General features: G+C 71.4%; 54 protein-coding genes and 1 tRNA gene (2 of these 55 cut by a window edge). 23 read left to right on the top strand and 32 right to left on the bottom strand.

Going from position 1 to position 55,076, the window contains the following annotated elements:
- Positions 1–366 carry the 3' portion of a LysR family transcriptional regulator gene (locus tag ACEXQC_RS00530; RefSeq protein ID WP_374817250.1) on the top strand. Its footprint begins 585 nt before the window's first position, so the window shows 366 of its 951 coding nt (coding positions 586–951); its start codon lies off the left edge, out of view; its stop codon occupies positions 364–366.
- Between the two features lie 116 nt (positions 367–482).
- Complete coding sequence (locus ACEXQC_RS00525; RefSeq protein WP_374817248.1) at positions 483–1,925, top strand: purine-cytosine permease family protein; 1,443 nt, start codon at positions 483–485, stop codon at positions 1,923–1,925.
- A gap of 53 nt (positions 1,926–1,978) precedes the next feature.
- Here the strand turns inward: ACEXQC_RS00525 and ACEXQC_RS00520 are convergent, their stop codons facing one another.
- The 4 genes from ACEXQC_RS00520 to ACEXQC_RS00505 all read right to left on the bottom strand — a co-directional run bounded on the left by ACEXQC_RS00520 (position 1,979) and on the right by ACEXQC_RS00505 (position 5,817).
- Entirely contained in the window at positions 1,979–2,803 is an 825-nt protein-coding gene (locus ACEXQC_RS00520; RefSeq protein ID WP_374817247.1) for a hypothetical protein, read from the bottom strand.
- 79 nt (positions 2,804–2,882) lie between these two features.
- Positions 2,883–4,064 carry a substrate-binding domain-containing protein gene (locus ACEXQC_RS00515; protein ID WP_374817245.1) on the bottom strand — a complete coding sequence of 394 codons (1,182 nt, stop codon included), beginning with the start codon at positions 4,062–4,064 and terminating at the stop codon, positions 2,883–2,885.
- A gap of 39 nt (positions 4,065–4,103) precedes the next feature.
- The gene (locus ACEXQC_RS00510; RefSeq protein ID WP_374817243.1) at positions 4,104–4,730 is read right to left on the bottom strand and encodes a flavin reductase family protein; all 627 of its coding nucleotides are present in this window, start codon (positions 4,728–4,730) and stop codon (positions 4,104–4,106) included.
- Positions 4,723–5,817: a DUF1989 domain-containing protein gene (locus ACEXQC_RS00505; RefSeq protein WP_374817241.1), complete on the bottom strand. Its 1,095-nt coding sequence runs from the start codon at positions 5,815–5,817 to the stop codon at positions 4,723–4,725. Before ACEXQC_RS00505 ends, ACEXQC_RS00510 begins: the two co-directional genes overlap by 8 nt.
- 100 nt (positions 5,818–5,917) lie before the next feature.
- On the opposite strand from ACEXQC_RS00505, the gene ACEXQC_RS00500 reads away from it, so the two are divergent.
- Positions 5,918–6,634: a GntR family transcriptional regulator gene (locus ACEXQC_RS00500; protein ID WP_374817239.1), complete on the top strand. Its 717-nt coding sequence runs from the start codon at positions 5,918–5,920 to the stop codon at positions 6,632–6,634.
- Between the two features lie 37 nt (positions 6,635–6,671).
- On the opposite strand, the gene ACEXQC_RS00495 is transcribed toward ACEXQC_RS00500, so the two are convergent.
- The 9 genes from ACEXQC_RS00495 to ACEXQC_RS00455 all read right to left on the bottom strand — a co-directional run bounded on the left by ACEXQC_RS00495 (position 6,672) and on the right by ACEXQC_RS00455 (position 14,581).
- The gene (locus ACEXQC_RS00495) at positions 6,672–7,640 is read right to left on the bottom strand and encodes an anti-sigma factor domain-containing protein (protein ID WP_374817237.1); all 969 of its coding nucleotides are present in this window, start codon (positions 7,638–7,640) and stop codon (positions 6,672–6,674) included.
- On the bottom strand, positions 7,624–8,190 hold the full coding sequence (locus ACEXQC_RS00490) for an RNA polymerase sigma factor (protein ID WP_374817269.1): 567 nt from the start codon (positions 8,188–8,190) through the stop codon (positions 7,624–7,626). The genes ACEXQC_RS00495 and ACEXQC_RS00490 overlap by 17 nt, the downstream gene beginning before the upstream one ends.
- A 190-nt stretch (positions 8,191–8,380) precedes the next feature.
- Positions 8,381–9,067: a class F sortase gene (locus ACEXQC_RS00485; RefSeq protein ID WP_374817235.1), complete on the bottom strand. Its 687-nt coding sequence runs from the start codon at positions 9,065–9,067 to the stop codon at positions 8,381–8,383.
- Between the two features lie 32 nt (positions 9,068–9,099).
- Positions 9,100–9,930 (bottom strand): DUF4397 domain-containing protein, encoded by an 831-nt coding sequence (locus tag ACEXQC_RS00480; RefSeq protein WP_374817233.1) that lies wholly within the window; start codon positions 9,928–9,930, stop codon positions 9,100–9,102.
- Positions 9,931–10,060: 130 nt separating this feature from the next.
- Entirely contained in the window at positions 10,061–11,101 is a 1,041-nt protein-coding gene (locus ACEXQC_RS00475; RefSeq protein ID WP_374817232.1) for a medium chain dehydrogenase/reductase family protein, read from the bottom strand.
- 80 nt (positions 11,102–11,181) lie between these two features.
- Complete coding sequence (locus ACEXQC_RS00470) at positions 11,182–11,757, bottom strand: TetR/AcrR family transcriptional regulator (RefSeq protein WP_374817230.1); 576 nt, start codon at positions 11,755–11,757, stop codon at positions 11,182–11,184.
- Between the two features lie 32 nt (positions 11,758–11,789).
- Positions 11,790–12,503, bottom strand: coding sequence for an alpha/beta hydrolase (locus tag ACEXQC_RS00465; protein WP_374817228.1), 714 nt, complete (start codon positions 12,501–12,503; stop codon positions 11,790–11,792).
- Between the two features lie 39 nt (positions 12,504–12,542).
- Positions 12,543–13,961, bottom strand: a complete 1,419-nt coding sequence (locus ACEXQC_RS00460) for an NAD(P)/FAD-dependent oxidoreductase (RefSeq protein ID WP_374817226.1) — start codon at positions 13,959–13,961, stop codon at positions 12,543–12,545.
- A complete protein-coding gene (locus ACEXQC_RS00455; protein ID WP_374817224.1) occupies positions 13,958–14,581 on the bottom strand; it encodes an NAD(P)H-dependent oxidoreductase in 624 nt (207 codons plus the stop codon). The genes ACEXQC_RS00460 and ACEXQC_RS00455 overlap by 4 nt, the downstream gene beginning before the upstream one ends.
- A 113-nt stretch (positions 14,582–14,694) precedes the next feature.
- On the opposite strand from ACEXQC_RS00455, the gene ACEXQC_RS00450 reads away from it, so the two are divergent.
- Positions 14,695–15,291, top strand: coding sequence for a TetR/AcrR family transcriptional regulator (locus tag ACEXQC_RS00450; RefSeq protein WP_374817222.1), 597 nt, complete (start codon positions 14,695–14,697; stop codon positions 15,289–15,291).
- Positions 15,292–15,440: 149 nt separating this feature from the next.
- Here the strand turns inward: ACEXQC_RS00450 and ACEXQC_RS00445 are convergent, their stop codons facing one another.
- Together ACEXQC_RS00445 and ACEXQC_RS00440 are read right to left on the bottom strand one after the other, a co-directional pair.
- Positions 15,441–16,403, bottom strand: coding sequence for a PDR/VanB family oxidoreductase (locus tag ACEXQC_RS00445; protein ID WP_374817220.1), 963 nt, complete (start codon positions 16,401–16,403; stop codon positions 15,441–15,443).
- Position 16,404: 1 nt separating this feature from the next.
- Complete coding sequence (locus ACEXQC_RS00440; RefSeq protein ID WP_374817218.1) at positions 16,405–17,028, bottom strand: MSMEG_1061 family FMN-dependent PPOX-type flavoprotein; 624 nt, start codon at positions 17,026–17,028, stop codon at positions 16,405–16,407.
- A 156-nt stretch (positions 17,029–17,184) separates the two neighbouring features.
- On the opposite strand from ACEXQC_RS00440, the gene ACEXQC_RS00435 reads away from it, so the two are divergent.
- A complete protein-coding gene (locus ACEXQC_RS00435) occupies positions 17,185–18,894 on the top strand; it encodes a long-chain-fatty-acid--CoA ligase (protein WP_374817216.1) in 1,710 nt (569 codons plus the stop codon).
- A 54-nt stretch (positions 18,895–18,948) separates the two neighbouring features.
- Here ACEXQC_RS00435 and ACEXQC_RS00430 read toward each other — a convergent pair whose 3' ends face one another.
- Entirely contained in the window at positions 18,949–20,136 is a 1,188-nt protein-coding gene (locus ACEXQC_RS00430; RefSeq protein WP_374817215.1) for an epoxide hydrolase family protein, read from the bottom strand.
- A gap of 61 nt (positions 20,137–20,197) precedes the next feature.
- On the opposite strand from ACEXQC_RS00430, the gene ACEXQC_RS00425 reads away from it, so the two are divergent.
- The gene (locus ACEXQC_RS00425) at positions 20,198–21,289 is read left to right on the top strand and encodes a helix-turn-helix transcriptional regulator (RefSeq protein ID WP_374817213.1); all 1,092 of its coding nucleotides are present in this window, start codon (positions 20,198–20,200) and stop codon (positions 21,287–21,289) included.
- A gap of 97 nt (positions 21,290–21,386) precedes the next feature.
- A complete protein-coding gene (locus ACEXQC_RS00420) occupies positions 21,387–22,325 on the top strand; it encodes an NADP-dependent oxidoreductase (RefSeq protein WP_374817212.1) in 939 nt (312 codons plus the stop codon).
- Positions 22,326–22,340: 15 nt separating this feature from the next.
- On the opposite strand, the gene ACEXQC_RS00415 is transcribed toward ACEXQC_RS00420, so the two are convergent.
- Positions 22,341–24,050 carry an AMP-binding protein gene (locus ACEXQC_RS00415; RefSeq protein ID WP_374817210.1) on the bottom strand — a complete coding sequence of 570 codons (1,710 nt, stop codon included), beginning with the start codon at positions 24,048–24,050 and terminating at the stop codon, positions 22,341–22,343.
- Between the two features lie 151 nt (positions 24,051–24,201).
- Here ACEXQC_RS00415 and ACEXQC_RS00410 point away from each other — a divergent pair, with 151 nt between their 5' ends.
- Positions 24,202–24,984, top strand: a complete 783-nt coding sequence (locus tag ACEXQC_RS00410) for a glucose 1-dehydrogenase (protein ID WP_374817208.1) — start codon at positions 24,202–24,204, stop codon at positions 24,982–24,984.
- An 88-nt stretch (positions 24,985–25,072) separates the two neighbouring features.
- Here ACEXQC_RS00410 and ACEXQC_RS00405 read toward each other — a convergent pair whose 3' ends face one another.
- The 5 genes from ACEXQC_RS00405 to ACEXQC_RS00385 are packed head-to-tail and all read right to left on the bottom strand — an operon-like array spanning position 25,073 to position 30,403.
- Positions 25,073–25,789 carry a histidine phosphatase family protein gene (locus ACEXQC_RS00405; protein WP_374817206.1) on the bottom strand — a complete coding sequence of 239 codons (717 nt, stop codon included), beginning with the start codon at positions 25,787–25,789 and terminating at the stop codon, positions 25,073–25,075.
- 11 nt (positions 25,790–25,800) lie between these two features.
- Positions 25,801–26,067, bottom strand: coding sequence for an HPr family phosphocarrier protein (locus ACEXQC_RS00400; RefSeq protein ID WP_374817204.1), 267 nt, complete (start codon positions 26,065–26,067; stop codon positions 25,801–25,803).
- A 40-nt stretch (positions 26,068–26,107) separates the two neighbouring features.
- Positions 26,108–26,938, bottom strand: coding sequence for a PRD domain-containing protein (locus ACEXQC_RS00395; protein ID WP_374817202.1), 831 nt, complete (start codon positions 26,936–26,938; stop codon positions 26,108–26,110).
- Positions 26,939–26,991: 53 nt separating this feature from the next.
- Positions 26,992–28,464, bottom strand: a complete 1,473-nt coding sequence (locus ACEXQC_RS00390) for a family 1 glycosylhydrolase (RefSeq protein WP_374817200.1) — start codon at positions 28,462–28,464, stop codon at positions 26,992–26,994.
- The gene (locus tag ACEXQC_RS00385) at positions 28,451–30,403 is read right to left on the bottom strand and encodes a beta-glucoside-specific PTS transporter subunit IIABC (protein ID WP_374817198.1); all 1,953 of its coding nucleotides are present in this window, start codon (positions 30,401–30,403) and stop codon (positions 28,451–28,453) included. Before ACEXQC_RS00385 ends, ACEXQC_RS00390 begins: the two co-directional genes overlap by 14 nt.
- Positions 30,404–30,685: 282 nt before the next feature.
- Between ACEXQC_RS00385 and ACEXQC_RS00380 the strand changes: the two genes are divergently transcribed.
- Both ACEXQC_RS00380 and ACEXQC_RS00375 read left to right on the top strand, forming a co-directional pair.
- Entirely contained in the window at positions 30,686–34,504 is a 3,819-nt protein-coding gene (locus ACEXQC_RS00380) for a phosphodiester glycosidase family protein (protein WP_374817196.1), read from the top strand.
- Between the two features lie 95 nt (positions 34,505–34,599).
- Positions 34,600–37,260, top strand: a complete 2,661-nt coding sequence (locus ACEXQC_RS00375; protein WP_374817194.1) for an ATP-dependent Clp protease ATP-binding subunit — start codon at positions 34,600–34,602, stop codon at positions 37,258–37,260.
- A gap of 40 nt (positions 37,261–37,300) precedes the next feature.
- Here ACEXQC_RS00375 and ACEXQC_RS00370 read toward each other — a convergent pair whose 3' ends face one another.
- The gene (locus ACEXQC_RS00370; protein ID WP_374817192.1) at positions 37,301–37,852 is read right to left on the bottom strand and encodes a hypothetical protein; all 552 of its coding nucleotides are present in this window, start codon (positions 37,850–37,852) and stop codon (positions 37,301–37,303) included.
- A 60-nt stretch (positions 37,853–37,912) separates the two neighbouring features.
- Between ACEXQC_RS00370 and ACEXQC_RS00365 the strand changes: the two genes are divergently transcribed.
- From ACEXQC_RS00365 to ACEXQC_RS00345, 5 genes are all read left to right on the top strand, one after another.
- Positions 37,913–37,986 (top strand) — tRNA-Cys (locus tag ACEXQC_RS00365).
- A 33-nt stretch (positions 37,987–38,019) separates the two neighbouring features.
- A complete protein-coding gene (locus tag ACEXQC_RS00360; protein WP_374817190.1) occupies positions 38,020–38,424 on the top strand; it encodes a TOBE domain-containing protein in 405 nt (134 codons plus the stop codon).
- A 35-nt stretch (positions 38,425–38,459) separates the two neighbouring features.
- Positions 38,460–39,233 (top strand): molybdate ABC transporter substrate-binding protein, encoded by a 774-nt coding sequence (modA, locus tag ACEXQC_RS00355; RefSeq protein WP_374817188.1) that lies wholly within the window; start codon positions 38,460–38,462, stop codon positions 39,231–39,233.
- 8 nt (positions 39,234–39,241) lie between these two features.
- Entirely contained in the window at positions 39,242–40,069 is an 828-nt protein-coding gene (locus ACEXQC_RS00350) for an ABC transporter permease (RefSeq protein WP_374817187.1), read from the top strand.
- Entirely contained in the window at positions 40,066–41,199 is a 1,134-nt protein-coding gene (locus ACEXQC_RS00345; protein WP_374817185.1) for a sulfate/molybdate ABC transporter ATP-binding protein, read from the top strand. The genes ACEXQC_RS00350 and ACEXQC_RS00345 overlap by 4 nt, the downstream gene beginning before the upstream one ends.
- Here the strand turns inward: ACEXQC_RS00345 and ACEXQC_RS00340 are convergent.
- Together ACEXQC_RS00340 and ACEXQC_RS00335 are read right to left on the bottom strand one after the other, a co-directional pair.
- Positions 41,187–41,762, bottom strand: a complete 576-nt coding sequence (locus ACEXQC_RS00340; protein WP_374817183.1) for a CDP-alcohol phosphatidyltransferase family protein — start codon at positions 41,760–41,762, stop codon at positions 41,187–41,189. The two genes, ACEXQC_RS00345 and ACEXQC_RS00340, sit on opposite strands and share 13 nt — an antisense overlap.
- On the bottom strand, positions 41,759–41,974 hold the full coding sequence (locus ACEXQC_RS00335; protein ID WP_374817182.1) for a hypothetical protein: 216 nt from the start codon (positions 41,972–41,974) through the stop codon (positions 41,759–41,761). Before ACEXQC_RS00335 ends, ACEXQC_RS00340 begins: the two co-directional genes overlap by 4 nt.
- Positions 41,975–42,027: 53 nt before the next feature.
- Between ACEXQC_RS00335 and ACEXQC_RS00330 the strand changes: the two genes are divergently transcribed.
- Together ACEXQC_RS00330 and ACEXQC_RS00325 are read left to right on the top strand one after the other, a co-directional pair.
- Positions 42,028–42,360 carry an STAS domain-containing protein gene (locus tag ACEXQC_RS00330; protein WP_374817180.1) on the top strand — a complete coding sequence of 111 codons (333 nt, stop codon included), beginning with the start codon at positions 42,028–42,030 and terminating at the stop codon, positions 42,358–42,360.
- Complete coding sequence (locus ACEXQC_RS00325; RefSeq protein ID WP_374817178.1) at positions 42,353–42,772, top strand: ATP-binding protein; 420 nt, start codon at positions 42,353–42,355, stop codon at positions 42,770–42,772. Before ACEXQC_RS00330 ends, ACEXQC_RS00325 begins: the two co-directional genes overlap by 8 nt.
- Here the strand turns inward: ACEXQC_RS00325 and ACEXQC_RS00320 are convergent, their stop codons facing one another.
- On the bottom strand, positions 42,773–43,981 hold the full coding sequence (locus ACEXQC_RS00320) for a PP2C family protein-serine/threonine phosphatase (protein ID WP_374817176.1): 1,209 nt from the start codon (positions 43,979–43,981) through the stop codon (positions 42,773–42,775).
- 33 nt (positions 43,982–44,014) lie between these two features.
- Positions 44,015–44,872 (bottom strand): aggregation-promoting factor C-terminal-like domain-containing protein, encoded by an 858-nt coding sequence (locus ACEXQC_RS00315; RefSeq protein ID WP_374817174.1) that lies wholly within the window; start codon positions 44,870–44,872, stop codon positions 44,015–44,017.
- 271 nt (positions 44,873–45,143) lie between these two features.
- Here ACEXQC_RS00315 and ACEXQC_RS00310 point away from each other — a divergent pair, with 271 nt between their 5' ends.
- From ACEXQC_RS00310 to ACEXQC_RS00300, 3 genes are read left to right on the top strand one after another with little or no spacing between them, the layout of a single operon-like run.
- Positions 45,144–45,956, top strand: coding sequence for an NAD(P)H-hydrate epimerase (locus ACEXQC_RS00310; RefSeq protein ID WP_374817268.1), 813 nt, complete (start codon positions 45,144–45,146; stop codon positions 45,954–45,956).
- Between the two features lie 9 nt (positions 45,957–45,965).
- Complete coding sequence (locus ACEXQC_RS00305; protein ID WP_374817171.1) at positions 45,966–46,196, top strand: hypothetical protein; 231 nt, start codon at positions 45,966–45,968, stop codon at positions 46,194–46,196.
- Positions 46,196–46,618, top strand: a complete 423-nt coding sequence (locus ACEXQC_RS00300; protein ID WP_374817169.1) for a DUF3618 domain-containing protein — start codon at positions 46,196–46,198, stop codon at positions 46,616–46,618. Before ACEXQC_RS00305 ends, ACEXQC_RS00300 begins: the two co-directional genes overlap by 1 nt.
- 23 nt (positions 46,619–46,641) lie before the next feature.
- Here ACEXQC_RS00300 and ACEXQC_RS00295 read toward each other — a convergent pair whose 3' ends face one another.
- On the bottom strand, positions 46,642–47,883 hold the full coding sequence (locus tag ACEXQC_RS00295; protein WP_374817168.1) for an AI-2E family transporter: 1,242 nt from the start codon (positions 47,881–47,883) through the stop codon (positions 46,642–46,644).
- A gap of 77 nt (positions 47,884–47,960) precedes the next feature.
- Between ACEXQC_RS00295 and ACEXQC_RS00290 the strand changes: the two genes are divergently transcribed.
- Both ACEXQC_RS00290 and ACEXQC_RS00285 read left to right on the top strand, forming a co-directional pair.
- Complete coding sequence (locus ACEXQC_RS00290) at positions 47,961–48,614, top strand: GntR family transcriptional regulator (RefSeq protein ID WP_374817167.1); 654 nt, start codon at positions 47,961–47,963, stop codon at positions 48,612–48,614.
- A 52-nt stretch (positions 48,615–48,666) separates the two neighbouring features.
- The gene (locus ACEXQC_RS00285; RefSeq protein ID WP_374817166.1) at positions 48,667–49,743 is read left to right on the top strand and encodes an ATP-dependent DNA ligase; all 1,077 of its coding nucleotides are present in this window, start codon (positions 48,667–48,669) and stop codon (positions 49,741–49,743) included.
- On the opposite strand, the gene ligD is transcribed toward ACEXQC_RS00285, so the two are convergent.
- Both ligD and ACEXQC_RS00275 read right to left on the bottom strand, forming a co-directional pair.
- Positions 49,740–50,759, bottom strand: coding sequence for a non-homologous end-joining DNA ligase (gene ligD, locus ACEXQC_RS00280; protein WP_374817164.1), 1,020 nt, complete (start codon positions 50,757–50,759; stop codon positions 49,740–49,742). The genes ACEXQC_RS00285 and ligD overlap by 4 nt on opposite strands.
- Positions 50,760–50,768: 9 nt before the next feature.
- Positions 50,769–52,364 carry an SPFH domain-containing protein gene (locus tag ACEXQC_RS00275; protein ID WP_374817162.1) on the bottom strand — a complete coding sequence of 532 codons (1,596 nt, stop codon included), beginning with the start codon at positions 52,362–52,364 and terminating at the stop codon, positions 50,769–50,771.
- A gap of 183 nt (positions 52,365–52,547) precedes the next feature.
- Between ACEXQC_RS00275 and ACEXQC_RS00270 the strand changes: the two genes are divergently transcribed.
- Positions 52,548–53,498 (top strand): class I SAM-dependent methyltransferase, encoded by a 951-nt coding sequence (locus ACEXQC_RS00270; RefSeq protein ID WP_374817160.1) that lies wholly within the window; start codon positions 52,548–52,550, stop codon positions 53,496–53,498.
- Positions 53,499–53,510: 12 nt separating this feature from the next.
- Here the strand turns inward: ACEXQC_RS00270 and ACEXQC_RS00265 are convergent, their stop codons facing one another.
- Positions 53,511–54,569, bottom strand: coding sequence for a Gfo/Idh/MocA family oxidoreductase (locus tag ACEXQC_RS00265; protein ID WP_374817158.1), 1,059 nt, complete (start codon positions 54,567–54,569; stop codon positions 53,511–53,513).
- Positions 54,570–54,598: 29 nt separating this feature from the next.
- Positions 54,599–55,076 carry the 3' portion of a hypothetical protein gene (locus ACEXQC_RS00260; protein ID WP_374817156.1) on the bottom strand. 200 nt of this gene lie beyond the right edge of the window, so the window shows 478 of its 678 coding nt (coding positions 201–678); its start codon lies beyond the right edge, outside the window — the gene reads right to left on this strand; its stop codon occupies positions 54,599–54,601.

The raw sequence follows: 55,076 nt of genomic DNA, 5'->3' as shown, positions 1-55,076 counted from the left end.
TACGGATCGAACGACCCCACCCGCCGCCAGCTCGCCGAGCGCGCCCAGCTGCACGGAGTGCGACTCGAACCGCTCATCGAGGTCGAGAACGTCGACGCCGCACTCGCGCTCGTGGCCCGCGGGATCGGCGACACCCTCGTGTCGCGCTCCATCGTCTCGAGCCCCACGTTCCCCGAAGGGCTGCACTCCACACCCTTCGCCGAGCCCATCTTCGACACCATGGCGCTGCTCGTGCGCGAGAACGCGACCCTCTCGCCGGTGACCGCCGAGCTCGTGCGCATGGCGACCGCCATGGTGCTCGACTCGCGTGTGGAGGCGCAGCACCTGCCTGACCCATCGGCTCGACCTATGGCTGCGATCGGTTGACATAGCCTTGTGCCATGCTCCGCGCGGCGGCTATCGTCGGGCAACCGGATCCCACCCGATCCCACCGGCCGACCCGTCCCCGTTCCCGCCACGCACCGTCGTCTCCGAGGAGAACCATGACTTCACCCACCGCGCCCGTCGAGCGGATCGAGTCCCGCTCCATCAACTGGGTGCCCCTCAGCGAGCGGCGGGGCAAGCCGTGGTCGCTCTTCCCGCTGTGGTTCATGTCGAACGCCAACGTCACCACGCTCGCGACGGGCATGCTCGGGGCGGCGCTCGGCGCCTCCCTCGTGACCTCGCTGCTCGCGATCGTGCTGGGTGTGGCGGTCGGCACGGTCTTCACGGCCTTCCACTCGGCGCAGGGTCCGCAGCTCGGGCTGCCGCAGATGATCCAGTCGCGCGCCCAGTTCGGCTACCGCGGTGTCATCCTCATCTGCGCCATCGTGGTGTTCAGCCTCGTGGGCTTCAACATGTTCAACCAGATGCTCGCGGCCGACGTGCTCACCATGACGACCGGCATCGACGCCGCTCCCCTCTGGTACGCGCTCATCTCGGGTCTCGCGGTGCTGCTCGCGATCTTCGGCTACCACTGGATCCACAACACCCAGAAGTGGCTCACCCTGCTCTTCCTCGTGACCTTCGGCGTCTTCACGGTGGCCGCGCTCTTCGTGGTGCCGCTCGATGCCTCGCAGTTCTCCTTCGAGGGCTTCAACTGGGTCGCGTTCCTCGTGCAGTTCGGCGGGGCGGCGGCCTACGCCCTCGGCTGGGCGCCCTACGTCTCGGACTACTCGCGCTACCTGCCGCCCCAGACGAGCCCGGGCAAGGCCCTCGGCTACACCTACGGCGGCGTCTTCGTGGGGGCCGTCTGGCTCATGGCGCTCGGCGCCCTCGTGGCGGCCGCCTTCTCGGGGGCGTCACCGCTCGAAGGGGTGCGGGATGCCGCCGACCTCATCCTGCCCGGTGCCGGCATCTGGCTGCTCGTGGCCGCACTGCCCGGGCTCATCAGCGTCATCACGATCAACATCTACGCTGCCTCGCTCGAGCTCATCACCATCCTCGACTCGATCAAGGCGGTCAAGCCCACCCGCACGCTGCGGGTGGTCGGCTGCCTCGTGATCGCGGGCGCCGCCGTGGTGGGCTCGCTCGTGAGCTCGGGAGAGTTCCTGGCCAACTTCGGCAGCTTCCTCGTGGTGCTGCTCTACGTGCTCGTGCCGTGGACCTCGGTGAACCTCGTGGACTACTACTTCGTGCGCCGCGGCCGCTACGCCGTGCGGGAGATCTTCAACCCCTCTGGCGTCTACGGCACGTGGGGATGGCGCGGACTGGCCTCGTACGGCATCGGGATCGTGGCCATGGTCCCGTTCGTGGTGACCGTGTGGTTCACCGGCCCCGTGGCCCAGGCCCTCGGCGGCGCCGACATCGCGCTCTTCGTGGGGCTCGTCGCCTCGGGTGTGGCGTACGCGCTGCTGGGGCGGAGCATCGACTTCGCCGCCGAGGAGCGTGTGGCCGCCGCCGACAAGGCGGAGTACGGCGAAGAAGCCGTGCAGTTCGGCCGCTGAGCCGCGCCGCTCCTCCCGGTCAGCAGCTCCTCTAGGTCAGCAGCTCTTCCCGGTCAGGAGGTGAGGTGGGCGAGCTGGGCGTCGAGGAGGGTCTCGAGGGCCTCGGCTCGGTCGGCCACCTCGGCCTCGGTGGCCTGGGGAGCCGTGTAGGTCTGCACGAGGGCCCAGGTGTCGTCGTCGCCAGTCCACCAGGTGGTGGTGACGCCGTCGTCGCTCGACGACGGGCCGCTCACTCCCCGCCAGTCGCCGTGCTCGACCGCGGTCTGGCCGGAGGTGGTGCCGTCGCCGAGGCACGCTTCCACCTCGGCGTCGAGGAGGGCCACGGCGGAGGATGACGATGTCGCGTCGTCGGCGGCCGCGGCGTCGACGGCACCGGCGGGGAGCACCGCGATGCCCACGGAGCCGAGCGATCCCTCATCCGGAACGCCACGCGGGGCGGCGGAGCCGGTGGGGGCGGGGGCATCCGTCGAGTCGGCCGCGCCGGCCTCGGGTGCGGGCCCGAAATCGTAGGTGGTGATCGCCTCCTGCACGCCCTGCCAGGCGTTCCACCAGGCGGCCTGCCGCGCGACGTCGCAGGCGGCCGTGGTCTCGCCCCAGCCGGTCTGGTTGATGACCAGCACGAATGGCGACGCCGCCCAGGTGCGGCCGTCGAGCTCGCACAGCTCCTCGGCGCTCACCACGGCCGAACCCTCCTCGTCGGGAGAGGCGGCATCCGTAGGACTCTCGGTCGGGACTCCGGATCCGCACGCGCTCACGGGTGCGGGGCTCGCGGTGGGCTCGGCCGTTCCCACGGAGCAGCCCGCCAGGAGGGCCGCCCCGGCGAGGGCGGCCACGAGGGTGAACAGGTCGGCGGAGGGGCTCCGGCGGGAGGTGGACATACGTCCACGCTCCCACCGTCGAGCCCCACCGCCAACCCACCGGGGTCGGGAACCGGTCAGAACCCGGTGAGGAACCGGCTCAGAACCCGATCGACTCGTCGATGAACTCGTTCGTGGCGATCGTCTCGGGAGCCACGTCCGAGGCGGGCGGGGTGCCCTGCTCCTCGAACAGCGGCGTGGTGATGTCGATGATCTCCTGCACGCGGTCGAGATCGAAGTTGCCGACGGTGTCGTCCGATCCGTTGCCCACGAGGCCGAGGTCGACCTGCGCCTTCACCGAGTACTCGGCCACGCCGGGGGTGTAGACCCAGCCGTTGTCGAACTCCTCGACGGCCTGGAGGATGAGCTCGTTGGTGGCGGCGGGATCCGCGTAGTAGTCGACCGTGGCCTGCTGGATGACCGGCACGAGCTCGGTGAGGCACGGCGAGAGCTCCTCGAGGTCGCCCGTGCGCACCGAGAGGGCGGAGGCGTAGATGGGGTAGCCGGCGTCGTGGATGAGCTGGAACGCGACGGGCTTGGCCCAGTCGGCGATCTCGTTCTCGTACACGTACGGCTCCACGGTGGCGAAGCCCTGCTGGGCGTCGGCTCCGTTCGCCGCGATGAAGCTCGCCGGCGTGCCGTCGTAACTGCCGTCGACGTGGTCGGCGGGCAGGATGCCGCTGCCCATGAGGTACTCCATGTAGGCGGCACCGCCGAAGTAGCGCACCACCGCGTCCGTCTTGCCGAGGTCTTCGATGGTCTCCACGTCGGGGTAGGTCTCCGGGTCCCACATGATGATCTGCGGGCCGACCTCGAAGGGCGCGAAGACCGCGGTGGTGGGCATCTCGTCGGAGAGCTGCACGGCCTCGTCGGTGTTGGCGTAGCCGAGGGTGATGTCGGGATCGGTGTACTGCTGGCTCGTCACCGTCTGGAAGCCGATGGCGGGGCCGCCCGAGCGCACCTCGACGTTCACGCCCGTGTACTCGCCGCTCGCGAACAGGGGGCCGGAGACCGCCTTGTTCTGGGCGTCGATCTCGGCATCCGGGCCGATGAGCTGGTACAGGTTGCCCTGCTCGGCCTCGGGGTTCCAGTCGGTCTGCAGCACGACGTTGGCGGGGCAGCCCGCCGCGGCGAGGTCGACGGCGCCGATCTCGAGGTCGGCGGCGGGGCTCGATTCGGTGCCCGTGCTGCTCGAGGCGCAGCCGCTGAGGGCGGCGACGGAGGCGACGAGCGCGCCGCCGGCGAGGGCGGCCCGGAGGCGGGGGTGGCGGGTGCGGTGCATGGGATCTCCTTGGTGGTGGGATGGGAGTGATGCGAGAAATCAGAGCTCGTCGGCGTCGGCCATGGCCGGGGCGCCGCGCAGCGTGAAGCGGTCGCGGGTGGTCGTGTAGAAGCTCGCGCCGAAGCGGGCCACGGGGGCGTAGTCGGTGAGCCGCACGCGCCACGCCTCGGTGTCGATGAGGTCGTCTCGTGTGTGCAGCGAGACGATGCGGCCGAGGAAGATCTCGCGGCTCGCGGTGTCGAGCTTCTCGTGCAGCACGCACTCGAACGCCACGGGCGCCTCGGCGATGGTGGGCGGCTCCACCACGAGCGACGGCCTGGTGGCGAGCCCCACGGCCTCGAGCTCGCTCATGCCGTGCGGCAGCGAGTCGCCGCAGCGGTCGGCGGCCTCAGCGAGCGGCTCGTCGACCATGTGCACCACGAACTCGCCCGACGAGTCGATGTTGCGGGCGGTGTCGCGGCGACCATGATCGCCCGCGCGATTGAGGCTGATGAGCACGAGCGGCGGCTCCTCCCCCAGCATGCAGAACATGCTGAACGGAGCGGCGTTCGCCACCCCCGAGGGGTCCACCGTCGTGACGAGCGCGATGGGCCTCGGCACGATGAGGCTCGCCATGAGCTTGTACCGCTCGTACTCGCCGAGCGTGGTGAAGTCGACGTCAGGCACGGTGCGACGCCGCCCACCAGGCGAGCAGCACATCCCGCAGCGCCTCGCCCTCGGTGGCGTAGAGGTCGTGCCGCCAGAGGTCGGCGAACGCCGCGCGCGTCTCGGCATCCAGCTCCACCTCGACCGGTTCGTAGCGGATGGGGGTGTTCGCGAACGCCGGCACGTAGGCCGGGTCGCGTTCGAGGGCACGCTGCTGACGGATGACGGGCTGCCGGAACTGCTCCACCGTGCGCTGCGTGTCGTAGGCGTGCAGCTCCGGCACGGCGTCGAGGTCGGCGGAGGCCGCTCGCCAGCGCTGCACGAGCACGGGCTTGATGGAGAAGTTGCTCGTCTTCATCACGTCGGCGCCGCAGATGTTGGGCACCGCGAGCACGTCCATCACGGCGAGCAGCTCCACGTGGTCGCCGGGCACCGACGACTGGTGGTGGATGCCCGGCATGCCGTCGTCGACCGACGTGGCCATGAACAGGTTGAACGAGTCGTGCACGTCGTCGGGCGTGAGCCCGTACTCGCGCTGGGCCTCGGCCTGGATGTCGGCGCAGTTGGTGTGCGTGGCGAAGCCGTAGGCGGTCTCGTAGAGGTTGGCGCTGCAGCGCGGGAACACCACGTCGTTGCAGTGCACGGTGTCGGTGAGGATGAACATCATCGCCCGCTCCCGAGGCGGAGACGACCAGAGGAAGTCGCCCGCGCCGGGGTTGATGCCGTGCAGCGTGCGCGTGCGGCCGGTGTGGAAGAACTCGCGGTAGTCGTGCAGGTTGAAGACGTTGAAGTCCACACACTGGGCGCCCTCGATCTGCTCGATCCGCACGATCTCGCCCGCCTTCACCTCGAGCGCCTTGCCGGTGCCCGGCTCGAGCACGAACTCCTCGAGCAGCATGCGCTCGGCGGCGACCGGATGCTCGATGCGGCTGCGCCAGTCGAGCGGACGCCCCGAGACGGCCGGCACGGGCAGCACCGAGATGTCTCCCGCGGCGGTCTCCTGCACGGCGCGACGCACCAGCCCCGAGAGGTCGTCGGCCTCGCCGGCCTCGAGGCTGCGGGTGAGCAGTTCACGCTGCTGGGCGTTGAGCTGGAGGAGTTCTGTCATGCCCTCAGTATGCAGTGCGTTCCATTTCGGTATACGTAAACTCTGTGTTTCGTATGCGTTTCGAGCGCGCTTCGGCATCCCCGGCTTCTATACTCGGCTCATGCCCACCCCAGACTCCGGCCAGGAGAACCGCAGCGCCGCGGCCTACGCCGCCCTCCGCGAAGCGATCATGGAGAACGCGCTCAAGCCGGGCACCAAGCTGCCGGAGGGCGACCTCGGAGTGCACTTCGGGGTGAGCCGCACACTCATCCGCGCGGCGATCGCCCGGCTCGCCGCCGAGGGGCTCGTGGACGTGGGCAAGACGAAGTCGGCGACCGTGGCTCAGCCCAGCCGGGAGGATGCGCAGGAGGCGTTCGAGGTGCGGCGTGCGTTGGAGCGCGAGGTCGTGCGCCTCGTCGCCCTGCGCTGGAACGACGACCTGCACGCCGCCCTGCTCGCCCAGATCGAGGCCGAGCGCGAGGCCTCCGAGGCGGGCAGGCACAAGCTGTCGGTGCGGCTCGCGGCCGAGTTCCACATCCTGCTCGCCGAGATGACGGGCAACTCGCTGCTGCGCCGGTACGTGTTCGAGGTGCTGGGGCGCACCACGCTGATCCTCGCGGTCTACGGCGTTGCGCATCCGCAGGACGACAGCCTGGCCGAGCACGTGGCCCTGGTGGAGGCGCTCGCCGCGGGCGACACAGCGGCCGCCGAGCAGCTCGTCGACAGGCACATCGCTTCGGTGGAGGGGCGGGCGCTCGAGCCGCTCGCGCCGACCGAACCCGAGGGGCTCGGCGAGATCCTGGGGCGGTTCTCGGGCCGCACGGCCCTGCGGGGCTGACGCGCCCTACTGGCCCGCCGGCCTAAAGCCCGCCGGCCTATAGCTCGCGGAGCTCGCCCCTCACGATGGAATCGCCCGAGTGGGTGGGGTCTCCGTCGTCGGTCTCGGCCGAGATGTCGACGAGCGAGTACTGCGCCAGATCGATGCCCGTGGGGATGTCGAATCGGCCCTCGGTGCCCTCGAGGAAGCCGATGCTCACGAGGCCCGTGCCATCCGAGCGGATGAGCCACACCTCGCGGAGGGCAGGCGCGCCCGCCGCAGGATCGGCGGCCGGGCCGGTCGAGGCGTCGACGTCCACGATCACCTGGCGGCGCCCGTCGTCGGTCTGCTCCACCACGGCGCTGCCGCGAGCATCGGGCCAGCCGGGGAACGGCGCGAGTTCGGCCCCCGCCACGGCGATGCCGCGCGGCGACTGCTGAGAGCTCTGCCACCAGGCGCCCACGCCGACTCCCGCCACGAGGCCCACCACGAGGGCGGCCCCGGCGAGCGGCGCCCACAGGCGCGCCCGACGGCGCGACGAGGGGCGTCGACGCGCGACGTGCGGGGTGGAGGGATCGCGAAGACCCGACGGGCCTTCGGGAGAAGCGGATGCGGACTCGCCTGCGGGTGCCGCCACGGACGCAGGCGCAGGTGACGCCGCGGGTGGGGATGCAGATGCGGGTGCAGCCGAGGACACGCGTGCCGTTGCGGGCGCGGCTGCGGCTGCGGCTGCGGCTGCGGCTGCGGCTGCGGCTGCGGATGCGGATGCAGGCCAATCCGGCAGTTCGGTGGAGAGCTGCAGCTCGGCATGGATGCGCGACCACAGCGCGGGAGGCGGCGCGATGAGTTCATCGTCGGCCCCGCCGGAGTCCGCCGCTCGCCGCCCCTGCTGCACGGTGCCGGTCAGCGCGCCAAGTTCGTCGGAGCACGTGGGGCACACCGCGAGGTGCTCCGCCTGCTGCGGGGTCGCGTGAGAGTCGCCGAGCGCGATCAGCGCGAGCTCATCCGGATCAATATGTCTCATCATTCACCTCCAAACGTGTTCGTAGCCGAACCAGACTTCGGCGTATGTGACTTTTCACGGTGCCGAGCGGCAACCCCAGTCTGTCGGCGATCTGGGCGTGCGTGAGGTCGGCGTAGAAGGCGAGTCCCATCACCCGCCTGGGCACCGGATCGAGCTGCGCGAGCTCCTGGGTCATCATGAGGCTCTCGGCCAGGCGTGCGGTGTCGTCGGAATCCACGAGCGGGCGTTCGGCGGCGTGCGCCTCCTCGGCCCGGCGCGCTCTGCTGCGCGCCTCGTGGGTGTCGGCGATGCAGTGCCGCGTGATGCCCACGAGCCACGCGCCGAGCCTCGCCCGCGACGGGTCGTAGCGGGCCCGGCCTCGCCAGGCCTCCACGAAGACCTTCTGCGTCACGTCCTCCGCATCACGCGGATCGCCCAACGACCGCAGGGCGAGCGTGTGCACGAGAGCCGACCAGCGCGCGTAGGCCGCCGCGAGCGCGGCCTCGTCGCCTGCTCGGAACTCCTCGGCGAGCGCGGCCTCCGCGAGGTCCGCCACGTCACCGGCGTCGACCACAGGGGCAGCGGAGGCCGGGCCGTCGGTGCCGCGGGCGGCAGCCGTCGAGGGCCGGTCGTCGGTGTCTCTGTCTGTCACGTCGAGGTGCTGCCTCCTGGTCGTCGTCGCGCCATAGCGAGCCGAACCGGTCGGGTGGATGCGGCGGAGGGTCGTCGCCGTCGCCGTCGCTTCGAGCATACCCGTGGCCCCCTCACCCGACGGGGACCGCGGTCACGAGCACGTTGCTGAGGTAGTGACCTGTGCTGTAGTCGAACTCGCCACCGCACGTGATGAGCACGAGCCTGGGCGACCCGGTGCGGTCGAACACCTGGTTCCAGTCAATGCCGTTCTTGTCGGCGACCTTGACGCTCTGCACCTCGAACTCGGCGACGCGGCCGTCGTCGGAGGTGACCGCGACCCGGGTGCCGGCGGGGGCGTCCCTGAGGGCCGCGAACTGGCCGAGGCCGTACTCGAGCGAGTCCACGTGCGAGGCGATGACCGTGGCACCTTCGGCGCTCCACGGGGAGGGGCCCCAGCGGTACCAGGAGGCCACGTTGGGGTTCTCGGGGAGGGCGAGCGCGCCGGCCGCGTCGACTCCCTCGGCCGCGACGGTCACGTCGATGCCGAGCGACGGCACGACGACCTGCACGGGGGGAACGGTGGCTGCGGTGGCCGCGGATCCCAGGCTCGCGTCGGAGAGGGGCACCGCGGGAGCAGTGGGGGTGCCACCGCCCGCACCGGCACCCGTGGGGGGCGTCGATGCGGGCGGTGGGGAGGGAGCCGCGGTCACGGCCGGTGCGACCGCGTTCTGTGCTCCCCGTTCAGGACTGGTGGCCGCGCATCCGCTGATCAGGAGTGCGGTCGCCAGGAGGGCGACGGCCGCGGCCGGGGGTCTCACCCCGGCCGCGACTCGCCCGGGGTGCTGTCGGGTCAGAGCCCGGCCTTCGCGGTGGAGCGGCGGCGCACCACGGTGGCGCCCGCGGCTCCGAGCATCAGGACGAGGGCGGCACCGATCCACAGGGGGGCGGCGTCGGTCGGCTGGTTGGTGGCCGCGAGACCGGCGGAGCCGGCAGGCACGCCACCCGGGTTGGAGTGCAGTCCGCCGATGGTCTGCACGGCGAGGGCGAGGTTGCCGTCGGCGAGGCTGCCCCAGGCGTACACGATGGTGTTGGTGCCCTCGGCGATGGTCACGTCCGCCGGGCCGATCACGGGCTCGGTGGTGCCCGTGGCGGCCACGGAGGCCGAGACGGTTCCGGCCGGGAGGGTCAGCACCGACTCCGCCGGGTTCGACAGGTTGGTGATCACGGGAGCGCCACCGGCGAGCACGTCGACGGCCGGAGCGGCGGCGGTGTGACGCACCGTTAGACGGCCTTCGCCGGCACCCAGGGTGGCGGTGTCGTTGGTGTAGAGCGTGGCGGTCGGCGTGCCGGCGGGGTCGAGGTGGGCCACGGCGGTGTAGTTGCCGTTCGCCGCGAGCGGCAGGTCGATCGGGCCGATGATCGGGGCGCTGGCGTCGGCCGCATCCGAGGCCGTGATGGCCACCGAGTAGGTGCCGGGCGCGAGCGGGAGGGGGCCGGCGAGGGTGCCGGGGGTGAAGTCGTCGAGGGTGAGTGCGTTGTTGACGTAGACATCGACCGTCACACCGGGAACGGCGTGCAGCACCGAGAGCTGTGCGTCGCCGTCGGCCGCAGCGGCCGGCAGGGCCACTCCGGTGGCGATGAGGGCGCCGGCTGCGATGCCGGCGAAGATGGTCTTGCGCATGAGTACCTCCAAATAGAGCTCCAGAGGAGCAGGGGATGACTTACACCCCCACTTCCCTCCCCCATGCGGTTTTGGATGCACCCGGCGCGATCTTTTTTCTGCGGTGGTCTCGCGCCGGGTGCGTCGGCCGTCACGGCAGCAGCACGACCTTGCCGTTGAGGGTGCGCGATTCGGCGAGCTGCAGGGCCGCCACCACGTCGGTGAGCGGGAACCGGGCGGCGATGTTCGCCGTGATGAGGCCGGCCTCGAGCAGGCGGAACAGCTCACCGAGGTCCTGCTCGAGGTGGCGGCGGAACCGGGCGGGGCGCAGCACGTGGCCGGACCACAGGTCGTAGAAGGTGGCGCGCCGGCGGTTGGGCAGGGCCGTCCACAGCATGGCCTGGCCGATGGCCCTCACGAACGGGAGCATCGCGGGCCCGCTACCGCCCATCTGCGAGATGACCGAGTAGGTCACGAGCGTGCCACCCGGAGCCAGCAGCTTCCAGGCGAGGCGGGTGGTCTCTCCGCCCACGTTGTCGAACACCGCCGCCACACCGTCGGGGGCCAGTTCGCGCACCCGGGCGGCGAGCTCGGGGTCGCTGTAGTCCACGGGCTCCACACCCTGGGCGCGCAGGGCGTCGTGGTGGCGGGGCGAGGCGGCGCCGATCACGCGGATGCCGGCGAGGTGCGCGAGCTGGAGGAGGATGCCGCCCACTCCCCCGTTGGCGCCGAAGAGCAGCACGGTCTGGCCGCTCTGCACCCGAGCCGTGCGGTGCAGCATCTGCCATGCCGTGACGCCGTTCACCACGACCGTCTCGGCCTCGTCGGAGAGCACGGCATCCGGAACCGGCACGCTGTCGCGGCTCTCGACCACGGCGTGCGTGGCCCAGGCACCGGTCTTGGTGAGGGTGGCCACGCGGCGCCCCACAAGGTGGGCGTCGCTCGGGTCGCCCGCGGCGAGCACGCGGCCCACGAGGTCGTAGCCGGGGGTGAACGGGAAGGCGGGCTGGCCGAAGTAGAGGCCGCGGCGCATGGACTGCTCGGCGAACGAGATGCCGGTGGCCTCCACGGCCACGAGCAGCTGGCCGGGGCCGGGGGTGGGAGTGGTGTCGGTGTGCAGTTCGAGGCCGTCGGGCTCGACGAGGCCGGGGAGGACGACTCGGGTGGTGGTGCCGGTGGCGGTGGTGTTCATGGCTTCTTCTCCTTGTTTGTATGTGACTGAACAGTCACATAAGTGCTGAAATGAAAATGATGAGATCGGGGTGGTGAGAACTACTTGTGGCGGATGCCCGCGGTGATCGTCTCGGCCCAGCCGGCGGGGACGCCCGTGAGCTCGGCCTGCACGATGAGGTGGCACAGCTGGCCGAAGGCGAGGAAGTACTGCACGGCAGCGGGCTCGGCGCCCGAGACGCGCGCCACGTTCTCCACGACCATGCCCACGCCGCGCTGCACGGCCTCGCGGATCTCGGGGATGTCGCACGCGCTCTGCGCGTGCCCCTGCAGCATGATGAGCGAGCGATCTTCGATGAGGTCGATGTAGGCCTCGGTCATGGCGTCGAGCACCGTGTCGGAGGGCGCATCGCCCACCTTCTCGCCTCCGGCCACGAGCGCCTCGGTCACGCGCTCGTAGCAGTGGTCGATCGTGGCGACGAAGAGCCCGAGCTTGCCCGGGAACAGCCGGAAGACGTAGGCGGGAGAGACCCCGGCGAGCTCCGCGATCTCCGTCACGGGAGTCGCGTGGTAGCCCTTGTGGGCGAACCCGCCCAGCGAGGCCTCGAGAATGCGCGATCGCTGCGCATCGGCCGTGGAGCGCATCCGCCCGACCTTCGCTGTCGTCGTCGTGGTCATGTATGTGATTGAACACCCACAACCAGCAGAAGTCAAGCGATGAGCTGGATCACCTGCTCCGCCACGAGGTCGGGTCGGGTGAGGAAGGGGTGGTGCCCGGTGTCGAGCTCGACCGCGCGCGTGGCCCGAGCGGCGTGCCGGCGCTGCAGTTCCACGGACGTGCTGCGGTCCTGACCGCACACGAGATACGTGGAGTCGACGCCCTCCCAGCCGGCCTGGGTCGTGGGGGTCATGAACGCCGCTGCCGCCTGACCGGTGACGCGGTGCCACGCCTCCTCCTGCATCCGCTCGTCGCCGTCCTGCAGAAAGCGGGCCCCGAACGAGGAGGCGTCGAAGCCCGCGAGGCCCAGGGTGCCGTGGCCCGCGTCGGCGAGGGCGACGGGATCGGTCTCACCGCTCATGATCGCCCCCTGCGACAGCCCCACGTCGGGCAGGTACGACGAGATGTAGAGCAGATGGGTGACCGAGGCGTGCGCGCCGGCCTCGGCGATGACGGTGCCGCCGTAGGAGTGCCCGACCACCACCGCCGACTCCACCTCGTCGAGTGCTGCACGCAGTGCGGCCGCATCGGCGGCGAGCCCCTCGGCCTGCTCCTCGGCGTTCCCTGGGGCGGTCGTTTCGCCGCACGAGGGCAGACCGAGCGCACGGCTGCGCAGGCCGGTGCGTTCGAGCAGCAGCTCGGCGGTGGGGCCCCACCACCAGTCCCCGTCTCGCACCAGGGCTCCGTGCACGAAGATCAGGTCCATGGGGTGCTCATCCCTCTCGGTGGTGCGATGGCCGTGGGGTCAGGAGTCGAAGCCGATGCCGAAGACGTCCGCGATGCGGATGAGGGCGCCGTCCTTGCCGCCGTTCTCGTCGGACTTGGCGATGGCGCGGCGCATGAGGGTGATCGCCGGGGTGGCGAAGGGTTCGGGCGGAATGGGGATCGGGGTCGAGCGCACGAGCCGCAGCTCGGTGAGCTCGGTCGACCGACCGCTCAGCAGATCGAGCACCACCTTGGCCCCGAACCGCGTGGCCCCCACTCCGAGGCCCGTGTAGCCGGTACTGTACGCCACACGACCGCCGAAGGCCGTGCCGTAGGTCGCCACGAAGCGAGTGCTCATGTCGATCATGCCGCCCCAGGCGTGCGTGAACGTGACGTCGAGCTGCGGGAACGTGGTGAAGAAGTGGTCGGCGAGCGTCTCGAACGTCTCGGGGCGCTGGTCGTAGGCCGGGCGGATGCGACCGCCCGGGTGGTAGACGGCGTCGTAGCCGCCGAACAGGATGCGGTTGTCGGCGCTCTTGCGGTAGTAGTGGAACTGCCTGGAGGAGTCGGTGATGCCGAAGCGGTCGGTCCAGCCGATCGACTCGAGCTGCTCGTCGGTGAGCGGTTCGGTCATGAGCACGTAGTCATAGACGGGCACCGTGAGCAGGCGGGTGCGCTTCACGAGCGAGGGGAACCCGTTGGTGGCGAGCGCCACGTGCGTGGCGAAGACCTCGCCCGTGGGGGTGGTGACCCGCACTCCCCCCGGCGACTTCGAGAGCGAGGTGGCCCTCGTGCGCTCGAAGATCTTCACACCCAGGTCGAGGCACGCGCGCTTGAGACCCCAGGCCAGCTTGGCGGGGTGGATGAGCGCGTTGCCGTGCATCTCGAGCCGGCCGGCCCGGTAGACGGGCGAATCCACGAGGTCGCGGAGCGCCTGCCCCTCGTAGAAGCCCTCCGCTCCCCCGGCCCGCAGGTCGTCGACCTGGTGCGGTTCGGTGGCCACGGTGAGTGTGCCCGTGGGCTCGTACTCGGCGTCGATGCCGTGGCGCTCGAGGGCGGCCACGAACTCCTCCACGTTCTCGTCGGCCAGGCGGTGCAGCTTGTCGAGCTCGTCGCCGAAGTGCCGCTCGCCGTTCTCCTCGCCGTGGGTGAGGCTCGCCTCGAAGAAGCCGCCGTTGCGGCCACTCGCCGCCCACGCCACCTCGGAGGCCTCGATGAGCACGACCGAGCGCTCCGGATCGGCCTCCTTCGCCATGAGCGCGGCCCACAGGCCCGAGTAACCGCCGCCCACCACGAGCAGGTCGGCGGCCACGGCACCCGCGAGGGCCGGCTCGGGCGCGGGCCGGTCGGGGCCGTCGAGCCAGAACGGCACGGTCGACGCCCCCTCCAGCGACCGGCGGATGCGCTCCGCCGGGTTGCGCCTCGCGTGGCTGTAGGCCGGTGGCACCGACTCGCTCATCGTTCTCCCATCACCATCAGGTCCTTCCCACTCTGCCACTTCGCGGCGCGCTTCGAGCCGCGGCGTCGATCCGAAGCTCCCAACCGAGCCACCTTCGCCAGCCAGCCGGCGCGCTGCTCGGGCGTCGATCCCTTCACGGGGCCGAGACGCGTGGCGCGCACGGGCGTGATGCCGCAGAACTTGAGGGTCGTGGTCCGCACGTGGCGCACCGTGGTGTCGCCCACGAGCGGGAGGTACCACAGCGGCGAATCCGTCGTCACGATCACGCGGCCGGTGCGCCCGCCCAGCATGCCCTCGGGGAAGCCGTTGGGCTTGGTGCGGTAGGCGCGCTGGGGCAGCAGCACGCGGTCGAAGAAGCCCTTGAGGAGCGACGGCACCGAGCCCCACCAGATGGGTGTCACGACCACCACATGGTCGGCGGCGACAAGCTGCTGCCACGCCTGCTCCAGGTCGGGCTCGAGTTCCTGCCGCCGGGTGTAGCCGAAGCGCATGTCGCGCTCGAAGTCGAGGTCGCGGAGGGCGAGCACGGTGGCGTCGCCGTGCTCGGCGGCGTAGCGCGCGGCCAGGGCGGCGCAGAGCGAGTCGGGGTTGGGATGGCCGTCGATGACGAGCGTGGGCATGGTGTCTCCTTGCGGTGGGGTGGGGATCGAATGGTGTCGGTCTGGGCAGTGGCCACATTCTTGACAGTGCCAACATAACCGCCGGGACCGACGTTACGGCTACGATGTTGCTCGTGTCAAGATCCGAGACCTCGTACCATCACGGCAACCTCGGCCCCGCGCTCGAAGTCGCGGCTCTCGAGCTCATGCGCACCCAGGGGCACGCCACGCTGAGCCTTCGCGAGGTGGCGAGGGCGGCGGGCGTGAGCCACAACGCGCCGTACCACCACTTCGGCGACCGCGGAGCTCTGCTCAAGCGGCTGAGCGAACGCAGCATGGCCGAACTGCTCGACTCGCTGAAGGCCGCCGCCGCTGAACCGGCCGAGTCAGCCGAGGCCGCCAACGTGCGCGCCGTGCGCATCGGCGGGGCCTACGTGGGGTACGCGGCCGAGCATCCAGAGCGCTTCCGGGTGATCTACGACCCCGAGGTGTGTGTTCCCGGCTCCCCCAGCGAGGCGATGGCACCGCTCATCGACGAGGTCGAGGCCATTCTGGCCGAGGCGACGGCGGCGCTCGCGCCCGAGGCGTCGGGGGCCGCGATCGGAGCGCTCACCACCGCGGTCTGGGGCACGGTGCACGGCCTCGCCGAGCTCGTGGTCGCCGGCCACATCACGCCCCAGGAGGTGGAGCCGGCCCTCCTCGCCCTCCTCGGCTCGAGAGCCGGCGGCTAGGGCCCCGGGTCGGCGGCCGGCGAGCAGCCGGCGAGAGGCCGACAAGTGGCCGGCCAGCGGCCGTCGGGAGGATCGGGTCGGCGGCTGACGAGAGGTTCGGGTCAGCGGCCGGCGAGAGGTCCGGGTCAGCGGCCGGCGAGCGCCACGCGTCAGAGGTCGACGACGAGCTCCGGCGAGCGCGACCGCGAGACGCACGGGTACCACGTGGTCGACGATGCGTCGGTGGTGAGCGAGTCGCGGTGATCGGGCTCCCCCGCCAGCACGGTCAGCGCACACGATCCGCACACGCCTCGGCGGCAGGACGCCACGGGAGCCAGCCCTCGGGCGTTCAGAGCGCGGAGCGCCGTCTCCTCCTCCCCCACTTCGATCCGCACCGAGGAGCGTGCGCCGATCACGCTGAACGGGGCCGCAGCCGCGGCGTCCCGCGCCGCCGACCGCGCCCGCGGCTCGAAGCGCTCCAGCTGCAGGCTCCCCTCCGGCCACGCGCGCATCGCGGCCTCGACCGCCTCCACGAAGCGCGCCGGCCCGCAACACGACACCGAGACGCCCTCCCGGGGCTCCCGCAGCAGCCGCTCCACATCGAGCCGACCCGCCCGCTCCGGCGAGTGCACGGTGACGTCGGCACCCCGGGCCTCGAGCGCCGCGAGCTCGCGCCGGAACGGCAGGTGCTCGGCATCCCGCACCGCGTAGTGCAGCGAGAAGGGAGAACTCCGCCGCTCGAGTTCGAGAGCCATCGGCAGGATCGCCGTGATGCCGATCCCCGCGGCGAGCAGCAGATGCGACGATGCGGGCTGCAGCGCGAAGTGGTTGCGCGGCGCACCCACATGCACCGTGCTGCCCTCGCGGAGGTACGAGTGCACGTAGCTCGAGGCACCCCGCGAGAGCTCCTCACGCAGCACCGCCACGCGGTACGAGAAGCGGTCGGCCGGGTCTCCGCACAGCGAGTACTGGCGCTGCTGCCGGGTCACGAGCTGCAGATCGATGTGTGCGCCGGGCTCCCACGCGGGCAGCGGTGCGCCCGACGGATCGGCCAGCTCGAGGCTCACGACATCGACGGACTCCCGCACGATGCGCCGCACCACGAGGGCGCGCAGGCCGCGACGGTCGCCCACCTCAGTAGAGGGTGCGGTAGGCGCCGACCATACCCGCGTCGATCTCGGCGGCCGCCTCCGGTGCGAGCCCGCTGGCCTCGGCCCAGAAGGTGCCCGAGGTCGGCAGCTCGGCAGCGAGATCCTGCATCTCAGGGTCCCAGAGCCCCGAGCGCAGCAGCGCCCGGCCGCAGTGCAGGTAGGCCTCCTCCACGCGGATGACGGTCGCGAGGCTCGGCACCACACCGTCCTGCTCGAGCATCGCCAGCAGGTCCTCGTCGTCGGTGAGGTAGGCGGATCCGTTGACGCGCAGGGTCTCGATCATGCCGGGCACGAAGCACACGAGCCCCACGTGGCCGTTTCGCAGGATGTTGACGTGCGAGTCGGCCAGCTGGTTGCCGAGACGGTCCGGGATGACGAGAGTGCGCTCATCCAGAGCCCGCACGAAGCCGGGGTGGTCGCCGCGCGGCGAGTTGTCGCACGCGCCCGTCTCATCCGAGGTGGCGAGGCAGCAGAACGGCGAGTGGGCGAGGAACGCGAGGCAGTTGCTGTCGAGGTGGTCGAGGATCTTGGCGCTGATCGACGCGTGCGGATGGCCGAGGGTGGCGCGCATCCCCTCTTCGCTGAGGCGCGGGAACTCGGTCTTCACGGTCGCTCCGATCGGAAGGGTGCTGCGGACACTCGAGGCTACCGAACACCGCAGCCCACCGGGCGGCCGCCACGTGTGCACCCGACCCGCGCACCCGACCTGTGCACCCGCCCGGCCATGCTCCGCCGCGCATGGCCGTCAGGGCAGGATGGGAGCATGACCCTCGAGAGCAGCCCGTACGCCGATCGACCCTGGCTCAGCGCCTACGCCGAGGGCGTGCCCGACGAGATCGAGGCGCCGAGCGAGACGCTCCCCGAGATGATCGCCGCGAGCGTGAAGCGCTACGACAAGGCCACGGCGCTCGAGTTCTTCGGTGCGGGCACGACCTATCGCGAGCTCGGCGAGCAGATCGAGCGCGCCGCCGAGGGGCTGCGCAGGCTCGGCGTGGGCAAGGGCGACCGGGTGGCGATCGTGCTGCCCAACTGCCCGCAGCACGTCGTGGCGTTCTACGCGGCGCTCCGGCTCGGCGCCATCGTGGTCGAGCACAACCCGCTCTACACCGCGCGCGAACTGCGGCACCAGTTCGAGGACCATGGCGCTCAGGTGGCCGTTGTGTGGGACAAGGCCTTCGACACCGTCGCGGAGTTCCCCTCGGATGTGGCGCTCGAGCACATCGTGAGCGTCGACATCACCACCGCCCTCCCGCTCGCCAAGCGCCTCGCGCTGCGGCTGCCGATCCCCAAGGCGCGCACCTCGCGGGCGCAGCTCACGAGCACGCCCCGCGCGAAGCATCCGCTCACCTGGGAGAAGCTGCTCGACCACCGCCGCCTCAGCCGCAAGGTCGCCGGCCCGTCGCTCGACGACGTGGCGCTGCTGCAGTACACGAGCGGCACCACCGGCACTCCCAAGGGCGCCATCCTCACGCACGCCAACCTGCGCGCCAACGCGCTGCAGGGCCAGGCCTGGGTGCCCGGGCTCGTGGAGGGCGAGGAGATCTTCTACGGCGTGCTCCCGCTCTTCCACGCCTACGGCATGACGCTCTGCCTCACGTTCGCCATGAGCATCGGCGCCAAGCTCGTGCTCTTCCCCAAGTTCGACCTCGGTCTCGTGACGCAGGCGGCGAAGTCGAGCCCGCCCACCTTCCTGCCTGCCGTGCCGCCCATCTACGACCAGCTCGCGCGTGCCGCCGGCCGCGGCGCGATCGACCTCTCGAGCGTGCGCTTCGCCATCTCGGGCGCCATGAGCCTGCCCGTGGCCACCGTGGGCCGCTGGGAGGAGGCCACCGGCGGCCTGCTCGTGGAGGGCTACGGCATGACCGAGACGTCTCCCGTGGCGCTCGGCAACCCCATCGGGCCGTCGCGTCGGCCTGGCACCGTGGGTGTGCCGTTCCCGAGCACGGAGATCCGCGTGGTGGACCCCGACGACACCTCCGTCGAGCGGCCGTTCGGTGAGGCCGGCGAGCTGCTCATCCGCGGTCCGCAGGTGTTCCAGGGGTACTGGGGGCGGCCGGAGGACTCGGCGGCCTCGCTTCTCGACGGCGGGTGGCTGCGCAGCGGCGACATCGCCTCCGTCACGCCCGACGGGTTCGTGACGATCGTCGACCGGCTCAAGGAGCTCATCATCACGGGCGGTTTCAACGTGTCGCCGAGCGAGGTGGAGGATGCGCTCGTCTCGCACCCCGACATCGAGGCGGCCGCCGTGGTGCCGTTCCCCCGCGCGAGCGGTGGCGAGGAGGTCGCGGCCGCCGTGGTGCTGCGGCCCGGCGCCGCGCTCGACGTGGAGGGGATGCGCGACTACTGCCGCACACGCCTCGCCGCCTACAAGGTGCCCAAGCGCATCGTGGCGGTCGACGACCTGCCCCGCTCCCTCATCGGCAAGGTCCTGCGCAAGCAGGTGCGCGAGCGCCTCCTCGCCGAACAGGACTGACGCGCCTCGGCTCGGGCGGGGCCGCCTTGGCCCGGCCGGCCCGGCTGCCCCGGCCTACCGCAGCGATCCGAAGAACTCGCGGAGGTCGGCGACGAGCATCTTCGGCTCCTCGAGGGCCGCGAAGTGTCCTCCGCGATCCTCCACGTCGGTCCAGCGCACGATCGTGTTCGCGCGCTCGGCGACCTGGCGGATGCCGATGTCGTGCGCGAACTGGATGGCCGCGGTGGGCACTCCTGAATCCGCGGGGGCCTCACCCCAGCCCTCGTTCTGGGCGTACCCCACGAGGGCGGCGGATCCTGCACTCGCCGTGAGCCAGTAGAGCGAGGCGTTGGCGAACACGAACTCCTCACCGAGCACCTCGACCGCGGGCGTCTCGGCCGGATGGCTCCAGGCCTCGAGCTTGTCGAGCATCCAGGCGAGCTGGGCCACGGGGCTGTCGGCCGCCATGGCCCCGATGAGACCGGGGCGCGTGGACTGGATCGCGATGTAGCCGAACTCGTGCTGCATGAACTCGCCGACCCGGCGCATCCTGTCGCGCTCGAGCGGGGTGAGGGCGGCCATCGCCTCTCCGTCGGAGTCGTCGATGAAGCCGCCGAGGGCCCCGTTCACGTGCACGCCGATGATGCGCTCGGGGTCGAGCCTCGCCACCTCGGGGGCCACGCCGGCGCCGAGGTCGCCGCCCTGCACCGCGAACCGCCCGTAGCCGAGGCGGGTCATGAGCTCGAGCCACGCCCCGGCGATGCGCGCCATCGGCCAGTGCACGCTCTCGAGCGGCGTGGAGAAGCCGAAGCCAGGCAGCGAGGGGATGACGAGGTGGAATGCTTCGGCCTCGGTGCCGCCGTGGGCGACGGGGTCGGTGAGCGGGCCGATGAGCGCCTCGAACTCGAGGAACGATCCGGGCCAGCCGTGGGTGAGCAGCAGCGGTGTCGCGTCGGCGACGGGTGAGACCACGTGCAGCGCGTGGATCGTCTGGCCGTCGATGCGCGTGACGAGCTGCGGAATGGCGTTGAGGCGCTGCTCTGTGGCCCGCCAGTCGTGGTCGGCCCATCGCGCGGCGAGGTCGCGGAGGGTGCTGATGGGCACACCGGTGCTCCAGTCGTCTCCCGGCAGCGGGGCGGGGAATCGGGAATGGCGGAGGCGATCCCGCAGGTCGGCGAGCGCCTCGTCGGGGATCGCGATGCGGAAGGGCAGGACGGTGTGGGTATCGGTGTCGGTGTGGGTGTCGGTGGACGAAGAGGTCATGGTCCGAGACTGCTCACCATTCCGGCCACGATACGACCGGAATACCTGAAAGGGTGGAACCATGACTCGCACGACCGGCCGCACCCTCGCGCTGCTCGGGCTGCTGCAGGCCCGCCGCGAATGGACGGGAGCCGACTTGCTCGAGCGCCTCGAGGTGAGCGAGCGCACGCTGCGACGCGACATCGACGACCTGCGCTCGCTCGGCTACGGTATCGAGGCCAGGCCCGGTGTGGGAGGCGGCTACCGGCTCGGCGCGGGAGCGAGCGTGCCTCCGCTCACACTCTCGCCCGCCGAGGCCGTGGCCATCGCCGTGGGACTGCGGGCGGCCGCCCTCGCAGTGGTCACGGGCATCGAGGATGCCGCAGCCGGGGCGCTGGCCAAGCTGGAGAAGTCGCTGTCGGCGTCCACTCGCGATCAGATCACCGCCGTCGAACGCGCGATGGTGCCACTCGGCGTTGGCGTCAGCGGCGGCGGCGCGGCCAGTGCCGGGAGCACGGTCGGCGGATCCGTCGACCTCGAGACGGTCGTGACCGTCGCCCACGCCATCGGCGAGAGCCGCCGGCTGGGCATCTCGTACCGCAGACACGACGGCGAGCGCGTGGAGCGACGGATCGAGCCGCACCGCATCGTGCACACCACGGAGCGCTGGTACCTCCTCGCGTGGGAGGCCGACCGCGCGGCCTGGCGCACCCTCCGCATGGATCGCATCGTCTCGCTGCGGGAGCTCCGGGAGACCTTCACGCCGCGGAGCATCCCCGACGACCAGCTGCGCGCCTACACGACGCACAGCATCACGTCGGCGCCCTACCGGCTGCAGGTGAGGGTGCGACTGCACGCGCCGCTGGCCGACGCGGTGCAGCACTTCGGCCCCACCGTGGCGCAGCTCGAGGCGGAGACCGAGCGCACCTGTCTGCTGCGAGCGGGAGCAGGCTCGGCCGCCGAGATCGCTCTGCATCTCGGACTCTGCGGCCTGGAGTTCGATCTGCTCGAGGGCGAGGAGGTGCGCGCCGAGCTCGTCGCGCTCGCGGCGCGCTTCACCCGCGCGGCCCGCGACCCGCGCCATCCCGGCGAGCCTCACGACCCGGGCGAGCCGGGCCATTCGAGCGAGCCGCGCCATTCGAGCGAACCGGGCGAGCCGGGCGAGCCGGGCTAGCCGCGCCATCTGGGTGGCACGGGTGGCACGGGTGGCACGGGTGGCACGGGTGGCCCGGGTGGCCCGCGGTCGCCGGATGCGGCGTAGCGTGGTGGGCATGGCTCGTATGTGGATCGCCCCGGAGTTCGGAGACCTCGACGTGTTCGAGGAGGTCGAGGTGGAGGTGCCCGCCCCCGGTCCCGGTGAGGTCACCGTGGAGATCAGGGCGGCCGGCATGAACCCCGCCGACTTCAAGCACGTGGCCGCCGGCACCGACCGGTCGAAGCTGCCCGTGGCTGTGGGCTACGAGATCGCGGGCGTCATCACAGCGGTCGGGCCCGACACCGAGATCGCCTCGGGCGGCGGGGCTGTGGGCGATGAGGTGCTCGCGTTCCGCATCAGCGGCGGCTACTCGAGCTCGCGCACGATCCCGGCGAAGGATGTGTTCGCCAAGCCCGCGAGCGTGCCCTTCGAGCAGGCCGCCAACCTGCTGCTCGCGGGCACGACGGCCGCCGAGATGCTCGACGTCACCGGCGTGCAGCCTGGCGACAGCGTGCTCGTGCACGGCGCATCCGGATCCGTCGGTGTGAGCGTGCTGCAGCAGGCTCGGCTCATCGGGGGCGTGCGCGTGCTCGGCACCGCGAGCGAGTCGAACTCCGACGTGGTGCGGCGGTTCGGCGGCGAGCCGATCGTGTACGGCGAGGGGCTCGAGGAGCGCGTGCGCCATGCCGCGCCCGAGGGCATCCACGCCGCCCTCGACTGCGTGGGCACCGACGAGGCCGTCGAGACCTCCCTCGCCCTCGTGGCCGACCGCGCGCGCATCGTCACGATCGCCGCCTTCGGGCGCGCGAGCGACGACGGCATCAAGGCGATCGCCGGTGCGATGCCCGCTAGCACGGTGTTCCGGGATGCGGCGCGCGCGCACCTCATCGCGCTGGCCGGCCGCGGGGAGCTCGAGGTGCCGATCGCGCGCACCTACCCGCTCGACGACGCGCGCGCCGCCCTCGAGGAGCTCGCGGGCCAGCACCCGGGCGGCAAGCTCGCGCTCATCCCCTAGCGCGCTCGCGACCCGCTACGGGCGGTGCCGCAGGCTGTCGTCGCGGAACTCGGTGCAGGTCTCGGTGCCCGCGGCGATCCGCTCCTCGCGCTGCCTGAGCTCAACCCGGCGGATCTTGCCCGAGATGGTCTTCGGCAGCTCGAAGAACTCCACCCGCCGCACCCGCTGGAACGGCGCCAGCGCCTCGCGCGCGAACGCCAGGATCGACTCGGCCGTGGCCGCATCCGCCGCGTGACCGGCCGCGAGCGCGATGTAGGCCTTCGGCACCGCGAGCCGGATCTCATCCGGCGCCGGCACCACGGCGGCCTCCACCACCGCCGGGTGCTCGATGAGCACGCTCTCGAGCTCGAACGGGCTGATCTTGTAGTCGGAGGCCTTGAACACGTCGTCGGTGCGGCCGATGTAGGTGAGGTACCCGGCCGCGTCGCGCGAGGCGAGGTCGCCGGTGTGGAAGAGCCCTCCCGCCGTCGACTCGGTGTTGCGCTCAGGATCGGCCACGTAGCCCGTCATGAGGTTGAGCGGGCGCGCTCCGGCCAGGTCGAGGCAGATCTCGCCCTCATCCGTGTGCTCCCCGGTGAGCGGATCGACCAGCACCACGGGGCAGCCGGGCAGCGGCCGTCCCATCGAGCCGTCGGTGATCGGCTGGCCGGGCGAGTTCGCCACGATCGCGGTCATCTCGGTCTGGCCGTAGCCGTCGCGGATGTCGAGACCCCACTGCCGGCGCACCTGCCCGATGACCTCGGGGTTGAGCGGCTCCCCCGCCGAGACGAGCTCGCGGAGCGCCCCGCGGCCCGACCCCGCCGTGAGATCGCTCTGGATGAGCATGCGCCACACGGTCGGCGGCGCACAGAACGAGGTCACGCCCTCGCGGCGGATGGTGTCGAGCATGCGCTCGGCGTCGAAGCGCGCGTAGTTGTAGACGAAGATCGTGGCCTCGGCGATCCACGGCGCGAAGAAGCAGCTCCAGGCGTGCTTCGCCCACCCAGGGGAGCTGATGGCGAGGTGCACGTCTCCCGGGCGGAGGCCGAGCCAGTACATCGTGCTCAAGTGGCCGACGGGGTACGAGACGTGGGTGTGCTCCACGAGCTTCGGCCTGCTCGTGGTGCCCGAGGTGAAGTAGTGCAGCAGAGCGTCGCCTGAGGCGTTGCCCGGGTGCGACAGCGGATCGGCCGCCCGCTCGAACGCCTCGGCGTAGCGGGCCCACCCCTCGGCGCCCTCCCCCACCACGATGCCCGTGAACGGGGCCTCCACGTCGGCGAACTTCGGCACGTCGGCGGCGGCGGCGATCACGAAGCGCACCGAGCCGCGCACGAGCCGGTTCTGCAGCTCGTCTCCCCCGAACGCCACCGTGGTGGGGAGGATGACGGCGCCGATCTTGGTGAGCGCGAGCATCGCCTCCCAGAGCTCCACCTGGTTGCCGAGCATGAGCATCACCGCGTCGCCCCTGGCCACACCGAGGCCCTGCAGCCAGGTGCCGAGCTGGTCCGACCGCGCGGCCATCTCGGCGAAGGTGCGGGTGGTGCGCGATCCGTCCTCCTCCACGATCACGAGCGCCGGCCCGTGGTTGCCGCGGGCGATCGCGTCGAACCAGTCGATGCCCCAGTTGAACGAGGGGCCGACGTCGGGCCAGTCGAACTCGGAGGTGGCGCGATCCGGCGTCTCCCGCAGCGCCACGAGCTGATCGCGGGCGGCACGGAGGAGGGCGGTGGAGGTGTTCTCGGGCATGTGGTGCTTCCTCGTCGTCGAAGTCACGTTCGGCTTCGACCCTACCCGCCGCCCGATGTCCAGCCCCCGCCATTGCCTGTACTTACAGGCGTACCATGGATTTCAGAGATTGCCGGGTGAACCGCACCCGACACAGTCGAAAGGTCTGTTCATGAACCGCTTCACCGATCGTGTCGTCCTCATCACCGGCGGAGGCTCCGGCCTCGGCCGCGCCGCCGCCGTGCGCCTCGCCGAGGAAGGCGCTTCCCTCGCCCTCGTCGACGTCTCCGAGCAGGGGCTCGCGGCCACCGCCGAGGCCGTCACGGCTGCCACCCCCGACGCGAAGGTGCTCAGCATCGTCGCCGATGTCTCGAAGGAGGAGGATGTCGACCGCTACGTGGCCTCGACCCTCGCCGAGTTCGGCCGCATCGACGGCTTCTTCAACAACGCCGGCATCGAGGGCCGCCAGAACCTCACCGAGGACTTCACCTCGGCGGAGTTCGACAGGGTCATCGCCATCAACCTGAACGGCGTGTTCCTCGGCCTCGAGAAGGTGCTGAAGGTCATGCGCGAGCAGGGCTCGGGCATGGTCGTGAACACCGCGAGCGTGGGCGGCATCCGCGGCGTCGGCAACCAGTCGGGCTACGCAGCCGCGAAGCACGGCGTGGTGGGCCTCACCCGCAACTCGGCCATCGAGTACGGCCAGTTCGGCATCCGCATCAACGCCATCGCCCCCGGTGCCATCTGGACCCCCATGGTCGAGAACTCCCTGAAGCAGATCGACGCCGAGAACCCCCGCGCGGCGGCCGAGCAGTTCATCCAGACCAACCCCACGAAGCGCTACGGCGAGGCCCCCGAGATCGCTGCGGTGGTCGCGTTCCTGCTGAGCGACGACGCCAGCTACATCAACGCAGCGGTCGTCCCCATCGACGGCGGCCAGTCCGCCAAGTACTAGCGCCGGGGTAGCGCGGAGAAACGCGAACGTCGCGGCGACCTGAGCCCTCTGGAGCTCGGTTGCCGCGACGTTCGCGTTTCTCCGCAGCTCACGGCAGCGCGAGTGGCGGCACAGGCGGGTCGCCGGCGCAGGTGGCGTCGAGGTCGCCCACGGTGCCCACCGCTCCCGCCGTGCGGTCGGCGGGAAGGGTCACGGTGGTGACGCCGCAGTTGGGGTAGCCGGGCGCGACTCGGGCGCCGGGCACGAGCAGTGGCACGAGCGACTGCAGCACCGCGCCGTGGGTCACCACGAGCACGTCGCCGGCCGGCACCGCCGTGATGAGGGCGATCGCTGCGCGCAGGCGCTCGTTCACGCTCGCCGCGTCTTCGGCGAGGCCGGATGGATCGCTCGCCGCGAGCGCGTCGAGCACGGTGTCCGGGCCGTCGGCGGTGAGCTCGTCCCAGTGACCGGCCGATCCGTAGGTGAAGCCGTGGCGCTCGAAGAGCGGCACCCAGAGGGCCGAGTTCGCCTGGCCCTCCCAGCCGCCGAAGTTCCACTCCCGGAGCGCGGGCGTGAACACCGGCTCGATCGACGCGTGCCCCGCAAGAGCCGCGTGCGCGGTGGTGCGGGTGCGCGTGAAGTCGCTCGAGAACGCCGCCACGAGCGGGATCTCCCGGAAGTGCTCACCGAGCGCCGCGATCTGCAGCTCACCCCGCGGCGTGAGCGGGGAGTCGCACCACCCCTGCAGCTGGTGCCGCACGTTGAAGAGCGTCTCCGCGTGCCGCACGAGATGGATCCGCAGCTCCCCGCCGGGCGGGGTGGGCAAGGCGGGCGAGGTCACTCGGCGTCGAGGTCGGAGGCGAGCAGGGTCGCGAGCTCATCGGCCACACGCTCCTCCTCGGCGCCCGTGACCTCCAGCGCCACCTCCTCGCCGTGCCCGATGCCGAGCGACATCACGCTGAGCAGGCTCGCGGCGTTGGCCGACTTCTCCTTGGCCGTGATCTGCACGGCGTGACCCGAGGCGGCGACGGCCTTCACGAAGAGGGCTGCGGGGCGGGCGTGGAGTCCGGTCGAGGCTCCGACGGTGACGGTGCGTGAGGTCATGGTGATCTCCTTGGTGTGGTGATGGATCTGGATGGAAGATTCAGTCGGCGAGCACTCGCGCGATGTGCAGCGCGAGGAACGCGATCTCCTCGTTCGGCAGCCGCTGGTCGTACTGCTGCTGGACGAGGGTGCGCACCCGCTCGGCCGCCTGCACGGCCGCCGGGTAGCGCTCGCTCAGGCTCGTGAACAGGAAGTCGTCGGCGCTCTCGGCGAGCTTGCCATCGAAGAAGCGCCGGGCGAAGTACTGCAGGTGGGCCACGAACCGAGCACCGTGCAGGTCGTCGTTGTGCAGCTGCACCCCGGTGGAGTGCGTCACGATCGTGGCCACCTGGCTCACGAGCGTCACCACCCGCAGCGAGTCGACACCCGCGTTGCCGGCATCCGCGTTCACGAGGTGGAACGCCACGTTCGCGGCCTCCTCCTCGGGCAGCGCCACGCCGAGCCGGTCCGACAGCAGCGCGACAGCGCGCACGCCGATCGCGTACTGCCGCGGGTAGATGGTGCGCACCTCCCACGCCAGCCGGTTCACCGTGACGAGCCCCTTGCGCTGCCTCTCGACGGCGAAGTTGAGGTGATCGGTGAGTGACAGGTAGATGTGCGGATCGAGCTCGAGCCCCTCGGCCTCCGCCAGCTGCACGATCGCCCGCGACACCTCCACGACCTCCCCGGGGATCTGCGTGAGCAGTTCCACGAGGTTGCGCTGCTCGCCCTCGGGGAGCGACACGAACACCTGGTTGGCGTCATCCGGAGCCACGGCCTCGCCCGGCTTGCGGCCGTAGCCGATGCCCTTGCCGAGCACCACGAGCTCCACGCCGTTCTCGTCGACGGCGAGCACGACGCTCGAGTTGAGCACCTTCTTGATCGTCTGCATGGGGGTCTCCGTCGACTCCGTCGGTGCAGTCGCCCGCTCTCGCAGTGCGACGCTCACGACAGGTCGGCTCCGTTCGACGCGATGACCTTCTGGTACCAGAAGAACGAGTCCTTGCGTCGGCGTTCCATTGTCCCATTGCCGAGGTCGTCCATGTCGACGTGGATGAACCCGTAGCGCTTCGTGATCTGCGAGGTCGAGGCGCTGATGAAGTCGATCGGCGCCCAGCTCGTGTAGCCCATGAGCTCCACGCCCTCGTCGACCGCGCGGATCATCTCGGCGAAGTGCGCGCGGAAGTACTCGATCCGGTACGGGTCGTGGATGCGGCCGTCGGCCGTGACCTCGTCGCGCATGCCGAGCCCGTTCTCCACGATGAAGAGGGGCTTCCGGTAGCGGTCGTAGAGGTCGATGAGCGAGATCCGCAGCCCCACGGGGTCGATCTGCCACCCCCACTCGCTCGAGGCGAGGTAGGGGTTCTTCACGCCGAGGATGGTGTTGCCCGGCGTGCGCTCGGCATCCGGATCCACCGACTCGGTCATCGACATGTAGTAGCTGAACGAGATGTAGTCCACCGGATGCGCAGCGAGCAGCTCGGCGTCGCCCTCGGCGAACGGGATGGTGATGCCGCGACGCGACAGCTGGTTGAGCGCCAGCCGCGGGTAGGCACCGTCGGCCTGCACGTCGGTGCACAGGTAGAGCAGTCGCTCCTTCTCCTGCGTGGCCGCCACGTCGTCCGGGTGGCAGGTGTGCGGATAGGTCGTGAGCATCGTGAGCATGCAGCCCATCTGCGACGAGGGGTACATCTCGTGCAGCAGCTTCGTGGCCGCCGCCGAGGCCACGAACTGGTGGTGCAGCGCCGTGTAGCAGGCCTGCTCGAGGCCGCTCTCGCCGTTCGCGAGCGGGGGCACCGTCTCCTCGATGATGCCGCCCGAGGTGAAGGGGTGGCGGATGATGCCGTCGATCTCGTTGAAGCTCAGCCAGTACGTGATGAGGTGGCCGAAGCGCTCGAAGCACGTGCGCACGAAGCGCTCGAAGAGCGGCAGGATGCTGCGGTCGGCCCACGCGTTGTTCTTGAGCGCGAGGTGCAGCGGCGGGTCGTAGTGCGCGAGCGTCACCAGCGGCTCGATGCCGAGGCGGCGCATCTCGGTGAAGAGCGCGAGGTAGAAGGCGATGCCCTCCTCGTTGGGCTCGAGCTCCTCGCCCGTGGGGTACAGGCGCGTCCAGGCGATCGAGACCCGCAGCACCTTGAAGCCCATCTCGGCGAACAGCGCGAGATCCTCCGGGTAGCGGTGGTAGAAGTCGATGCCGCGGCGCTTCGGGTAGTACGTGAGCTCGTCGGGGTCGGCCATGGCCGCCCGGATGCTCTCGACCGTGTTGACGTGGTGGATCGCGTACTGCTTGGGGTCGGCGTTCGGCTTGTAGGTGTTGACGTCGGTGACGGCGGGGCCGCGGCCGCCCTCCTTCCACGCGCCTTCAGCCTGGTTGGCGGCGAGAGCGCCGCCCCAGAGGAATCCGTCAGGAAGCGCCATGGGTGAGCTCCTTCTCCGTGATGTCGGCGAGGGGCTCGCCTGTGGTGATGGATCCCGCACCCGACACCGCGACCGCGAAGCGATCGGCGTTGGTGACGATGACGGGAGTGGTGAGGTCGTAGCCGGCTGCCCGGATGGCGTCGAGGTCGGCCTCGATCACGAGCTGCCCGGCCTCGACGCGGTCGCCCTGGGCGACGTGGGTGGTGAAGGGGGCGCCGTTCAGCTTGACGGTGTCGATGCCGACGTGCACGAGCACCTCCACACCCTCGTCGGAGGTGATGCCGATCGCGTGCTTCGAGTCGAGCAGCGAGGTCACCACACCGGCGAGCGGTGCGCGCACGCTGCCCGAGGTGGGCAGGATGGCGACGCCGTCGCCGAGCACACCGCCGGAGAACACCGGATCGGCGACCTCGGCGAGGGGCACGACGGTGCCGGCGAGCGGCGAGACGAGACGGATGCTGGCACGCGGCCCGGCGGCCGCGGCCGAGGTCGGGGCAGTGGCCGTGGCCGTGGCGGCTGCCGAATCCTCGGCGGCGAGCTCCTCGCGCTCACCCTTGAGCGACGGCGACGTGGCGTCGTTCCAGGTGATGAGCGAGATCACGAACGCCACAGCGAGGGCGATGACGGCACCGATGACGGCGTTGATGAGGTTCCACGGGTTGGCGGCGTCGACGAACATCGTGATGCTCGCGAGGCCCGGGCCGACCACCGCGAACGAGGTCACGAACGTGAGGCCGAGGTACGCGCCACCGGCGAACGCACCGGACATCACAGCCACGAGCACCTTGCGGTTCTGCAGCGTGACGCCGTAGATGGCGGGCTCGGTGATGCCGAAGAGCGCCGAGATGCCGGCCGAGACCGCGGTGGAGCGGAGCCGCGTGCTGCGGGTGCGGATGGCCACGGCGAACATGGCGCCCGACTCGGCGATGTTGTGGGCGAGCGAGGCCACGAGGTAGAACGACTCCTTGCCGTTCTGCGCCATGGTGGCGATCGTCGGCGGGATGAAGGCCTTGTGCATGCCCACCGAGATGATGAGCGGCAGAATGGCGGCGAGCACGGCCACGGCCACGGCCACCCAGCCGAGGGTGCTGTAGAGGCCGATCATGGCGGCGGTCAGCAGCGAACCGACCCAGTAGCCGAACGGTCCGAGCACGAGGATGAGCAGCGGCGCCACGATGAGGTAGCACATGAGGGGCGTGAAGAACACGCGGATCGGGCCGGGCGACACCTTGTTGAAGAAGCGCTCGAGCGGCCAGAGGGCCAGCACCGCGAGGATCGACGGGAACACCTGCGAGTTGTAGTTGACGACCTGCACGGGGATGCCGAAGAGAGCGACACCGCCCTCCTGGTTGATGAGCGTCGTGAAGTTCGCGAACATCAGCACCGCCACCACGCCGAGGGCGAGCGGGCGGTTGACGTTGAGCTTCTTGGCCGTCGTGTAGGCCACGAGGAGCGGCAGGAAGGCGAAGACCGCATCCGGGATGGCCGAGAGCAGCAGGTAGCTCTCGGAGTCGGTGGTGAGCCAGCCGAGCGCTCCCGCGCCCACGAGGAGCGACTTGAAGATGCCGGCGCCCGCGATGGCGGGGATGAGGGGGGTGAAGACGCTCACCACGAAGTCCATGAACACGCTGCCCGCCCGCTTCCAGGAGAACGGCTTGCGGGGGCCGGCGGGCGCATCCGTCGCCCCGCCCTTTCCGCCGCGTTCCTTCTCGACCGCGTTGTAGACGTTGACGACGTCGTTGCCGATCACGACCTGGGTCTGCGATCCGCTGCGCACGGCGCTCATGACACCGGGGAGCTCCTTCAGAGCAGCGAGATCGGCCTTGTCGTCGTCGACGAGCGTGAAGCGGAGCCGGGTGCTGCAGTGGGTGAGGCCGGCGACGTTCTGGGTGCCGCCGACTCCGTCGAGGATGGCTTTCGCCTCGTCCTGTCTCGTCATGGTGGGTCCTTCCTTGGATCCGTGTTCGGGGCGTCATCCCGCCCGGGGCGGCACGCGGGCACAAAAAAAGGACCCGAATGCGTTCGCTCTCGCGATTGCCTTCGGATCCTGCCTGCGTGACCAGTTACATGTCCTGACAGGCAATCTACCACAGGGCAATCCCTCCCCCGATCGACAGCTGTTCACCTGCGCGCCACCCCGCCTTGGGGGGCACTCCATCAAGCCACTGCGGCCCCCACCTAGCCTCGACGAGCCCGCACCACCGATCGAAGGTCCCACCGCATGCGACTGCCGTCCAGCACCCTCCGTCCGTCGTCACAGACCTCAGGGGCGCCGCAGCCCCGTGGTTCGAGGGCCCGCGTCGGCGCCCTCCTCGTGACCGCGGCCCTGCTCGTCGGCTCCGCCGCCACCGGCACGTTCGGTGCCCCCACCCCCGCCCAGGCGGCCCCCGACACCGGCGGGCTCGACCTCTCGGGCGGCGACTCGTCGCTGCTGAGCGCCGAGACCACCACGCTCGCGCCCGGCCTCGTGCTCACCGACTTCCGCCGCCTGCAGCCCGCCGGCTGGGTCACCGGCCACGTCATGACCGCCGACCTCGGCACCCCCACGCTCTCGCTCGACGTGCTCGACTCCGGATCCGTCTCGGGCGGCGCCACCCTCACCGAGCAGATCGCCGGCACGGGCGCCGTGGCCGCGGTCAACGGCGACTACTTCGACATGAACTACAGCGGCGCCCCCGTGGGCACCAACATCTCGCCCACCGAGGGTCTGCGCTCCGCCGCCCCCGGCGCCCGCCAGGCCTTCACCCTCAGCGACGGCCTCGCCGCCGTGCAGGCCCTCACCGCCACGGGAACCGTCGTCATCTCGGGCGAGAGCACCCCCGTGAACGGCGTCAACACCCCTTCGCTCCCCACCGACGGCCTCGGCTACTACACGAGCGCGTGGGGCGCCCACCCGCTCAACCGCCCGCTCGGGGCACCGGATGCGCTCAGCGCCTCGGTCGCCGCGGTCACCATCGTCGACGGCATCGTCACCGCCGTCACCACCGACCCCGCCGTGCTCGCCGCGCCCACCGCGATCGCCGACGGCACGGGTGTGCTCATCGGCCGCGAGGCCTCCGCCACGCGACTGGCCGCCCTCACGGTGGGCCAGTCCGTCGAGGTGACCGTCGGCACGAACGCCGACGTCGACCTCGCGGTGAGCGGATCGCAGCGCCTCGTGATCGACGGAGCGCAGACGACCGAGGACCAGGTCGAGGCCGCCCGCACCGCCGTGGGCGTGAGCCGCGACGGCACGCACGTGAGCATCGTCTCGATCGACGGCCGCGCGGGCGACGGTCGCGGCATGACGCTCCAGGAGCTCGGCGACCTGTTCCTCGATCTCGGCGCCTACAACGCCGTCAACCTCGACGGCGGCGGCTCCACCATGCTCGCCGCCCGCCTGCCGGGCACCACCGACGCCGCCATCGTCAACCGCCCCTCCGACGGCAGCGAGCGCGTGGTCGCCAACAGCCTCGCGTTCTTCTCCACCGCCCCGGCGGGCACCGTCGACGACGTGCAGGTGGGCACCGCGCTCACCACGGCCGACGCCGATGCCGTCTTCCCCGGCCTGCACCGCACCGTCACCGCTCAGGGCCTCGACGCGAACCTCGCCGGCGTGCCCGTCTCGGGCGCCTTCTCCTCAGCCGACGCCACGGTCACCGTGACCGCGGCGGAGGGCGAGCCCGCCACCGCCGTCGTGGCCGGCGTCTCCCCCGGCACCGCCACCGTGGCGTTCGACGGCTCGGGCGACGCCGCGGGCCGGAGCGCCACCACGACGCTCCGCGTGCTCGGCGACCTCGAGCGCGTGCGCCCCAGCTCCACCGTGGTGGCGCTGCCGCAGCCCGGCCAGACCGCCACGCTCACCGTGAGCGGCCTCGACGCCGACGGGTTCGCGGCGCCGCTCGAGACCTCCGACCTCACCGTGACCCACGGCGACGACGTGACCGTGACCCCCGAGGGCCTCGACCGCTACACGATCGCCCCCACCACCGAGAGCGGATCCGCCACCGTCACCGTGACGGCCCGCACCGCCACGGGCGAGGAGGTCTCGGCCGACGTGGCCGTGACCATCGGCTACCGCAGCATCTCGGTGGCCGACTTCGCCGACGGGGCCTCCTGGACCTCGGCCGCCGACCGCGCGACCGGCAGCACCACCCTCTCCACGGGCCCCGACGGCGAGCCGGCCCTCACGCTCGCCTACGACTTCACGCAGAGCACCGGAACCCGCGGCTACTACGCCGTGGCCCCCGAGATGTCGACGCCCGGCAGCCTCGGCCGCACCCTCGAGGGTCAGCCGCAAGCGCTCACGATGTGGATCAAGGGCGACGAATCCGGCGTCTGGCCGCGCATCCAGATCAAGAACGGCGCGGGCACCACGGTGAACCTCGACGGACCCTTCGTGAACTGGACCGGCTGGCAGCAGGCCAGGTTCGCGGTGCCAGCCGGCACGCCGTACCCGCTCTCGCTGCAGCGCGTGCGCATGCTCGAGACCAAGTCGACCGCCAGCTACCAGGGCGAGGTGAGCATCGCGGGCCTCGAGTCGGTGGTGGCACCGGATGTCGATCAGCCCGTCACTCCCGTGGTCTTCGATCCCGCGATCGTGACCAACGGATCGGTCGCGGGCCGCAGCCAGCAGATCGCCGTCATGAGCGACGCGCAGTTCGTGGCGCGCAACCCCACGAGCGAGCTCGTCGAGGCCGCGCGAGCCACCCTGCAGGAGATCGTGGCCGCGGATCCGGATTACCTCGTGATCAACGGCGACCTCGTCGACGAGGCCTCCGAGGCCGACATCGCGTTCGCCGCCGACCTGCTCGAGGAGGAGATCGGATCCAAGATCCCCTACCTCTACATGCCCGGCAACCACGAGATCATGGGCGGATCGATCTCGAACTTCGAGGCCGTCTTCGGCGAGACGCACCGCTCGGTGCAGCTCGGCAGCACGCTGCTGATCGGGCTCAACAGCTCGGCGGGATCGTTCCGCGCGTCGGAGCTCGAGCAGCTCGAGTTCCTCGACGACGAGCTCGCCCGAGCGAGCTCCACCTCGACCATCACGGGTGTCGTGGTGTTCGACCACCACCCCGCCGATGACCCGCTGCCCAACAAGGCCTCGCAGCTCGGCGACCGCTTCGAGGCGGCGCAGTTCGTGCAGACGCTCACCGACTTCCGTGCGGACTCGGGCAAGTCGGCGGCCATGGTGAACTCCCACGTGGGTGTCTTCGACGCCACGAGCTACGACGGCGTGAGCCGGCTCATCAACGGCAACTCGGGCAAGGGACCGGCCGGCACGCCCTCGACCGGCGGCTTCACGGGGTGGACGATGCTCGGCATCAACCCCTCCGCGGGTGTCGTGGGCTCGTCGCCCACCGTGGTGACGGACCGCACGAGGTGGCTGCAGGCCGAGACGAAGCCGCGCGTGGAGTCGCTCGCGCTCGACGCCCCGACCGTGATGACCGTGGGCGAGACCGCGCTGGTGGCCGCCACGGTGACCCAGGACGGCACTCGCGAGGTGCCCGTGCAGTGGCCCGTGAGCGCCGAGTGGACCGGCGAGTCGCTCGCCGTCGACGACGGCCTCGCAGAGCTCGAGGACTCGGCCGCGGGGGTGCTGCGGCTCAATCCCGCCACGGGTGAGCTCACGGCGGTCGCCGCGGGCACGGGCTCGGTGGCGGTCACGGTGAACGGCGTCACGACCGTCGTCGACGTGACGGTGGCCCCGGACCCCACGGATCCGACCGACCCCACCGACCCGCCGGACCCCACCGATCCGACCGATCCTCCGGTCCCGACCGACCCTCCGGTCCCGACCGATCCTCCAGTCCCGACCGACCCGCCAGCTCCGACGGATCCCACCGACCCGACCGACCCCGGCCAGCCGGGCTCCCCCACCGTTCCCACCCCGGGCGACGGATCGGGCGCGGATGACGACGGCGCCTCGGGCGACCTGGCCTCGACCGGGTTCACCCCCCTCATCGCCGGGGCCGGCGCGGCTCTCGTGCTCGCCGCGGGCCTCGCCCTGATGCTCATTCTCCGCCGCCGACGCCGCCAGGGCACCGACCCCAGCTGACCTGATCCGAGGTCGAGAGAGCCGGCGGGAATAACGGGCCCCCGCCGGCGTTGAACTTGAGCGTATGGCACTCAAGTTTCAAACCAGGAGGTTTCGTGCCCGAGAACTTCACCCCTGAGGGGTCCACTGACAACACCGGCGCCAACTCGTTCGACGAGTTCCTCGCCCGCTACCTCGAGGGCGAGCAGCGCGCGGCGAGGGCCGGGCGCTCCATCGACCTCTCCAAGCTCATCAGCCGCCGCACCCAGGAGCTCCTCTCCCAGGCCGGCAGCTACGCCGTCGAGCACGGTCACTCCGAGCTCGACGCGCTGCACATCCTGCGCACCATCGCGCCGGTGTCGCCGGCGGCCGAGGCCATCCGCGGCGTGGGCGCCGACCCGCGCGCCGTGGCCGACGCGGCCGAGCAGCGCCTCCCGCGCGAGAGCAGCGATCGCGTCGTCGCCCCCAACCTCACGCCGAGCGCCCAGCGCGCGCTCTTCCACGCCTACCAGGTGGCCCGCGCCTCCGGGTCGACCTACATCGATCCCGAGCACCTCTTCTTCGCGCTCGTGATCGCGCAGGACTCCCCCGCCGGCCAGGTGCTCGCCGCCGCAGGCGTCACCCCCGACGCCCTGCAGGAGGGCATGCGGCAGAACGTGCAGGCGGGCGGCGACGGATCCGCCTCCGCCTCCGACCCCACCCGCACGAGCGCCTCAGGCACCGGAGCGGCGCCCGACGCCGCCTCCGACACCCCCACGCTCGACAAGTTCGGCACCGACCTCACGGCGCTGGCCGCGGCCGGCGAGCTCGACCCCGTGGTCGGGCGGCTCGACGAGATCGAGCAGACCGTCGAGATCCTCTCCCGCCGCACCAAGAACAACCCCGTGCTGATCGGCGAGGCCGGCGTGGGCAAGACCGCGATCGTCGACGGCATCGCGCAGGCGATCGTCGACGGCGGTGTGCCCGAGCAGCTGCGCGACAAGCGCGTGGTGTCGCTCGACCTTCCCGCCATGCTCGCGGGCACCCGCTACCGCGGCGACTTCGAGGAGCGCCTGACGACGCTCATGGACGAGATCTCGGCGCACAAGGACGAGATCATCGTGTTCATCGACGAGATCCACACCGTGGTCGGCGCCGGTGGTTCAGGCGAGGGCGGAATGGACGCGGGCAACATCCTGAAGCCCCGCCTGGCGCGCGGCGACCTGCACCTCGTGGGCGCCACCACGCTCAAGGAGTACCGCGGCATCGAGAAGGATCCCGCCCTCGAGCGGCGCTTCTCGCCCGTCACGGTGGGCGAGCCCTCGGCCGACGACGCCGTGCTCATCCTGCAGGGCCTCCGCCCCGCCTACGAGGAGCACCACGGCGTCTCGTACACGGATGCCGCGCTCACCGCGGCCGTCGAGCTCTCGGCGCGCTACGTGAGCGACCGCTTCCTGCCCGACAAGGCCATCGACCTCATCGACCAGGCCGGCGCGCGACTGCGGCTCTCGCTCGGCAAGGCTCCCGAGGTGGTCGACATCTCGGGCCTGCAGGCCGACCTCGCCGCTCTCGAGGGCGCCAAGAACGCGGCCGTCTCGGCCGAGCACTACGAGGAGGCCTCGCGCATCCGCGACGAGATCGAGGACATCCAGCACCAGCTGGCCGAGGCCACCTCGGTGGCGCACCGGGTCGCCTCGGAGCGCGCCTCAGGCGGGATCGACCTGGATGCGGTCGTGGATGAAGCCGAGATCGCCGCGGTGATCTCGCGGTCCACGGGCATCCCGATCTCCCGCCTCGGCGACGTCGACCGCACCCGTCTGGCCGCCCTCGAGGGCGAGCTGCACGAGCGCGTGATCGGGCAGGACGACGCCGTGACCGTGGTGGCCAAGGCCGTGCGCCGCAACCGCACGGGCATGGGAGACGCGAACCGGCCGATCGGCTCGTTCCTCTTCCTCGGCCCCACCGGCGTGGGCAAGACCGAGCTCGCCAAGTCGCTCGCGGAGTCGCTGTTCGGCGACGCCTCGGCCATGCTGCGCTTCGACATGTCGGAGTTCGGCGAGCGCCACACCGTCTCCCGTCTTGTCGGTGCCCCTCCCGGGTACGTCGGCTACGACGAGGCCGGTCAGCTCACCGAGCGCGTGCGTCGCAACCCCTACTCGGTGGTGCTGTTCGACGAGATCGAGAAGGCGCACCCGGATGTCTTCAACCTGCTCCTGCAGGTGCTCGACGACGGTCGGCTCACCGACTCGCAGGGGCGCACGGTCGACTTCCGCAACACCGTGGTCATCATGACCTCGAACCTCGGTTCGGAGTTCCTGGCCTCCCGGTCGGGCGCGATGGGCTTCGTGGCGGCCGCGGCCGACGGGTCGTACGACGCCACGGGCTTCGGCTCGGACAAGGCTCTGCGCGACCGCGTGATGGGCAAGCTGCGTGAGGCGATGCGGCCGGAGTTCCTCAACCGGATCGACGAGATCGTGCTGTTCCGCAAGCTCGAGAAGGCGCAGCTGCGGCAGATCGTGTCGCTGCTGCTGGGTGCCACGCGTACCCGGCTCGGTGCTCGCGAGATGACGCTCACGGTCACGGATGCGGCGATCGACTGGATGGCCGAGACGGGCTACGAGCCCGAGTACGGTGCCCGGCCGCTGCGCCGGGTCATCCAGCGCCACGTCGACGACCGGATCGCCGACCTGCTGGTCTCCGGATCACTCGTGGATGGGGGCGAGGTCGTGCTCGACGCGGCCGACGGCTCCCTCACGGTGACCTCCGCCTCGGCTCCCACGGAGCTCCTGGCGGCCTGACCCGATCCAGCACTCCGCTGCCAGCCGTCGCCCGCCCCGCCTACCCGGCGCGGCGGGCGGCGACGCGTCGGGGGCGCGGGTCGTGGAGCAGCACCTCGTCGGGGGCGCGCAGGCGGTCGAGCACGAACTCGGTGAGCGTGCTGAGTCTCGGCGAAGTCGCCGGGGCCGAGTCGCCCTCCCGCTCACGCTGCAGTCGGCGCACCGAGAACGCGGCCGCGAGGCCGCCGGCGATGGCGGGCACGGTCACGATCCAGAGCACCACCCACAGCTCGGGCACGAGCGCGACCGTCGTCACGATGGCCGCGACCACCACGAAGAGCGATGCAGCCACCCCCACGAGCACCGCACCCGCGCGGGTCGGCATCAGTCGGGCGCCGTTCCGCCAACCGAGGGCCGCGCCGAGCGCGGAGCACACCGCGAGCAGCAGCGCGATCTGCGCGCCGAGCAGCACGAACGATCCGGAGAACCCGAGGTCGACCTTGGCCGAGATCGCCACGACGGCCTGGATCGAGAAGAAGCTGGAGAGGAAGGTGGCGACTCCCCCGGCAGTGGAGAAGCGCAGGACTGCCCGCCTGCTAGACACCGTTGTCACACGTCCACTGTAACAAAGGCGGCTGAGCCCGTGGCGTCGGCTAGGGTCGACGGACACCCCGGCGCCTTGGCGGAGTGGCTACGCAGCGGTCTGCAAAACCGTGTACACGGGTTCGAATCCCGTAGGTGCCTCCATTCATCCTCAGATGAGGAAGTAGAGTCGGATCCGTGACTCAGATACGGATCAAGGATGCCGCGCTCTATCTCGGCGTGAGCGACGACACCGTGCGCAGGTGGATCGACTCCGGTCTGCTCGGGTCCGACCGCGACGACTCGGGGCGCACCGTCGTCGACGGCCTCTCGCTCGCGCAGCTGGCCAAGAAGAACGCGGTGCTGCCCGCCGACCCCTCCGAGGTGGGTCGAAGTGCGCGCAACCGCTTCGTGGGCATCGTCACCGACATCACCGTCGACACCGTCATGGCGCAGGTGGAGCTGCAATGCGGCCCGCACCGCGTCGTCTCCCTGCTCTCGAGCGAGGCCGTGCGCGAGCTCGGGCTCGAGCTCGGCTCGGTGGCGATCGCCGTGGTGAAGGCCACCACCGTCATCATCGAGACCCCGGGCGGCAAGGCGTGAGCTGGCGGCGCGCAGCTGGGGCGGGGATGGCCGCGATGGCCGCCTGCGCCCTTCTCGCCGCGTGCGCCGGCCCGAGCACCGCGGTCGTCGGCGCGGGCGAGACGGGGTCCGGGACCGGTACCGGAACCGGGTCCAGCATCACGGTCTTCGCCGCCGCCTCGCTCCAGGGCACCTTCACCGAGCTGGCCGAGCGGTTCGAGGCCGAGAACCCCGGCGTCACGGTGCAGCTCAGCTTCGCCGGGAGCTCCGACCTGGCCACCCAGATCGCCGAGGGCGCTCCCGCCGACGTGTTCGCCTCGGCCGACGAGAGCACCCTGTCGAGGCTCACCGACGCCGGACTCATCGACGAGGCGTCCGCCGTCGACTTCGCCACGAACGTGCTCACCATCGCCGTGCCTCCCGGCAACCCGGGCGGTGTCTCGGGGTTCGCCGATCTGGCCTCGCCCGACGTCACGACCGTGGTCTGCGCCCCCCAGGTGCCGTGCGGCGCGGCCACGGCCGCCCTCGAGGAGGCCACGGGAGTCGACATCGCACCCGTGAGCGAGGAGTCCTCCGTCACCGACGTGCTCGGCAAGGTCACGAGCGGCGAGGCGGATGCCGGGCTCGTCTACGTCACCGACGTCATCGCGGCCGGTGACGCCGTCGAGGAGGTCGCGTTCCCCGAGTCGACCGAGGTCGTCAACACCTATCCGATCGCGACCGTCGCCGCATCCGCCCACGCCGACACCGCCGCGGGCTTCGTGCGGTTCGTCACCGGCAGCACCGGCCGCGCGGTGCTCGAGGCCGCCGGCTTCGGCGCACCGCGGTAGGCCCCGCCGTGCGCCCCTCCCGCCTCTCTCCCTCCCCCTCCCCGTCGCTCGGCGTGCCGCGCTGGGTGGCCGCCGTGGCCGTCGTGGGCGCGCTCTTCGTGGTGGTGCCGCTCGCGGCGATCGTGCTGCGCGTGGACTGGGCGGAGTTCGTGCCCCTCATCACCTCGCCGTCGTCGCTCGACGCGCTCGGGCTGAGCCTCCGCACCTCGCTCGCGGCCACGGTGCTGTGCGTGCTGCTGGGGGTGCCGATGGCGATCGTGCTCGCTCGCACGCGCATCCGGGGCCAGCGGATCCTGCGCTCGCTCGTGCTGCTGCCCCTCGTGCTGCCCCCTGTCGTGGGCGGCATCGCCCTGCTCTACACGTTCGGCCGGCGCGGGCTGCTCGGATCGACGTTCGAGCTTCTCGGCATCCCGATCGCCTTCTCCACCACCGCGGTGGTGCTCGCGCAGACCTTCGTGGCGCTGCCCTTCCTCGTGCTGAGCCTCGAAGGGGCCCTGCGCACGGTCGGCACCCGCTACGAGGCCGTCGGCGCCACCCTCGGGGCGGCACCCGGCACGGTGCTTCGCCGCATCACGCTGCCGCTCGTGCTGCCCGCCCTCGTCTCGGGGGCCGTGCTCTCGTTCGCACGCGCACTCGGCGAGTTCGGCGCCACCCTCACCTTCGCGGGCAGCCTGCAGGGCGTCACCCGCACGCTCCCGCTCGAGATCTACCTGCAGCGCGAGACGGATCCGGATGCGGCGGTCGCGCTCTCGCTCGTGCTCGTCGTGGTGGCCGTCGCAGTCGTGAGCGTGGCCCACCAGGCGGGCGAGGGCCCCTTCCGCGGGCGGGGTTCGTGATGCTCGAGTTCGAGGCTCGTGTGGGCGAGCGCGGGTTCGACGTCGCGTTCACCGTGGCCGAAGGCGAGACGGTGGCCGTGCTCGGGGCGAACGGGGCGGGAAAGTCGACGCTGCTCGCGCTGCTCGCGGGACTGCTGCGCCCCGATTCGGGTCGTGCGGTGCTCGACGGCGAGGTGCTGTTCGACCTCCCCGCGGCGGCCGGTCGGCCACCGCGCCGGTGGCGGCCCGCGCACGAGCGCGCCGTGGCGCTGCTCGCGCAGGAACCGCTGCTGTTCCCGCATCTGAGCGTGGTCGACAACGTGGCCTTCGGACCGCGCAGCGCGCGAGGTGAGGCTCGGAGAACCCGCTCGGCCGCCGATGAGCAGGCCCGGCACTGGCTCGCCGAGGTCGACGCCCTGGAGTTCGCCCGGCGTCGGCCCCAGCAGCTCTCGGGCGGTCAGGCTCAGCGCATCGCCGTGGCGCGCGCCCTGGCCGCCGACCCCAGGCTGCTGCTGCTCGACGAGCCGCTCTCGGCCCTCGACGCCGAGGTGGCACCAGCCCTCAGGCGCACGCTCCGCCGCGTGCTCGAGCACCGCACGGCCGTGATCGTCACCCACGACATCCTCGACGCCTTCACCCTCGCCGACCGCGTGATCGTGCTCGAGGCCGGCCGCATCGTCGACGAGGGCCCCACCCGCGAGGTGCTCGAGCACCCCACGAGCCCCTTCGCGGCGGGCCTCGCCGCCCTCGACCTCTTCCTCGGCACCGTAGTCGCCGCCGACACCGCGTCAGCCCACCTCTCCCTCGAGGTGGATCCCCCACCCGACACCCCGCTCACGCTCACGCTCACCGTGGCACCCACGTCCTCCACCCACCCGGCGGGGCCTCCCGCGGTGGGTGCGCGAGCGGCCGTCTCGGTGCGCCCGGCGCACGTCTCGGTACACACCTCCGACCCCGGCGCCTCCGCGGGCCCGAACGTCGTGGCCGGCACCGTGCTCGACCTCGAACCGCGCGGCGACCTCGTGCGCGTGCGCACCGAACGGATCGCCGCCGACCTCACCCCCGCAGCAGCAGCGGCCCTCGACCTCGAGCCGGGCACCCCCGTGTGGTGCACCTTCGATCCGGTCGCCGCCGCGATCTACCCGCGCTGACGAGCTGCGAGCACCGAGGCCTCGGTGTCGACCCGCCGTCGCCCCACGATGAGCCGCACCGTGTACTCCACGTTCGCCAGCGCGTGCAGCACCACCCCCACGCCCACCACCACGAGCCCGAACAGCTCGAGCCCCGCATCACCGGGCGCCAGCCACTCGATGAGCAGCAGCAGCGGGAACCCCACCATCAGCAGCACCGTGCGGAGCCGCCCCATCCACCGCACCGGCACGATGCCCGGCTTCGTCACGAGCGCCGTCACGCCCAGCAGCAGATCGGCCACGAGCAGCACCACCGCCATCCACAGCGGCACGATCCCCGCCACCACGAGCGTCACGCACACCACGAACTGGCTCACCCGGTCGGCGATCGGATCGAGCTTCTTGCCCAGATCGGTGATGAGGTCGAACCGCCGGGCGATGAATCCGTCTGCCCAGTCGGTGACGCCGAGCACCACGAGCACCATGAGCGCCCAGAACGGGCTCTCCCACACCAGCAGCACCACCACGAACAGCGGCGTCAGAACGATCAGCCGCCCGAGGGAGATGCTGTTGGGGATGTTCACGCGTCGGGCATCGACTCTGTCGTGATGATCGTGCCCGTCCAGCCCGGCTGGGCGGCGATGATCTCGGTGAGCTCGGCGTTGATGTAGAGCGTTCCACCACCGGGCCCCGCCTGGTGGAAGTAGGAGTCGCTGAACACCATGTCGCTCAGCACGACCTTCACGTCGGGGTAGGTCTGCACGATGCGCGCGATGGCGCGTTCGGGGTCGGGCATCACCTCTCCTTTCGCTAGCCTGGGTTCAGCTTACTTCTAGGGGGTATCCGGCAATGGAGTTCCAGACCGAATCGATCGGAGACGACATCGTCGTGATCCGGGGAGACGGGCGCCTCAACATGGTCTCGGGACCGGTGCTCCGCGAGACCGTCGCGAGACTCACAGGCGAGGACCACGTGCGCATCGTCGTCGATCTCTCCCGCGTGCCCTTCATGGACTCGTCCGGTCTCGGTGCCCTCATCGCGGGCCTCAAGGCGACCAGGGAGAAGGGCGGCGACCTGCGGATCGTGAAGCCGTCGACCCAGGTCGCCATGGTGCTGAGGCTCTCGAAGGTCGACACCATCCTCCCCGCCTACCCGAGCGTGGAGGAGGCCTTCGGTGACTGAGGAGCGCAAGAACCTCGTCTTCATCGCGCCGCCGGACGACGTCGACGCCGTGCACGAGTTCCTCGAGACCGTGTGGGCCGCCAACCCCGAGGTGAGCGAGCACGACCGCATGGCCTTCGAGACGGCACTCGTGGAGCTCGCCGCCAACGTCATCCAGCACGCGGCCGGCGAGGGCGGGGTCACGTGCGTGCTCACCGTCAACGCCGACGAGAACGGCCTCACCGCCTCCCTCACCGACACCGCGGATGCGGGCGGCATCGTGCTCGTGGCCAGGTCGATGCCCGACGAGCTCGCCGAGTCGGGCCGCGGCATCGCGCTCATCCAGGCCCTCGTCGACGACCTCCGCTACGAGCGCATCGACGAGCGCAACGTCTGGTCGATCACCAAGGCCAGAGCCGCCGCGGAGAGCTAGCTAGGCGCTGCGGAAGACCACGACCGCCGTCACGTCGTCGTCGGCTCTGTCGGCCGCGCGCACGAGCTCGGTGATCGCCCGCACGGCGTCGGCGGGGCTGTCGGCCCCTGACACGAGCGCCGCGATCTCGTCGAGCGACTCGAGGGTGCCGTCGTAGAGGTCGAGCAGGCCGTCGGTGAAGGTGATGAGGCGGTCGCCGGCGCCGAGAACCGTCTCGGAGGCCGTCCACAGCCCGTCGGCCACGATGCCGATGGGCAGGCCCGTGGCCTCGAGGCGCTCGGAGGAGCCGTCGGGGTGCAGCACGATCGTGAGACCGTGGCCCGCATCCGCGAAGTCCATCCGGCCTGTCGTCGTGTCGATCCTGGCGTGGAAGAGGGTCGCGAACGATCCGGTCGCACCCAGGTCGAGAGCCAACTGCTCGTTGACCTGCTCGACCGCCGGCAGCACGTCGACCCCCGTCTGCGCCTGGAACGCGGCGCGCACCGTGGCGGCGAGGATGGCGCCGGCCGTGCCCTTGCCCATCACATCGGCGAGGGTGAGCTCGATGCGGCCCTCCGTGCCGTGCCAGGAGTAGAAGTCGCCGGCCACCGTGCGCGAGGGCAGGCACACGCCCGCCACCTCGAACATCGGCAGACCCGGCTGACCCATCGGCAGCAGCTGCTGCTGCACCTCGGCGGCGCGATCGAGGTCGGCCGAGTCCTGCAGCTCGCGCTCCACCCAGTCGCCGATCTCCTCGAGCAGCTTCAGCTGCTCGTCGCTGAACTCGCGCGGGGTGGTGTCGACAAGACAGAGCGTGCCCACCCTCAAGTCGTCGCCGAGGCTGAGCGGTCGCCCGACGTAGAAGCGGATGTGGCGCTCGCCCGTGACCGTGTCGCGCGAGGCGAACCGCTCGTCCTTCGTGGCATCGGGCACCACGAGCACCCCGGGGCGCTGGATGGCGATGTCGCAGAACGACTGCGACCGAGGGGCGAACGGGTTCGCGTCGCGCGGCTGGGGCGACTTCGTGAATTGCTGCGTCTGGTCGAGCAGGTTGATCTCGGCCACGGGCACGTCGAAGAGCTCGCGGGCGATGCGCGTGATGCGGTCGAAGCGCTCCTCGCCCGGCGTGGCGAACAGGTTGAGGCGCTCGACGGCGGCCACCCGCAGCTCCTCGAACCGCTCGTGGTCGCTCGCCCTGCGGTCCGCGCCCGTGTCGCCCATGTCACCCATGTGGTCCAGCGTACTCACCGCCGGAGTCGGGGCTCAGTACCAGTTGACCGACTGCGAGTGCGACCATGCCGAGCACGGGGTGCCGTAGCCGCGGGCGATGTAGTCGAGGCCCCAGGTGATCTGGGTCACGGCGTTGGTGGCCCAGTCGTCGGCCACGGTGGCCATCTTGCTGCCGGGCAGCGACTGAGGGATGCCGTAGGCGCCGCTCGAGGCGTTCTCCGCCTGGTAGTTCCAGCCCGACTCCTTGGTCCAGAGCGAGTCGAGGCACTGCATCTGGTCGCTGCCCCAGCCGCGCGCGGCCACCATGTCGGCGGCCACGGCTCGGGCGCCGTCGGGCGTGTTCGCCAGAGCGAGTCGCTCGGCGGCAGCCTGCTCGGCCGCTGCGGCCTCGGCGGCGGCCTGGGCGGCAGCGTCGGCGGCGGCCTGGTCGACCACGGCGGCCTGGTTCCTCGCCGTGTCGCTCTGCAGGAGCACGTCGGTCGAGAGCGACTGCACGGTGGTGGTGTCGAGGTACTCGTAGTTCACGAGCGACGCGAGCGAGGCCGTGAGCGGTGCCGTGTCGACCTTGCCCTTCACGGCGCTCAGCAGGGCGTTGCCCTCGGCCAGCGCGGTGGCGGCGCGCTCGTCGGCGCGCTCGGCGGTGCGCTCGAAGAGAGCGGTGGCAGCGGAGTCGTCTTCGGCTATCGAGGCGGCCGTGGTGGGCATGGTGCGCGTCGCCGTCACGCTCTCGGCGTGCGCCACGAGCGGATTCGCGAAGGCGCCTCCCGTCACGAGCAGACCGGCCACGAGCGTGGCGGCCACGGGGGCGATGGCGGCGCGGCCCCGGCCGGGGGCGGGGCGACGTGCTTCTCGGAGGGAGCGGCGGGTGGGGTCGGGTGGGGCCTGGAGCATGTCTTCCCTGGGTTTCGGCCACCTGGGCATGCCTCGGCGAGGGTCGGCGCGGGCGCGCGACGCCTCGGCGGGGCGGTGGCGGTGACGGTCGGTGTCGGGTCACTGTGAAGCCGTCACGGCTTCTGCGTGGTGTTCGGGTCACTCTGTCGTTCGGGGGCCGACCACAGGTCACCCGCAAGAACGATTGAAGCCACAAGTATGAGCAGGCTTTCTGGGAGAAGACTCCATACACCCCAATGGAATCCGCGCACGAGCCCAGGATGGGCGTGTGATGCACGCATACACGGCGCAGCAGGTGCGCGACACGGAGGCGCCCCACCTCGCCGCCGGGGAGCCCCTCATGCAGCGGGCGGCGCACGGGCTGGCGCAGGAGATCCGCCGCCTGATCGACACCAAAGGTGCCGCGACCGCAGCCGGGGGAACCGGCGATCCGCGCCCCTCCACGGTGCTCCTGCTCGTGGGCTCCGGATCCAACGGCGGCGACGCCCTCTTCGCCGGCGCCGAGCTGGCCGAGGCCGGATTCCCCGTGCGCGCCCTCGCTCTCGGCAGCCGTCTCCACGAGACCGGCGCCGCCGCGGCGCGCGCCGCCGGCGTGGAGTTCCCCGATGTCGACCCCGCGCTGATCGAGGCGCTCCCCACCTCACTCGGCGATGTCTGCGTGATCGTCGACGGCATCCTCGGCATCGGCGTCTCCTCGGGCTCCCTCGCCCTCCGTGGGCCGGCGCGCGAGGTCGTCGGCCGTCTTCTCGCGGCGGGCGGGGCACAGGATGCACCGGGGTCGCTCCCGCCGGTGGTGGCGGTCGACGTGCCGAGCGGCATCGATCCCGACACCGGTGAGACGGCCGACGACGTCGTGCTCCCGGCCACCGTGACCGTCACCTTCGGGGGCGTCAAGGCGGGGCTCCTGGGCGGCAGGGGCGCCGAGCTGGCGGGAGAGCTCGTGCTCGTGCCGATCGGGATCGAGGAGGATCTGGCCCTCGTGCACCCGGTCATCCGCCGTGAAAGCACGACCCCGAAGGTTGCGGATTCGGCGAAGCGCGCGACGATGGAGCAACAGGACCGTCATCGGGCGGACCGCGGCTAGGAGCAACTCATGAAGAAGATCGCATTGATCACCGCCTTCGCACTCGGCTACGTGCTCGGCAGCAAGGCCGGCCACCGACGCTACGAGCAGATCAGCTCGAAGGCCAAGGAGCTGTGGAACGACGAGCACGTGCAGTCCGCCGTGCACAACGCGGGCGACGCTCTCGGCACCGCAGCGGGCATCGTGGGCGAGAAGGTCGGCGAGAAGGCCGACGAGATCATCCACAAGGTCAAGCGCTGATGGCGAAGGCCGACGCGAAGTCCAAGACCCCGGGTGTGGCCGGCCCCACGGGCAACCCCGCCGAGGACCAGCTGAGCGTTCCCGGCGCGGTCGTCGAGGTCGCGCGCGCGGCCGTGAAGGCCAAGTCGGTTCAGCCCGACCGGTCTTCCGCCGCGTCCGACGACGCCGACGCGCCGCCTCAGCGCAGCCGCAGTGAGCTGCAGGCCGACATCGCGTCGCAGCGGGCGCGGCTCGCGGAGCTCGTCGACGAGCTCGAGCACCGCCTCGACGTCGGATCGCTCACCCGCGAGATCGTCGAAGACGTGAAGGCCGACCCGGTGGAGGGCGTCAAGCGCCACCCCGCCGCGGCCATCGGAGCGGTGGCCGCCGTCGCCGCCGTGGGCGCGGGCATCGCGCTCGTGGTGCGCGCCATCCTCAAGTAGCGGGCGTCCCGCCGAGGTCGGGCCTACGGGCCAGGAGCCTCGGCGGGTGCCGAGCCGGCAGCGGAGCCAGAGCTGGTGGCTGGGGCGGCTCCGGATGCGGGGGCCGGGCCGGATGCGGGAACCGGGCCGGATGCAAGGGCACCCGCCGGCACCGGCCGCTTCGGCTTCTTGCGCAGGCGAGGCGGCTCGGCGGGCGGATCCGGCTCCCCGTTCCAGGTCTTCACGATCGCCCAGCCCACGGCCGCGATCGGCACCGAGAGCACCGCCCCGACGATGCCGCCGAGGATGGTGCCGGCTGTCAGCGCGATGAGGATGACGAGCGGGTGCAGCTTGAGCGACTGCGCCATCACGACCGGCTGCAGGAAGTTGCCCTCGAGCTGGTTGACCGCGATGACGATCGCGATCACGATGAGCGCGACGAGCGGCCCATTGGCCACGAGCGCCACGAGTGCGGCGAGCACACCCGCCAGGGTGGCACCGATGAGCGGGATGAACGCGCCCATGAACACGATGATCGCGAGCGGCAGGGCCAGCGGCACGCCGAGGATGGCGAGCCCGATGCCGATCGCCGCGGCGTCGACGAACGCGACCGTCGCCGTGCCGCGCACGTAGCCGCCGAGCACCCGCACGGTCGTGCTGCCGATGCGCTCTCCGCGCTCGTGCCGGTAGCCCTTGAACGGCTTGAGCAGGAACTTCCAGATCCACGGCCCGTCCTTCATGAAGAAGAAGAGGATGACGATCGTCAGGAGGGCTCCCGTGATGATCTCGCCCGCCACCGAGACCCCGGCGAGGGCGCCGCTGCCGAACTGGCTGCTGGTGAGGAAGTCGACCACCGAGTCGCGGAACGAGTCGAGCTGCGCCTGGTCGATGTCGAAGGGCAGCCCGAGCACGTAGTCGTGCAGGCTGTCGATGCCCTCGACGGCCGACTGCCCGAGCTCGCGCCACTGCCCGCGCACGGCGAGCACGATGAGCGTGACGATGCCGCCGAACACCACGACGCCCGCGAGCAGCGTGATCCAGGTCGCGGCGATGGCCGGCAGGCCCCGGCTCTTGAGCCAGCGCAGCACGGGGCTGAGGGCCGCCGCGATGATGAGCGCGAGCAGCACGGGGATGACCACGAGCTTGAGCTGGAGCAGCGCGAACACCACGACCGTGGCGAGCACGAGCACGATGATGACCTGCAGGCTGCGCACGCTCAGGTGCCCGAACTTGTCGGTGAACAGGGAGCGCAGGCTCGGCCGCGGGTTGGGATCGTCGGAGGACATGGGTCCAGACTGACACGGATGCGGTCCGCACGCTCGATGGCCCCGCCCCGCGTGCGCTCAGCGGCTAGCCTCGTGGCATGAGCTCCGACCCGCCCGCACCCACCGCGGTCGAGACCGTGGCCGCACGGCTCCGCGAGCTCATCCTCGACGCCGGGATCGCGCCGGGCGCCCCTCTCCGCGAGGAGTCGCTCACTGCGACCCACGGTGTCAACCGGCACACCGTGCGCGCCGCGCTCCGACTGCTCGAGACCGAGCGGCTCGTCGTGATCGAGCCGTACCGGGGTGCCAGGGTGCGAGCGTTCACCGCCGACGAGGTGCGCGCCCTGCTCGAGTACCGCACCGCCCTCGAGGCCGAGGCCGTGCGCCTGCTCGCCGACCGAGCGGGCTCGCATCCGCTCGCCCTCCCGGCGGCCGTGGTCGAGGCCAACGATCGTCTGCGCGCCGTCTGCCGCTCGCAGCCGCACGAGCACCGCGCCATCGAGGCCGCGCACGCCGCTCTGCACCACGCCCTCGTGGCCGCGGCAGGCAGCCCCCGCATCACCGAGGCCCACGCGCTGCTCGAGAGCGAGCTGCTGCTCTTCCTCAACCAGCTGCGCCCGCTGCTGCCCGCCGACGAGATGGCCGAGCAGCACGACCGCCTCCTCCTCGACGTCGCGGAGCGCGGCGAGCAGGCCGTGCGCGACCACCTCGCGCACTCGGCCGAGCAGCTCATCGGCCTGCTCGCGCGCTGAGCGCACGGCCGACTTCTGGGCGGGCGCGGCAGACGGGGAGCAGGATCGTCTCATGACTCCGAGCGCCGCCGATCCCGTCTCTCCCATGCTCGCCAAGGCGGTCACCGCCGTGCCCGCCCCCGAGGCGGTGGAGGGCGGGTTCGCCTACGAGCCGAAGTGGGACGGCTTCCGCGGCGTCGTCTACTTCGACGGCGAGTCGATCGAGATCGGCAGCCGGGGGTCGAAGCCGCTCACCCGCTACTTCCCCGAGCTCACCGAGGCCCTCGCAGCCGTGCTGCCGGGGCCCTGCGTGCTCGACGGCGAGATCGTGGTGCCCACCGGGCAGGCCGGCGCGGAGCGACTCGACTGGGAGGCGCTGTCTCAGCGCATCCACCCGGCCGCGAGCCGCGTGCGCACCCTCGCCGCGGAGACCCCCGCGCTCTTCGTGGCCTTCGACCTGCTCGCGGAGGGCGAGCGGAGCCTGCTCGACGAGCCGTTCTCCGAGCGCCGGGCCGCCCTGGAACGCCTCGTGGGCGGCATCGCGGAATCCGGAACGGCCGGCGCTCCTTCGCTCAAGCTCTCGCGCACCACCCGCGACGTCGAGCTCGCCAGGCGCTGGCTCGTGGAGTTCGAGGGTGCCGGCCTCGACGGGGTCGTGGCCAAGCCCCTCGCCGCACCGTACGCGCCAGGCAAGCGCGTGCTGCAGAAGATCAAGCACAAGCGCACCGCCGACGTGGTGGTCACGGGCTACCGCGTGCACAAGAGCGGCACGGGTGTGGGGTCGCTGCTGCTCGGCCTCTACGGCGACGACGACCAGCTGCACGGCGTGGGCGGCGCCTCGGCGTTCACGGATGTGCGCCGCCGGGAGCTCATCGACGAGCTCGAGCCGTTCGTGCAGCGCGACGCCGACGGCGAGCCCGTGCGCGGTGAGGGCGAGCGCAACCGCTTCTCGTCGAACAAGGATGTCTCGTTCGTGCCCCTCGAGCCACGCCTCGTGGTGGAGGTGCGCTACGACCAGATGGAGGGCGACCGCTTCCGGCATACCGTGCAGGTCGAGCGCTGGCGCATCGACCGCGAGCCCGAGTCGTGCCGCTTCGACCAGCTCGAGCAGCCCGCGGGCTACGACCTGGCCGACGTGCTCGGCAGCTAGTCCTTCTTCGCCCTGCTGGGCTGCACGCGCGGCGGCTCCCCCGGCATCTTCGGGAAGTCGGGCGGAAACGGCAGCTCCCCGAGCCCGTCGCCGAGATCGCGTTCCCACCAGCCGAGCAGCGTGTCGATGCGCCCGGGCTTCTCGTGCATCCGCGCCCACGGGTCACCGGTGGTGGCGAGCCGCTCGGGCACGCTCCGCACGGTGAAGCTGTGCGGATCCACCTCGGGCAGCTCCTCCCAGCTCACGGGGCACGAGACCGGCGCGTGCGCCAGGGCCCGAGGGCTGTACGCGCCCGCCATGGTGCGGTCGCGGTTGGCCTGGTTGAAGTCCACGAAGATGCGCTCTCCGCGCTCCTCCTTCCACCAGTGGGTGGTGACCTCCTCGGGCATGCGCCGTTCGAGCTCACGGGCGGCGGCAATCACGGCGTGCCGCACGTCGAGGAACTCGTGCAGCGGCTCGATCGGCGCGAAGACGTGCAGCCCACGGTTGCCCGAGGTCTTCACGAAGGCCTCGAGCCCGGCCTCGGCCAGCACCTCGCGCAGGGCGAAGGCCGAGGTCACGGCGTCGGCGAAGTCGGTGCCCGGCTGCGGATCGAGGTCGATGCGCAGCTGGTCGGGCAGGTCGGGCTCCCCGGCCTGCGAGGCCCACGGGTGGAACACGACGGTGTTCATCTGCGCCGCCCACACCGCCACGGCCGGTTCGTCGACCACGAGCTGCGGATGCACGCGGCCGCTCGGGTAGGTCACGGGCACCGACCGCACGTAGTCGGGGGCGCCCTTCGGCGGGTTCTTCGAGAAGAACCGCTCGCCGTCGATGCCGCCGGGGAAGCGCTCGAGCGAGAGCGGCCTGTCACCGTTGGCCGCCACGAACGCCTCGCCCACGGCGATCAGGTACTCGGCGAGCTCGCGCTTCGTGATCCCCAGCTCGGGCCAGAGCACGCGCGACGGGCTCGAGAGGCGAACCTCCCTGGGCCCGTCGGGGCCCTCGACCTGCAGCTGGACCGCTTCGCTCGCCATGGCCTCACGCTACTCCGCGGGCGGCGCCTTCGGTGCGGAGCCGGTGCGGCCGACGGCGGTCGAACCCTGCACCCGACCGGCCTGGGCGCTGGCCTGGGCGAAGCCCCGGCCGGCGGCCTCACCGGCGACACGGCCCGAGACGAGCTCGGCGATGTCGATGCCCACGAGATCCTTGACGATCTGCATCGACGTGGCGAGCTGGCTCGAGACGGCGCCGCCGACCTGCTCGGTGCCGTTGCCGTCGCTCGAGATGACGGTCATGTTCGCGATCGCCGCGAGCGGCTCGGAGGCCGCACGCACGATCGCGGGAAGCTCGGCGATGATCTGCTGACGCAGCAGGTCGTCGGCGCGCTCCTCGAGCGCCTCGGCCTTGGCCAGAGTCGCTTCAGCCTCGGCAGCACCCTTCACGCGGATGGAGTTGGCCTCCGCCTCACCCTCGGCCCGCAGCGCCTCGGCGGCCGCAATGCGTCGGTTCTTCTCGGCGATGCCCTCGGCCTCGGTCGCCTCGGCGGCCGAGCGGCGGCGGTTGCGCTCGGCGAGACCCTCGGCCTCGACGGCCTCGGCCACGGCCTTGCGTCGGTCGCGCTCGGCGTTGGCGGCGGCCACGGCGGCGGCGGCATCGGCCTGGGCCTTCTTCTCGAGCGAGTACGCGTCGGCGTCGGCCACGGCGCGGATCTCGGCGTCGAGCTCCTGCTTGCGGAGGCCCACGCGCTTGCCGGCGGTGATCTCCTGCTGCGAGATGACCTCCTGCTGCGAGATGGCCTCGGCGAGCGGGCGCGAGGCGGAGGCCTCGGCGCGCGCCTTGTCGGTCTCCTTCTGGATCTCGGCGTTCCGCAGGTCGAGCTTGCGCTGCTGCTCGGCCACGGCCTGGTCGGCCTCGATGCGGGCCTCCTCGGAGGTGCGGCGTGCCACCGACTCGGCGACCTCGGCGACCTGCTTCACGCGGGCGGCCTCTGCACGACCGAGGTCGCGGATGTAGCCGTTGTCGTCGTCGATCTCCTTGATCTGGAGGGTGTCGATCTGCAGTCCCTGCACGTCGAGCGACTCGCGCACGGCGTCGAGCACCTGGCCCTGCAGCGCCTGGCGGTTCGTGATGATCTCGGTCACGGTCAACTGACCCACGATCGATCGCACGGATCCCGAGAGCACCTCTTCGGTGGAGGTCTCGATCTGGTCCTGCTGGTTGAGGAACCGCTGGGCGGCGGCGCGCACCATCGACTCGGATCCGCCGACCTTCACGACCGCGACGGCGTTGACCTTGATCGTGATCGCGTCCTTCGTCTGCGCCGTGGCCTGCACGTTGAGCTGGCGGCTGCGCAGCGAGAGCTTGAAGTGCGCCTCCACGATGGGCTTCACGAACACCCGCGATCCGAAGACCACGCGCTGGCCCGCGTTCTCGGTCTCGTGCAGCGACGGCTCGCCGGTCTGGGCGTGCGCCTCCCCCGCCTTGAGGGGTCGCTGGCGCGAGGTCACGATGATCGCCTCGTCGGGCTTGGCCACCTTGATGCCGCGCAGCAGCACGATCAGCACGATGAGGGCGAGGAGCACCACCACGACCACCACGACAGCGATCACGATCGATTCGGGCGAGAGCAGAGGGGGCATGACGGCCTTTCCGTGGTTGGCAGAGGTCACAAGCAGTATGACGGATGGGGGCACTGTCCGACATGAGTAGTGCAGACCGCAACGCGAGTGACCTGCCCGGGCACGTCGCCCCCGTGTGCCAGGATGGGCGCACCGCCGCGCACCTCGCCCGAGGTCTGCGCGCCGTCGAGGAGAGGACCGCCGTTGACCGAGCACTCGGAGTTCGTGCAGCGACTCGCCGCGGCACCCAGCATCGAGAAGCTGCCGCCGATCGCCGATCCCGTGGCCCACGCGCCCGAGAACCCGCCGCAGAAGATCCAGCAGAAGTTCGTGGGTGCGAGCTACGCCGAGGCCTACTCCGAGGCCGAGCGCTTCGTCGACGCGGCCTTCGACGCCTGGCCCACGGGCGAGGGCGTGCCGCCCACGGGCGAGCAGCTCGTGCTCGACTTCGGATCGGGCTGGGGCCGCATCACGCGCATGCTGCTCCGCCGCTTCCGCGCCGACCAGGTGTGGTCGAGCGATGTCGACTCGGAGATGACCACGCTCCTGCACTCCACGCTGCCCGGGGTCAACGCGGTCACCAACGCGCCCTGGCCGCCCACCGTGTTCGCCGGTCACCGCTTCGACGCCGTCACGGCCTTCAGCGTCTTCTCGCACCTCTCCGAGGAGGCCCACCGGCAGTGGGCGGCGGAGTTCGCCCGTGTCGTCAAGCCGGGCGGCCGTGTGTTCATCACCCTGCTCGAAGACGACTTCCTGGCCATGGTCGTCGGCGCGCAGGCCGCGGTCGCGGCCGGCGAGGCCGACCGGTTCGCCACCAACCTCGCCAAGGTGGTCCCGGATGCCCTCGCCGCCCACGCCACGGCGGTACGGGGCGAGTTCGTCTTCGCGGGCGGCGGTGACGACGACGACGGTCCCCGGGCCCGCTCGTTCTACTCCTGGGCCGTCGCGCCCCGCGGTTGGGTGGAGCAGGTCTGGGGCGAGGCGGGCTTCACGCTCGAGTCGTGGACCCGCACGGGTGTGCTCTTCGACCAGGCCATGGCCGTGCTCGTGCGCAAGCCCGCCGACTGGGACGTGGTGGTGGAGGCCCCCAAGGTGTCGTTCCCGCGCCGAGTGGCCCGCAAGGTGAAGCGCACGCTCCTCCGCCGCAGCGCCTAGCTGGACTCGCGCCTAGCGCGCGGCGTCGGCGAGCGCGGCCTCGATGATCCGCAGTACCTGCTCGGCCTCCGCTGGAGCCACAGGCAGCGCCCCGAGATCGCCCGAGCGGAGCGCCTCGGCCAGCACCCGGTAGAAGCGGGCGTGACTGCCGCGCTCGAGCTCCACGCTGCGCGACCCGCCATCCGGTGTCTGCACCTCGGCGCTCTGGCCCTCGGCGTCGAGACCGTACGCGGGGTCGTCGATCGCCATGCCCGCGATGAACTGCCTCTCCTGCGGGTCGAGCCCGCGGGTCACGAGCACCGCCTCGGAGCCCACCACCCTGAACCGCGGCCGGTTCGCGGGCGACACGGCGCTGAACCACAGCCGCGATCGCACCCCGCCGAGGTGGTGCAGCGTCACGAACGAGTCGTCGTCGCCCTCGCCGCCCGGCCGTCTCACGTCGAGCTCGGCGTGCACCCCGCGCTCGAGGTCCACGGGGCCGAAGAGGCGCACGGCCTGGTCGATGAGGTGCGGGCCGAGATCCCACAGGATGCCGCCGCCCTCGGCCGCACTCACGAGATCCTTGCCCTTCGTGCCGCGCTCGGGGCGATAGAACTCGAAGGCGGACTCGAATTGGCGCACCTCGCCGAGCGCGCCGTCGGCGAGCACGGCCTCGACCGTGAGGAAGTCGCCGTCGAAGCGCCGGTTCTGGTAGACCGTCACGGCCTTGCCCACGCGCTCGGCGTGCGCCACCACCTCGAGCGCCTCGGCGGCGGTGAGGGCGAACGGCTTGTCGACCACCACGTGCAGTCCGGCGTCGAGGGCGCGGTGCGCGAGATCGGCGTGCGTCTCGTTGGGGGTCGTCACCACCACGAGGTCGAGCTCGTCGGCGCGCGCGAAGAGAGCGTCGGCATCCGCCACCACCACGCCCTCCCCGTACCGCTCGGTGGCCTCGGCGGCCCTGCCCGCATCTCGCGTCACGATGGCGGCGAGCTCGAAGGCCGGGTCGGCGGCGAGGAGCGGGGCGTGGAACACGCGGCCGCCGAGGCCGAAGCCGATCACGGCGGTGCGGAGGGGGGCTGAGGTCGTCATGCCCCCACGTTACGGGCTCCCCCGCCTCGCTACAGAGCGCCCCAGGCGTCGGCGGGCGCCGTGACGACCGGCACGGGCGAGTACGACCAGTGCGCGCCATTGGCGTAGTGGCTCGATGCCCACGGCGAGGCCCAGATAGCGGCCTCGATCTGGGCGGTGGGGGCCGCGGCGTCGAAACCGGCCGTGATCTCGGAGTAGAGCGAGTTCTCGCGGAGCGCCTCGGCGGCGTTCTCGGCGGCCGTGATGAGGGTGTCGTAGCTGCCGAGGCCGCTGCCGCCGCCGGAGCCCCAGCCGTTGTTGAGCGGGTTGTTGCGCAGCCACCAGCTGTCGGGGCCGTTCTCCTGGCGCATCCAGCGCATCATGACGGTCACGTTCGACTCGGTCATGGGGAAGCCGCCGAAGTACATCACGAGCGTGGCCCAGGCCTTGTTGGTGCGCTCGCGCGCGATCGTGACGACACCAGGCGTGGCTCCGTAGCCGTCACGGGTGACGGCGGAGGCCACGGCC

It is taken from the genome of Herbiconiux liukaitaii (genome assembly GCF_041927495.1).
In the GTDB taxonomy this organism is placed as follows: domain Bacteria; phylum Actinomycetota; class Actinomycetes; order Actinomycetales; family Microbacteriaceae; genus Herbiconiux; species Herbiconiux liukaitaii.
This window is presented reverse-complemented; position numbering and strand designations above follow the sequence as displayed.

What these genes read in the sequence shown, in the direction of transcription:
- ACEXQC_RS00525 (WP_374817248.1), top strand. Translation starts at nt 483, where the DNA reads ATGACTTCACCCACCGCGCCCGTCGAGCGGATCGAGTCCCGCTCCATC.
- ACEXQC_RS00520 (WP_374817247.1), bottom strand. Translation starts at nt 2,803, where the DNA reads ATGTCCACCTCCCGCCGGAGCCCCTCCGCCGACCTGTTCACCCTCGTG.
- ACEXQC_RS00515 (WP_374817245.1), bottom strand. Translation starts at nt 4,064, where the DNA reads ATGCACCGCACCCGCCACCCCCGCCTCCGGGCCGCCCTCGCCGGCGGC.
- ACEXQC_RS00505 (WP_374817241.1), bottom strand. Translation starts at nt 5,817, where the DNA reads ATGACAGAACTCCTCCAGCTCAACGCCCAGCAGCGTGAACTGCTCACC.
- ACEXQC_RS00500 (WP_374817239.1), top strand. Translation starts at nt 5,918, where the DNA reads ATGCCCACCCCAGACTCCGGCCAGGAGAACCGCAGCGCCGCGGCCTAC.
- ACEXQC_RS00495 (WP_374817237.1), bottom strand. Translation starts at nt 7,640, where the DNA reads ATGATGAGACATATTGATCCGGATGAGCTCGCGCTGATCGCGCTCGGC.
- ACEXQC_RS00480 (WP_374817233.1), bottom strand. Translation starts at nt 9,930, where the DNA reads ATGCGCAAGACCATCTTCGCCGGCATCGCAGCCGGCGCCCTCATCGCC.
- ACEXQC_RS00475 (WP_374817232.1), bottom strand. Translation starts at nt 11,101, where the DNA reads ATGAACACCACCGCCACCGGCACCACCACCCGAGTCGTCCTCCCCGGC.
- ACEXQC_RS00470 (WP_374817230.1), bottom strand. Translation starts at nt 11,757, where the DNA reads ATGACCACGACGACGACAGCGAAGGTCGGGCGGATGCGCTCCACGGCC.
- ACEXQC_RS00465 (WP_374817228.1), bottom strand. Translation starts at nt 12,503, where the DNA reads ATGGACCTGATCTTCGTGCACGGAGCCCTGGTGCGAGACGGGGACTGG.
- ACEXQC_RS00460 (WP_374817226.1), bottom strand. Translation starts at nt 13,961, where the DNA reads ATGAGCGAGTCGGTGCCACCGGCCTACAGCCACGCGAGGCGCAACCCG.
- ACEXQC_RS00455 (WP_374817224.1), bottom strand. Translation starts at nt 14,581, where the DNA reads ATGCCCACGCTCGTCATCGACGGCCATCCCAACCCCGACTCGCTCTGC.
- ACEXQC_RS00435 (WP_374817216.1), top strand. Translation starts at nt 17,185, where the DNA reads ATGACCCTCGAGAGCAGCCCGTACGCCGATCGACCCTGGCTCAGCGCC.
- ACEXQC_RS00430 (WP_374817215.1), bottom strand. Translation starts at nt 20,136, where the DNA reads ATGACCTCTTCGTCCACCGACACCCACACCGACACCGATACCCACACC.
- ACEXQC_RS00425 (WP_374817213.1), top strand. Translation starts at nt 20,198, where the DNA reads ATGACTCGCACGACCGGCCGCACCCTCGCGCTGCTCGGGCTGCTGCAG.
- ACEXQC_RS00420 (WP_374817212.1), top strand. Translation starts at nt 21,387, where the DNA reads ATGGCTCGTATGTGGATCGCCCCGGAGTTCGGAGACCTCGACGTGTTC.
- ACEXQC_RS00415 (WP_374817210.1), bottom strand. Translation starts at nt 24,050, where the DNA reads ATGCCCGAGAACACCTCCACCGCCCTCCTCCGTGCCGCCCGCGATCAG.
- ACEXQC_RS00410 (WP_374817208.1), top strand. Translation starts at nt 24,202, where the DNA reads ATGAACCGCTTCACCGATCGTGTCGTCCTCATCACCGGCGGAGGCTCC.
- ACEXQC_RS00400 (WP_374817204.1), bottom strand. Translation starts at nt 26,067, where the DNA reads ATGACCTCACGCACCGTCACCGTCGGAGCCTCGACCGGACTCCACGCC.
- ACEXQC_RS00395 (WP_374817202.1), bottom strand. Translation starts at nt 26,938, where the DNA reads ATGCAGACGATCAAGAAGGTGCTCAACTCGAGCGTCGTGCTCGCCGTC.
- ACEXQC_RS00390 (WP_374817200.1), bottom strand. Translation starts at nt 28,464, where the DNA reads ATGGCGCTTCCTGACGGATTCCTCTGGGGCGGCGCTCTCGCCGCCAAC.
- ACEXQC_RS00385 (WP_374817198.1), bottom strand. Translation starts at nt 30,403, where the DNA reads ATGACGAGACAGGACGAGGCGAAAGCCATCCTCGACGGAGTCGGCGGC.
- ACEXQC_RS00380 (WP_374817196.1), top strand. Translation starts at nt 30,686, where the DNA reads ATGCGACTGCCGTCCAGCACCCTCCGTCCGTCGTCACAGACCTCAGGG.
- modA (WP_374817188.1), top strand. Translation starts at nt 38,460, where the DNA reads ATGGCCGCCTGCGCCCTTCTCGCCGCGTGCGCCGGCCCGAGCACCGCG.
- ACEXQC_RS00335 (WP_374817182.1), bottom strand. Translation starts at nt 41,974, where the DNA reads ATGCCCGACCCCGAACGCGCCATCGCGCGCATCGTGCAGACCTACCCC.
- ACEXQC_RS00330 (WP_374817180.1), top strand. Translation starts at nt 42,028, where the DNA reads ATGGAGTTCCAGACCGAATCGATCGGAGACGACATCGTCGTGATCCGG.
- ACEXQC_RS00320 (WP_374817176.1), bottom strand. Translation starts at nt 43,981, where the DNA reads ATGGGTGACATGGGCGACACGGGCGCGGACCGCAGGGCGAGCGACCAC.
- ACEXQC_RS00315 (WP_374817174.1), bottom strand. Translation starts at nt 44,872, where the DNA reads ATGCTCCAGGCCCCACCCGACCCCACCCGCCGCTCCCTCCGAGAAGCA.
- ACEXQC_RS00310 (WP_374817268.1), top strand. Translation starts at nt 45,144, where the DNA reads ATGCACGCATACACGGCGCAGCAGGTGCGCGACACGGAGGCGCCCCAC.
- ACEXQC_RS00305 (WP_374817171.1), top strand. Translation starts at nt 45,966, where the DNA reads ATGAAGAAGATCGCATTGATCACCGCCTTCGCACTCGGCTACGTGCTC.
- ACEXQC_RS00300 (WP_374817169.1), top strand. Translation starts at nt 46,196, where the DNA reads ATGGCGAAGGCCGACGCGAAGTCCAAGACCCCGGGTGTGGCCGGCCCC.
- ACEXQC_RS00295 (WP_374817168.1), bottom strand. Translation starts at nt 47,883, where the DNA reads ATGTCCTCCGACGATCCCAACCCGCGGCCGAGCCTGCGCTCCCTGTTC.
- ACEXQC_RS00290 (WP_374817167.1), top strand. Translation starts at nt 47,961, where the DNA reads ATGAGCTCCGACCCGCCCGCACCCACCGCGGTCGAGACCGTGGCCGCA.
- ACEXQC_RS00285 (WP_374817166.1), top strand. Translation starts at nt 48,667, where the DNA reads ATGACTCCGAGCGCCGCCGATCCCGTCTCTCCCATGCTCGCCAAGGCG.
- ligD (WP_374817164.1), bottom strand. Translation starts at nt 50,759, where the DNA reads ATGGCGAGCGAAGCGGTCCAGCTGCAGGTCGAGGGCCCCGACGGGCCC.
- ACEXQC_RS00275 (WP_374817162.1), bottom strand. Translation starts at nt 52,364, where the DNA reads ATGCCCCCTCTGCTCTCGCCCGAATCGATCGTGATCGCTGTCGTGGTG.
- ACEXQC_RS00265 (WP_374817158.1), bottom strand. Translation starts at nt 54,569, where the DNA reads ATGACGACCTCAGCCCCCCTCCGCACCGCCGTGATCGGCTTCGGCCTC.